This is a genomic window from Streptococcus sp. sy010 (genome assembly GCF_007859175.1).
Lineage (GTDB): Bacteria > Bacillota > Bacilli > Lactobacillales > Streptococcaceae > Streptococcus.
The window spans coordinates 173,015-230,685 of record NZ_VOHO01000001.1 but is presented as its reverse complement, the minus strand read 5'-3'; the positions used below and the strand labels follow the sequence as shown (position 1 = coordinate 230,685).

Annotated in this window: 53 protein-coding genes, 4 tRNA genes and 1 other RNA gene (1 of these 58 cut by a window edge); 7 read left to right on the top strand and 51 right to left on the bottom strand. The window is 38.5% G+C overall.

What is annotated here, in order from left to right; all coding sequences use genetic code 11:
* Positions 1 to 60: 60 nt before the first annotated feature.
* The 9 genes from FRX51_RS01200 to FRX51_RS01160 all read right to left on the bottom strand — a co-directional run bounded on the left by FRX51_RS01200 (position 61) and on the right by FRX51_RS01160 (position 8,091).
* Complete coding sequence (locus tag FRX51_RS01200; RefSeq protein ID WP_146495124.1) at positions 61 to 1,146, bottom strand: cell division protein FtsQ/DivIB; 1,086 nt, start codon at positions 1,144 to 1,146, stop codon at positions 61 to 63.
* Between the two features lie 8 nt (positions 1,147 to 1,154).
* On the bottom strand, positions 1,155 to 2,216 hold the full coding sequence (locus FRX51_RS01195; protein ID WP_146495121.1) for a UDP-N-acetylglucosamine--N-acetylmuramyl-(pentapeptide) pyrophosphoryl-undecaprenol N-acetylglucosamine transferase: 1,062 nt from the start codon (positions 2,214 to 2,216) through the stop codon (positions 1,155 to 1,157).
* Positions 2,213 to 3,574: a UDP-N-acetylmuramoyl-L-alanine--D-glutamate ligase gene (gene murD / locus FRX51_RS01190; protein ID WP_146495119.1), complete on the bottom strand. Its 1,362-nt coding sequence runs from the start codon at positions 3,572 to 3,574 to the stop codon at positions 2,213 to 2,215. The genes FRX51_RS01195 and murD overlap by 4 nt, the downstream gene beginning before the upstream one ends.
* 103 nt (positions 3,575 to 3,677) lie before the next feature.
* On the bottom strand, positions 3,678 to 3,935 hold the full coding sequence (locus tag FRX51_RS01185) for a DUF3165 family protein (RefSeq protein ID WP_146460155.1): 258 nt from the start codon (positions 3,933 to 3,935) through the stop codon (positions 3,678 to 3,680).
* A 24-nt stretch (positions 3,936 to 3,959) separates the two neighbouring features.
* Positions 3,960 to 5,801: a translational GTPase TypA gene (typA, locus tag FRX51_RS01180; protein ID WP_146460152.1), complete on the bottom strand. Its 1,842-nt coding sequence runs from the start codon at positions 5,799 to 5,801 to the stop codon at positions 3,960 to 3,962.
* Positions 5,802 to 5,974: 173 nt separating this feature from the next.
* Positions 5,975 to 6,367 (bottom strand): rhodanese-like domain-containing protein, encoded by a 393-nt coding sequence (locus tag FRX51_RS01175; RefSeq protein ID WP_146495117.1) that lies wholly within the window; start codon positions 6,365 to 6,367, stop codon positions 5,975 to 5,977.
* 22 nt (positions 6,368 to 6,389) lie between these two features.
* Positions 6,390 to 7,355 carry an ROK family glucokinase gene (locus FRX51_RS01170; protein ID WP_146495115.1) on the bottom strand — a complete coding sequence of 322 codons (966 nt, stop codon included), beginning with the start codon at positions 7,353 to 7,355 and terminating at the stop codon, positions 6,390 to 6,392.
* Entirely contained in the window at positions 7,330 to 7,554 is a 225-nt protein-coding gene (locus tag FRX51_RS01165; protein ID WP_146495113.1) for a YqgQ family protein, read from the bottom strand. Before FRX51_RS01165 ends, FRX51_RS01170 begins: the two co-directional genes overlap by 26 nt.
* A gap of 81 nt (positions 7,555 to 7,635) precedes the next feature.
* Positions 7,636 to 8,091: a DNA starvation/stationary phase protection protein gene (locus tag FRX51_RS01160; protein ID WP_146495111.1), complete on the bottom strand. Its 456-nt coding sequence runs from the start codon at positions 8,089 to 8,091 to the stop codon at positions 7,636 to 7,638.
* A gap of 98 nt (positions 8,092 to 8,189) precedes the next feature.
* Between FRX51_RS01160 and FRX51_RS01155 the strand changes: the two genes are divergently transcribed.
* Positions 8,190 to 8,840, top strand: coding sequence for an A24 family peptidase (locus FRX51_RS01155; protein WP_146495109.1), 651 nt, complete (start codon positions 8,190 to 8,192; stop codon positions 8,838 to 8,840).
* Positions 8,841 to 8,873: 33 nt separating this feature from the next.
* Here FRX51_RS01155 and trpX read toward each other — a convergent pair whose 3' ends face one another.
* From trpX to tgt, 3 genes are all read right to left on the bottom strand, one after another.
* On the bottom strand, positions 8,874 to 9,863 hold the full coding sequence (trpX, locus tag FRX51_RS01150; RefSeq protein WP_261379786.1) for a tryptophan ABC transporter substrate-binding protein: 990 nt from the start codon (positions 9,861 to 9,863) through the stop codon (positions 8,874 to 8,876).
* Between the two features lie 127 nt (positions 9,864 to 9,990).
* Positions 9,991 to 11,181, bottom strand: a complete 1,191-nt coding sequence (locus FRX51_RS01145) for an MFS transporter (RefSeq protein WP_146495104.1) — start codon at positions 11,179 to 11,181, stop codon at positions 9,991 to 9,993.
* A gap of 186 nt (positions 11,182 to 11,367) precedes the next feature.
* Positions 11,368 to 12,510 carry a tRNA guanosine(34) transglycosylase Tgt gene (gene tgt / locus FRX51_RS01140; RefSeq protein WP_146460137.1) on the bottom strand — a complete coding sequence of 381 codons (1,143 nt, stop codon included), beginning with the start codon at positions 12,508 to 12,510 and terminating at the stop codon, positions 11,368 to 11,370.
* 129 nt (positions 12,511 to 12,639) lie between these two features.
* On the opposite strand from tgt, the gene FRX51_RS01135 reads away from it, so the two are divergent.
* Positions 12,640 to 13,407: a DUF975 family protein gene (locus FRX51_RS01135; RefSeq protein ID WP_186627073.1), complete on the top strand. Its 768-nt coding sequence runs from the start codon at positions 12,640 to 12,642 to the stop codon at positions 13,405 to 13,407.
* A 17-nt stretch (positions 13,408 to 13,424) separates the two neighbouring features.
* Here the strand turns inward: FRX51_RS01135 and FRX51_RS01130 are convergent, their stop codons facing one another.
* The 11 genes from FRX51_RS01130 to FRX51_RS01080 all read right to left on the bottom strand — a co-directional run bounded on the left by FRX51_RS01130 (position 13,425) and on the right by FRX51_RS01080 (position 27,365).
* Positions 13,425 to 13,853: a Fur family transcriptional regulator gene (locus FRX51_RS01130; RefSeq protein ID WP_146495527.1), complete on the bottom strand. Its 429-nt coding sequence runs from the start codon at positions 13,851 to 13,853 to the stop codon at positions 13,425 to 13,427.
* Between the two features lie 127 nt (positions 13,854 to 13,980).
* Positions 13,981 to 16,620: a DNA polymerase I gene (gene polA, locus FRX51_RS01125; RefSeq protein WP_146495100.1), complete on the bottom strand. Its 2,640-nt coding sequence runs from the start codon at positions 16,618 to 16,620 to the stop codon at positions 13,981 to 13,983.
* 66 nt (positions 16,621 to 16,686) lie between these two features.
* On the bottom strand, positions 16,687 to 17,016 hold the full coding sequence (locus tag FRX51_RS01120) for a zinc ribbon domain-containing protein YjdM (RefSeq protein ID WP_146460132.1): 330 nt from the start codon (positions 17,014 to 17,016) through the stop codon (positions 16,687 to 16,689).
* Between the two features lie 13 nt (positions 17,017 to 17,029).
* Positions 17,030 to 18,844 carry a glutamine--fructose-6-phosphate transaminase (isomerizing) gene (gene glmS / locus FRX51_RS01115; protein WP_146495098.1) on the bottom strand — a complete coding sequence of 605 codons (1,815 nt, stop codon included), beginning with the start codon at positions 18,842 to 18,844 and terminating at the stop codon, positions 17,030 to 17,032.
* A gap of 174 nt (positions 18,845 to 19,018) precedes the next feature.
* Positions 19,019 to 19,573, bottom strand: a complete 555-nt coding sequence (gene lepB, locus FRX51_RS01110) for a signal peptidase I (protein ID WP_146495095.1) — start codon at positions 19,571 to 19,573, stop codon at positions 19,019 to 19,021.
* A gap of 164 nt (positions 19,574 to 19,737) precedes the next feature.
* Positions 19,738 to 21,240, bottom strand: coding sequence for a pyruvate kinase (gene pyk, locus FRX51_RS01105; RefSeq protein ID WP_146495093.1), 1,503 nt, complete (start codon positions 21,238 to 21,240; stop codon positions 19,738 to 19,740).
* Positions 21,241 to 21,273: 33 nt separating this feature from the next.
* Entirely contained in the window at positions 21,274 to 22,287 is a 1,014-nt protein-coding gene (pfkA, locus tag FRX51_RS01100; protein ID WP_146460123.1) for a 6-phosphofructokinase, read from the bottom strand.
* A 70-nt stretch (positions 22,288 to 22,357) separates the two neighbouring features.
* The gene (locus FRX51_RS01095; RefSeq protein ID WP_146495091.1) at positions 22,358 to 25,462 is read right to left on the bottom strand and encodes a DNA polymerase III subunit alpha; all 3,105 of its coding nucleotides are present in this window, start codon (positions 25,460 to 25,462) and stop codon (positions 22,358 to 22,360) included.
* A gap of 90 nt (positions 25,463 to 25,552) precedes the next feature.
* Positions 25,553 to 26,281 carry a hypothetical protein gene (locus FRX51_RS01090; protein WP_186627072.1) on the bottom strand — a complete coding sequence of 243 codons (729 nt, stop codon included), beginning with the start codon at positions 26,279 to 26,281 and terminating at the stop codon, positions 25,553 to 25,555.
* 17 nt (positions 26,282 to 26,298) lie between these two features.
* Complete coding sequence (locus FRX51_RS01085) at positions 26,299 to 26,997, bottom strand: ABC transporter ATP-binding protein (RefSeq protein ID WP_146495087.1); 699 nt, start codon at positions 26,995 to 26,997, stop codon at positions 26,299 to 26,301.
* Positions 26,997 to 27,365, bottom strand: a complete 369-nt coding sequence (locus FRX51_RS01080) for a GntR family transcriptional regulator (protein WP_146495085.1) — start codon at positions 27,363 to 27,365, stop codon at positions 26,997 to 26,999. The genes FRX51_RS01085 and FRX51_RS01080 overlap by 1 nt, the downstream gene beginning before the upstream one ends.
* A 108-nt stretch (positions 27,366 to 27,473) precedes the next feature.
* On the opposite strand from FRX51_RS01080, the gene FRX51_RS01075 reads away from it, so the two are divergent.
* A tRNA-Arg gene (locus FRX51_RS01075) sits at positions 27,474 to 27,545 on the top strand.
* Positions 27,546 to 27,594: 49 nt separating this feature from the next.
* Here FRX51_RS01075 and FRX51_RS01070 read toward each other — a convergent pair.
* Positions 27,595 to 28,230, bottom strand: coding sequence for a DUF3862 domain-containing protein (locus tag FRX51_RS01070; RefSeq protein WP_146495083.1), 636 nt, complete (start codon positions 28,228 to 28,230; stop codon positions 27,595 to 27,597).
* A gap of 26 nt (positions 28,231 to 28,256) precedes the next feature.
* Positions 28,257 to 28,603, bottom strand: a transfer-messenger RNA (tmRNA) gene (gene ssrA, locus FRX51_RS01065).
* A 74-nt stretch (positions 28,604 to 28,677) separates the two neighbouring features.
* On the opposite strand from ssrA, the gene FRX51_RS01060 reads away from it, so the two are divergent.
* On the top strand, positions 28,678 to 29,271 hold the full coding sequence (locus tag FRX51_RS01060; protein WP_146495081.1) for a TVP38/TMEM64 family protein: 594 nt from the start codon (positions 28,678 to 28,680) through the stop codon (positions 29,269 to 29,271).
* Between the two features lie 65 nt (positions 29,272 to 29,336).
* Here the strand turns inward: FRX51_RS01060 and rpsA are convergent, their stop codons facing one another.
* From rpsA to parE, 7 genes are all read right to left on the bottom strand, one after another.
* A complete protein-coding gene (gene rpsA, locus FRX51_RS01055) occupies positions 29,337 to 30,545 on the bottom strand; it encodes a 30S ribosomal protein S1 (protein WP_146460109.1) in 1,209 nt (402 codons plus the stop codon).
* A 123-nt stretch (positions 30,546 to 30,668) separates the two neighbouring features.
* Positions 30,669 to 30,740, bottom strand: a tRNA-Gln gene (locus FRX51_RS01050).
* 25 nt (positions 30,741 to 30,765) lie between these two features.
* Positions 30,766 to 30,846, bottom strand: a tRNA-Tyr gene (locus tag FRX51_RS01045).
* 60 nt (positions 30,847 to 30,906) lie between these two features.
* On the bottom strand, positions 30,907 to 31,137 hold the full coding sequence (locus FRX51_RS01040; protein ID WP_146495079.1) for a DUF2969 domain-containing protein: 231 nt from the start codon (positions 31,135 to 31,137) through the stop codon (positions 30,907 to 30,909).
* 216 nt (positions 31,138 to 31,353) lie between these two features.
* Positions 31,354 to 33,768 carry a DNA topoisomerase IV subunit A gene (gene parC / locus FRX51_RS01035; protein ID WP_146495077.1) on the bottom strand — a complete coding sequence of 805 codons (2,415 nt, stop codon included), beginning with the start codon at positions 33,766 to 33,768 and terminating at the stop codon, positions 31,354 to 31,356.
* A 31-nt stretch (positions 33,769 to 33,799) separates the two neighbouring features.
* Complete coding sequence (locus FRX51_RS01030; protein ID WP_146495075.1) at positions 33,800 to 34,996, bottom strand: AbiH family protein; 1,197 nt, start codon at positions 34,994 to 34,996, stop codon at positions 33,800 to 33,802.
* Positions 34,997 to 35,027: 31 nt separating this feature from the next.
* Positions 35,028 to 36,971: a DNA topoisomerase IV subunit B gene (gene parE, locus FRX51_RS01025; protein WP_146495073.1), complete on the bottom strand. Its 1,944-nt coding sequence runs from the start codon at positions 36,969 to 36,971 to the stop codon at positions 35,028 to 35,030.
* A 101-nt stretch (positions 36,972 to 37,072) separates the two neighbouring features.
* Here parE and plsY point away from each other — a divergent pair, with 101 nt between their 5' ends.
* Entirely contained in the window at positions 37,073 to 37,714 is a 642-nt protein-coding gene (gene plsY / locus FRX51_RS01020; protein WP_146495070.1) for a glycerol-3-phosphate 1-O-acyltransferase PlsY, read from the top strand.
* Positions 37,715 to 37,786: 72 nt separating this feature from the next.
* Here plsY and FRX51_RS01015 read toward each other — a convergent pair whose 3' ends face one another.
* The 8 genes from FRX51_RS01015 to FRX51_RS00980 form a co-directional block, all read right to left on the bottom strand.
* Positions 37,787 to 40,099 (bottom strand): 5'-nucleotidase C-terminal domain-containing protein, encoded by a 2,313-nt coding sequence (locus FRX51_RS01015; RefSeq protein ID WP_146495068.1) that lies wholly within the window; start codon positions 40,097 to 40,099, stop codon positions 37,787 to 37,789.
* An 86-nt stretch (positions 40,100 to 40,185) separates the two neighbouring features.
* Positions 40,186 to 40,839, bottom strand: coding sequence for a uracil-DNA glycosylase (locus FRX51_RS01010; protein ID WP_146495066.1), 654 nt, complete (start codon positions 40,837 to 40,839; stop codon positions 40,186 to 40,188).
* A gap of 104 nt (positions 40,840 to 40,943) precedes the next feature.
* Positions 40,944 to 42,155 (bottom strand): FtsW/RodA/SpoVE family cell cycle protein, encoded by a 1,212-nt coding sequence (locus FRX51_RS01005; RefSeq protein ID WP_146495064.1) that lies wholly within the window; start codon positions 42,153 to 42,155, stop codon positions 40,944 to 40,946.
* Positions 42,156 to 42,288: 133 nt separating this feature from the next.
* Positions 42,289 to 42,360, bottom strand: a tRNA-Arg gene (locus tag FRX51_RS01000).
* Between the two features lie 50 nt (positions 42,361 to 42,410).
* A complete protein-coding gene (gene rplS / locus FRX51_RS00995; protein WP_146460089.1) occupies positions 42,411 to 42,758 on the bottom strand; it encodes a 50S ribosomal protein L19 in 348 nt (115 codons plus the stop codon).
* A gap of 122 nt (positions 42,759 to 42,880) precedes the next feature.
* Positions 42,881 to 43,225 carry a CrcB family protein gene (locus FRX51_RS00990; RefSeq protein WP_146495062.1) on the bottom strand — a complete coding sequence of 115 codons (345 nt, stop codon included), beginning with the start codon at positions 43,223 to 43,225 and terminating at the stop codon, positions 42,881 to 42,883.
* On the bottom strand, positions 43,210 to 43,587 hold the full coding sequence (locus FRX51_RS00985; protein ID WP_146495060.1) for a CrcB family protein: 378 nt from the start codon (positions 43,585 to 43,587) through the stop codon (positions 43,210 to 43,212). Before FRX51_RS00985 ends, FRX51_RS00990 begins: the two co-directional genes overlap by 16 nt.
* Positions 43,588 to 43,645: 58 nt before the next feature.
* Positions 43,646 to 44,089, bottom strand: a complete 444-nt coding sequence (locus FRX51_RS00980) for a flavodoxin (RefSeq protein WP_146460081.1) — start codon at positions 44,087 to 44,089, stop codon at positions 43,646 to 43,648.
* 367 nt (positions 44,090 to 44,456) lie between these two features.
* Between FRX51_RS00980 and FRX51_RS00975 the strand changes: the two genes are divergently transcribed.
* Positions 44,457 to 45,383 carry a bifunctional oligoribonuclease/PAP phosphatase NrnA gene (locus FRX51_RS00975; protein WP_146495058.1) on the top strand — a complete coding sequence of 309 codons (927 nt, stop codon included), beginning with the start codon at positions 44,457 to 44,459 and terminating at the stop codon, positions 45,381 to 45,383.
* 99 nt (positions 45,384 to 45,482) lie between these two features.
* Positions 45,483 to 45,725 (top strand): type B 50S ribosomal protein L31, encoded by a 243-nt coding sequence (locus tag FRX51_RS00970; RefSeq protein WP_146460076.1) that lies wholly within the window; start codon positions 45,483 to 45,485, stop codon positions 45,723 to 45,725.
* Between the two features lie 140 nt (positions 45,726 to 45,865).
* Here the strand turns inward: FRX51_RS00970 and FRX51_RS05785 are convergent, their stop codons facing one another.
* The 11 genes from FRX51_RS05785 to FRX51_RS00920 all read right to left on the bottom strand — a co-directional run.
* Positions 45,866 to 46,009, bottom strand: coding sequence for a hypothetical protein (locus FRX51_RS05785; protein WP_186627083.1), 144 nt, complete (start codon positions 46,007 to 46,009; stop codon positions 45,866 to 45,868).
* A 33-nt stretch (positions 46,010 to 46,042) separates the two neighbouring features.
* Positions 46,043 to 46,909 carry a GIY-YIG nuclease family protein gene (locus FRX51_RS00965; protein ID WP_146495056.1) on the bottom strand — a complete coding sequence of 289 codons (867 nt, stop codon included), beginning with the start codon at positions 46,907 to 46,909 and terminating at the stop codon, positions 46,043 to 46,045.
* Positions 46,893 to 47,192: a hypothetical protein gene (locus FRX51_RS00960; RefSeq protein ID WP_146495054.1), complete on the bottom strand. Its 300-nt coding sequence runs from the start codon at positions 47,190 to 47,192 to the stop codon at positions 46,893 to 46,895. The genes FRX51_RS00965 and FRX51_RS00960 overlap by 17 nt, the downstream gene beginning before the upstream one ends.
* Positions 47,189 to 49,111 (bottom strand): DEAD/DEAH box helicase, encoded by a 1,923-nt coding sequence (locus FRX51_RS00955; protein WP_146495052.1) that lies wholly within the window; start codon positions 49,109 to 49,111, stop codon positions 47,189 to 47,191. The genes FRX51_RS00960 and FRX51_RS00955 overlap by 4 nt, the downstream gene beginning before the upstream one ends.
* 48 nt (positions 49,112 to 49,159) lie before the next feature.
* Positions 49,160 to 51,919, bottom strand: coding sequence for a DNA methyltransferase (locus tag FRX51_RS00950; protein WP_146495050.1), 2,760 nt, complete (start codon positions 51,917 to 51,919; stop codon positions 49,160 to 49,162).
* A gap of 292 nt (positions 51,920 to 52,211) precedes the next feature.
* Positions 52,212 to 53,168: a metal ABC transporter substrate-binding protein gene (locus FRX51_RS00945; RefSeq protein WP_146495048.1), complete on the bottom strand. Its 957-nt coding sequence runs from the start codon at positions 53,166 to 53,168 to the stop codon at positions 52,212 to 52,214.
* Positions 53,169 to 53,268: 100 nt separating this feature from the next.
* On the bottom strand, positions 53,269 to 54,180 hold the full coding sequence (gene whiA / locus FRX51_RS00940) for a DNA-binding protein WhiA (RefSeq protein ID WP_146495046.1): 912 nt from the start codon (positions 54,178 to 54,180) through the stop codon (positions 53,269 to 53,271).
* The gene (locus tag FRX51_RS00935; RefSeq protein WP_146495044.1) at positions 54,158 to 55,153 is read right to left on the bottom strand and encodes a YvcK family protein; all 996 of its coding nucleotides are present in this window, start codon (positions 55,151 to 55,153) and stop codon (positions 54,158 to 54,160) included. The genes whiA and FRX51_RS00935 overlap by 23 nt, the downstream gene beginning before the upstream one ends.
* The gene (rapZ, locus tag FRX51_RS00930; protein ID WP_146495042.1) at positions 55,150 to 56,037 is read right to left on the bottom strand and encodes an RNase adapter RapZ; all 888 of its coding nucleotides are present in this window, start codon (positions 56,035 to 56,037) and stop codon (positions 55,150 to 55,152) included. The genes FRX51_RS00935 and rapZ overlap by 4 nt, the downstream gene beginning before the upstream one ends.
* A 92-nt stretch (positions 56,038 to 56,129) precedes the next feature.
* Positions 56,130 to 57,476: an asparagine--tRNA ligase gene (asnS, locus tag FRX51_RS00925; RefSeq protein ID WP_146495040.1), complete on the bottom strand. Its 1,347-nt coding sequence runs from the start codon at positions 57,474 to 57,476 to the stop codon at positions 56,130 to 56,132.
* A 21-nt stretch (positions 57,477 to 57,497) separates the two neighbouring features.
* On the bottom strand, positions 57,498 to 57,671 hold the 3' end of the coding sequence (locus FRX51_RS00920) for a pyridoxal phosphate-dependent aminotransferase (protein ID WP_146495037.1). Its footprint extends 1,008 nt past the window's final position; only the last 174 of its 1,182 coding nucleotides appear in the window; its start codon lies off the right edge, out of view — the gene reads right to left on this strand; its stop codon occupies positions 57,498 to 57,500.

Here is a 57,671-nt window from a genome sequence, read left to right as displayed (position 1 = left end):
TAAAAAACGTAAAATGATATCATTTTACGTTTTTTATTTCGATAAAATCTCTAGGCAAACCTATTCTACACTGAGATTTTCTTCAGTTTCTGATATGGTAGCCTCCACAGACACATCTAAACTCGTCTCGATTGCGTCACTACTTTCGGTTTCATCTGAAGAAGTGTCTGATTCACTAGACGATGTGTTTTCTTCTTGACTGCTTTGATTTTGAGCTTCAAGTTCACTCGTTGTGTGATAAATCCCAACTTCCATATCAATGATGCCTACCTCAGTCAGCTGAATCATCTTGTTATAATAAGACAACTTCTTGGACAATTCTGATAAAGGAACCCTTACCAAATTACCATCATACATTTCCAACTGTAACAAATCAGCTGTCGCTTTACTCGGTGTCAAACTCACATTTCTGACTTGGCTCACAATTTGTTGATCAACTTTAAGTAATTCTTGAATTAACTGCTTGATCTGCTTTTTATTAGCAAAGTCAACAATTAAAGCCTCTCCTGTTAAAGCAATCGCATCAGTCGTATCTACTCGCGTACCACTTTCTAAAATAGGTCGATAACCTTGATCTGTTAAACCATAGGCATAAATCTGATATTCTTCTATCTTGATCTTAAAAATATTAGGAAATTGATAGGTTATCTTTGCTTTTTTTACCCAAGGATTATTCGTTTTAATGGCTCTTTCATAATTCTTAGTATTAAACCAAACACTTGTTAAATAGTCAGTACTCTTAATACCACTAGCTTGGCTCACTTCTTCAGTTGTTGTTTGTTCCACTCCTGTTATTTGCAGTATCTTTTGTTGACTATAGGGAGTTAAAAAGAAAGCCGAGCTTACCAAGACCAAAACGGCAATAAGAATAACTGGGACAACCTTGATAAAGGTTCTACTTTCTGGTTTAGTAACCTTATGATTTTTTTTTCTTATTTTTTTCTTTGGTTTAGATTGAACTACTGATTCTTCCTCAAGAAGTGATTGTTTCATCAATGATTTTCTTTTAGCTAATAAGTCTTTAGCTGCCTTAGCCTTGATTTGTTCTTCTTGTTGCTTCTTCTTTAAAAACTCAATATTTCTTTTTTGCCAATCACTTAATTCTCTCTCAGGTGTTGCCTGATTATGTTTATTTTTTTTTGACATAATATCCCTTAATTTTGGTTAATATCTGCTTCCAACACGTTATAAAAATCAGCTATTGATTTCAAATCTTTGGTTGTTGCCATAGCTTCTTGATAACTAGCTTGCTTGGTCAAAAGTTCAGCAATAGCTGATTCCAAGTTCTCTAAAGTCAAGTCTTCTTCAAGTAACTGTTTCGCATAACCTTGTTTCTCAAAATAAGCAGCATTTTCCAGTTGATCTCCACGACTAGCCTCTTTACCCAAAGGAACAATCACATGAAGTTTTTTCATCGCTAACAACTCAAATAAGGTATTGGCTCCCCCACGAGTCACCACAACATCAGCCATTGCCATCAAAGGTTGGTAAAGATCCGTTACATAATCAACACGGTAAAGATTTTTCGTGAGTTGGTTAAGGCTAGCATCACCAGATAAATTGATAACATTATAACGCTTAATCAATTCTGGTTCTTGGCTAATAAACTCATTAAAAACCTTGGCTCCGCCAGAACCGCCAACAAACAGAATGGTTTTTAATTGTGCATCAAACTGGTCGCGGATAAAATCAACTTGGGTCATGTCAACACTGTCTTGATCAATTTTTGTGATTGCTCCAACATGTTCTTCCTTAGCTAAATTAGCTTGTTTAAAGGTTGTGTACATCTTTGTCGCAAATTTATAAGCGATTTTATTGGCCAAACCCATAGACAAATCTGACTCATGAATAAAGACTGGAACAGACAAAATTTTTGCTGCAATGACTGGGGGAACTGAAACAAAGCCTCCTTTTGAAAAGAGAGCGTTAGGTCGGATTTTAGCTACAATGACTAAAGATTGTAAAATACCATAGGCTACCTTGAATAAGTCTAGAAAATTTTGCCAACTGAAATAACGACGTAATTTCCCTGTCGCAATGCCATGGAAAGTTACTGAAAGACCTGATTGAATAATGGTTTGGTATTCAACACCATTTTTATCACCAATGTAGTGCACTTCCCAACCATCTGACAAAAATCTAGGAATCAGAAGTAGATTCAGGGTAACATGACCAACTGTTCCACCACCTGTGAAAATAATTTTTTTCTTGGTCATGCTTGTTCTCCCTTGATTTTTTCAACTGTTTGGATAAACTCATCTCCACGTTCTTCGAAATTGAGGTATTGGTCCCAACTCGCGTTAGCAGGACTAAGCAAAACCACATCATCAGCACTGGCTAAATTAAAAGCTAATTCCGTAGCTTCTGCCACATTATCAGCCATTACCCAAGGCAGACCTGTTTTTTCTGCCAGTTCTTTCAAACGTGGAGCCACTTCGCCGATTAAAACTAACTGCTTAATTCCCTGTAAATCTGGCAAAAGCTCATCAAAAGCATTACCACGATCCAAGCCACCTAGGATTAAAAGCACCTGCTTGTTATCAAAGCCTGAGAGAGCCTTTTGAGTCGCTTGAATATTGGTTGACTTACTATCATTATAAAAACGCACCTGTTTCACCGTTCCTAAATCTTGCAAACGGTGCTTAACACCAGAAAAACGAGTAATCCCTTCTTTAATCGCTTGATTGTCAATACCAGATAATTTAGCCACTGCAATAGTTGCCAAGGCATTTTCTATATTATGAAGACCAGGAACACCAATCTCATCAGCTGACATAATCAACTCTGTCTTAAAGTAAAGTTGGTTTTCAAACAGATAGGCACCGTCCACTTTTTCAGTAACTGAAAAAGGAACTACAGTGGCTTTACTTGTTTTAGCCAATTCCTTGGCCAAATCTTGTGTGACATTCAAAATCAAAAAATCTTCTTCAGACATTTGCTCTTGAATCTTCCACTTTGCTGCCACATAGTCGTCAAACTCACCGTGATAGTCTAAGTGACTTGCCACAAAGTTAGTAATCACGGCAATATGGGGCTTAAACTCTTTGACACCCATGAGTTGAAAGCTAGACAGTTCTGTAATCATCACATCAGATGCCCTTGCTGTTTGAGCTACTTCGCTAGCAGGAAAGCCAATATTTCCCGCTAATAAGCCTGGACGCCCTGCACACTCAAAAACATTAGCAATCATAGTTGTGGTGGTTGTTTTGCCATTTGAACCAGTAATACCAATAATTGACGCCTCAGAAATCAAATAGGCTAATTCAACTTCAGTAAAAATAGGCAAACTCTTCTCCAAGGCAGCTACAACCATAGGATTACTGTAAGGAATCCCTGGATTTTTAACCATCAAGGCAAATTCTTCTTCTAATAATTCCACTGGATGATGACCACAAATCACCTTCATCCCCATGCTTAATAACTCTTTAGCCATCGGATTTTCTTCCAAGGCTTTACCATCATTAACCGTAACTAAAGCACCTAATTGGTGTAACAATTTAGCAGCTGCTAGTCCTGAACGAGCCAAACCCAGTACCAAGACTTTCTGATTTTTAAACCGACTAATCATTTTCATATCGTTTTTATCTCATTCTAATCTTTCTATTTCTATCTATTTTACCTTTAATTAAGGGAATTTTCAAGATTAAAGAAAAAGGAAGACCCGACAAGTCTTCCTTTCATTTCTTCGATTGATTTGATTTAGTGGTCAGAGCAAACATGTCCTTTAAAGCTAAAACACCTACTAAAGTCATTAACAAGCCAACAAAAATCTCTGGTGGCGATTGACTCAACTGGGTAAAACTCAAGATAGCTAAAACCACAAAACTACCTACCAAACCCACAATAAAAATGATATTTAGGGTATTCTTGATTGATTTAGGTGCTGCAAAAAAATAGTAACCTAAAATCATCAAGGCAATAATGAGATAAAACATTAGCTCACCTCTTCATAAAAAATCTTATTCAGCCGATTTTTTCTTCTTGTTAGCCTTGTCACGCCCTTGTTTATCAAGAATCTGCTTACGCAATCGAATTGACTCAGGTGTCACTTCCATGTATTCATCGTCATTCAAAAATTCAAGTGATTCTTCCAAAGTCAAAATACGTGGGGTCTTAATTACTGACGTTTGGTCCTTAGTTGCCGAACGCACGTTTGTCATCTGCTTGGCTGTTGTAATATTAACTGTCAAGTCATTATCACGAGAGTTTTCTCCGATAATCATCCCTTCATAAACTTCTGTACCTGGATTAACAAAGATTGTACCACGTTCTTCAATACGCATGATTGAATACGTTGTTGCCTTACCAGCGTCAATAGAGACCAAGGCTCCACGGTGACGTCCACCAATTTCTCCTGGAACGACTGGTAAATATTGATCAAAGGTATGGTTCATAATCCCATAACCACGCGTCATTGATAAGAACTCGGTTGAGTAACCAATCAAACCACGCGCTGGAACAAGGAAAATTAAACGTGTTTGACCATTACCAACCATTTGCATATCAAGCATGTCACCCTTACGCTCTGACAAGGATTGAATTACGGCACCTTGATATTCTTCTGGAGTATCAATTTGAACACGCTCAAACGGCTCCATCTTGACCCCATCAATTTCTTTGATGATAACTTCTGGACGAGAAACTTGGAGTTCATAACCTTCACGACGCATGGTTTCAATCAAAATGGACAAGTGCAATTCACCACGACCTGAAACAGTCCATTTATCTGGCGAATCCGTTGGATCAACACGCAAGGAAACGTCTGTCTGCAATTCTGCTAATAAACGTTCTTCAACCTTACGAGAAGTTACCCATTTTCCTTCACGACCGGCAAATGGCGAATTATTAACCAAGAAAGTCATTTGAAGGGTTGGTTCATCAATACGCAATACCGGCAATGGTTCTACTGCATCTGTCGGTGTCACTGTTTCACCAACAAAGATGTCTTCCATACCTGATACCGCAATCAAATCACCTGCCTTAGCTTCTTGGATTTCACGACGTTCAAGACCAAAGAAACCAAAGAGTTTCGTTACACGGAAATTTTTCGTTGTGCCGTCAAGTTTTGAAAGGGTAACTTGGTCACCAACTTTAACACTTCCACGGAAGATACGACCGATACCAATACGACCCACAAAGTCATTGTAATCTAGTAGTGATACTTGGAATTGTAGCGGCTCATCTGAATTATCCACTGGTGCAGGAATATGATCGATGATGGTATCAAAAATTGGTGCCATCGTCGCTTCTTGGTCAGCCGGATTGTCTGATAAAGACGATGTTCCGTTAATCGCTGAAGCATAAACCACAGGGAATTCTAATTGATCGTCATCTGCTCCTAATTCAATAAAGAGTTCAAGCACTTCGTCAACAACTTCTTCAGGACGTGCTGATGGTTTATCAATTTTATTGACTACCACGATTGGTGTTAGGTTCTGTTCCAAGGCTTTTTTCAATACAAAGCGAGTTTGTGGCATAGTCCCTTCATAGGCATCCACAACCAAAACAACACCATCTACCATTTTCATGATACGTTCAACTTCTCCACCGAAGTCCGCATGTCCTGGGGTATCCATAATATTGATACGAACATCATTGTAGGCAACGGCTGTATTTTTAGCAAGGATAGTAATCCCACGCTCTTTTTCTAAATCATTTGAGTCCATGGCACGTTCGTCCAAAGTCGTACGCTCGTCCAAGGTTTGTGATTGTTTCAATAGTTCATCAACAAGGGTTGTTTTTCCGTGGTCAACGTGGGCAATAATGGCAACGTTACGGATATCTTCTCTTAATTTTGTCATGTTTTCCTCTTAATTCTTAGATTAACCCCTGTATTATATCATAAATTCTCTTAAATAAGCACTAGAAACCTCTTGTAAACGTTTTTTAATCAATCAAAATACGATAATTTCTTCAATCCTGTCCATTTACTCTCTTCATAAAAATAAAAGCCAGCCGACTAGACTGGACTTTTTCATGATTTGATTTTAGCTTCTTTTACCTTACCATCCCAATAGTCAAAACCATCTTTTAAGACATAAATATCTGTAAATCCTGCTTTTTTCAAGGTTAAAATACTACGAGCAGTATTAGCACCACGGGCATTTTCATACAACAAAACTGGCTTGTCTTTTCTAAGAGCCGATAGGGAGTCCTTAAACTGAGCGGCTTGAAAATTCCTTGCTCCTAAAATATGTTTACGTCTAAAACTCTCACCATCACGCAAGTCAATTAACTGCCCCTTAGGCATTAGTGTTTTGAAAGTATCATTATCAACAAATTGAGCTGCTTGACGAACCCGGAAATAATTCCAAAGCAACCAAGCTATAAAACCTAGCAAAATTAACCATACCAATGCTGTTATCATCTTATTCTTCTCTTTCTATTTTCTATCCTAGCTGACGAACTAAACTTGCTGCACCAATGATACCTGCGTCATTTCCTAGCTCTGCTAATTTCAACTGGGTGGTTTGACGCACTTGTGGAAAAGCATAACGCTTAAATTGAGTTTCTACACGTTTAAGCAAAAAATCACCTGCCGCTGAAACCCCACCACCAATAACAATGGCACTAGGATTAAGAATATTGCCTAGATTGGCAGCAGCTAAACCGAGATAGTTAGCCACCTTATCCACAATCTGATTAGCCAAGTAATCACCTGCTTTAGCCTCATCAAAGATAATCTTACTCGTCACGTCATCGCCATTGTCAATCATTGCTTTAATAGGCGATACTCCTTCATATTCTTCTGCTAAAAGCCTAGCAACTCGTACAATACCTGTCGCTGACGCTACTGTTTCCAAGCAACCTACATTACCACATGTACAAGCTAAACCTGTTTCAGCCGCTACAATCATGTGACCAATCTCACCACCTGCTCCAGCCACACCATGAATGAGGTTGCCATCAGCGATAATGCCGCCACCAACACCTGTACCAAGGGTCATAAAAACGACATCAGATTGATTATCACCAGCACCGACCCAAGCCTCTCCCAAGGCAGCAACATTGGCATCATTATCAATGACAAAAGGTAAGCCTAATTCTGCTTCAATCACTTGACCAATTGCTTGAGTCTTTGCCCAATTCAAATTAAAAGCACCTGTAACCGTTTTTTGCTCACGATTAACTGCTCCTGGGGAACCCATCCCAATACCAATAAAATCAGCCTTGGTCAAGCCATAAAGTTCCCAACGATGCTTAATAGAGGCTATAATATCTGGTAGAATATGACGCCCATCTTCTAAACTATTGGTTGCAATCGACCATTTGTCCTGAATGTCTCCTTCTTGAGTCACGATGCCAAATTTAATGCTCGTGCCACCCAAATCAATTCCTAGTAATTTTCTTGTCATTTTCTTGCTCCTTTTCCAATCGATGCTCCCGTCGTAAAACCAACTCTGCTTGCAAATAGTTTTCCCTAGCTAACAAGCCATTTTGATAAAGACGCTCCAATTCAATCTTCATCATCTCAATATCATATAAGCGTTTACCCAAATAAACAAAGATTCCAAATCGTTTGAGCAACTGTTGAACATCATATAAGTCTTTCATACCCTATTCATTTTAGCAAATTCAAGAACAGTTTTCAATGACAAAAATAGCCAGCTCCTTGTTAGGAACTGACTGCTTTTATTAACCTAATTCAGCTTTAAGCATCCAAATAACCTTATCTGCATCAGCTAGGGCATCTGCAAACAGACCATTAGCAACGGCTTCGCCTTCTTCATCCGTCATTTCTAAACCTTGATGATAAAGTTCTGCTAGATAAGTATAGACTTCAATCAATCGTGTCAAACGATCTGCCATTGGAACATCAAAACTACCTTTAACTTCTTCAAGTTTAGATACTTGATGATATTCTTCAAGAGTTGAGTATGGTGCACCACCCAACATAATCAAACGTTCACTTAATTCATCCAAATGACCATCTAATCCATCAATCAAAGCATCCATCTTTTTATGTAGGTAAAGAAAACCTTGACCACGCATATACCAATGTGCCTGACGAATAATAGAAATAGCCTTATAAATATCAGCTACTGCTTGGTTCAAAACTTCTTTAGTACCGTCATAAGATCTTGTTGTCATTTGTTATACCTCTTTCTATTTTATGTTTTAATTATAATCGTTCTAAAAAACTTTGTCAAGCATTTAACTTTTTAAAACGAATTAGCGAATTAAAAAGTATGAAGACTATTTTAATTTTTTTCCTTGGAGCTAGCCTAGGCTCTTTTTTAGGGTTAGTTTTTGATCGCTTTCCAGAAAAATCTATTCTTTTCCCCCGAAGTCACTGCAACCATTGCAAAAAAATATTAACTGTTAGGGACTTAATTCCAATTTTTTCACAATTGATTAATGGCTCTTGTTGTCGATTTTGTCATGCTAAATTCCCCCTTTGGTATGCCGGACTAGAACTAACGTCTGGACTCGTTGCACTAGCTTGCTATACAGACATCATTAGTCCTACCCAGACCATCTTAATCTATCTCGGTTTAATCCTAACTTTATATGATTTGAAAGAGCAAGCCTATCCTCTTTGCATTTGGCTTATCGGCACTAACCTACTTTTTTTCTTTCATCCTATTAACCAAATTAGCCTATTCTTTTTATTTTTGGCTCTCTTAGCGACTTTTCTTCCGCTTAAAATTGGTAATGGGGACTTTCTCTTTTTGGCTAGTTTATCTTTTTCACTCAATCTTTATCAACTTCTTTATTTACTACAGCTTGCTAGTATATTAGGAATAACTTATTCTCTTAGTCGGAAAAATCAGCAAGACAGCATAGCTTTTGTTCCTTTTCTTTTTCTAGCTTATCTTGTGGTTTTATGGCTAAGCTAAATAAAAAAGTTGGAACAAATTGTCCCAACTTTTTTATTCAATGATTTGACTAGCTGATGATAACACTTCTTCTGGAATTGAAATCCCTAACTCAACTGCAACCTTTTTATTGATCACTGGCTTACCTTCACTAAAAATCTCCACAGGAAGATTTGCAATTTTTTCACCATCAAGTACCTTGGCAACCATTTGACCAGTTGCTACACCTAATTGATATTGATCAATAACTACGGAAGCCAAGCCTCCTTCTGCAACCATCGTATCAACGCTTGGGAAAATTGGTTTTTTCGCTTCCTTAGTCACTGAAACAACGGTCGCAAAAGCACTAGCAATGGTATTGTCTAAAGGCACCCATAAGGCATCAACCTTGTCTAACATCACATTCAACGTCGTTGCAATTTCATTGGTTGAAGGAACAGCATAGGTTTCAACTTGGTAACCCTTGGTTTTTGCCATTTTAGTAAATTCTTCAACTTGAGATTTGGAATTATCTTCACTACTACTGTATAAAATCCCAATGGTTTTAACAGATGGTGTCAAGGTCTTAATCAACTCTAGTTGACTAGCTATTGGTGTCTGATCTGAAACCCCTGTGACATTACCACTTGGTTTTTCCAAATCTTTGACCAAATTAGCACCAACTGGATCAGTGACGGCTCCCATAACAACTGGAATAGTTTTGGTCGCATTGGCCAAACCTTGAGCTGCTGGTGTTGCAATCCCAACCAAGACCTGATTGCCATTATTAACCAAAGTCTGACTCATGGTTTGAACCTTACTTTGATCGCCCTCAGCATTTAAAAAATCAATCGTGACAAGTTTATCATCGTAACCCGCCTGTTTCAAACCTTCTTGAATACCAGCATAGATAGTGTCTAAGGCCTCATGCGTAACATATTGCAAGACTCCGACCTTGACTTCTTCTTGTGCTGACTCTTGTTTTTTTTGTGAACTGAATACCCCAAAAATAATGAGGGCTAAAAATCCTAAACCTAATAAACTAAACAACCGTTTATTTTTTATCATATCTCTCCCTACTTTCTCTAAGATTATCTGATTAAAGTACAGATGTTTTTCTATTTCTGTTCAATGTATCATAATTCAACTAAAAAGTAAAGGTATTTCAGTTGATTTGAAAAGAAGCTTAAGATTAAGCCTCTTTTTTATAGTTGATGGCTAAATAAAAACCGACAAGTATGGTTAAGGCATTGATGGCAATACCTAAGACCAAGATATTTTGATAGACACTTGGGATGAGTAAAAATAAAATTCCCCAAAAAGCATACAAACTTGAATTGGTTGAATAAACCACTGCCATCTTATCATGATCATATTCTGCATAAATCAGTTTCTCAAAAATATTACCAGAAATCCCAATAATCACAAAGGCTAGGAAAAAGAGAAAAAGTTTAAGGTAGGGATTGGCTACTAGAAAAACCAATAATAAACACGTGCCTGAGATAATATAGTCCATAAAGAAAAAGCGTCTTGGTGAAATCGATAGTTTAGGAGCAATAAAAGCCCCCAGCAAGTCAGCTCCACGCTGGACGGCTAAAACCAACCCCACTAATTGAATGGAAATCCCTTCTTGTAAAAGATATAAGGGCATCAAGGTCAGCAATAAATCTGTCCCTCCACTTAGAAATGACTCTACCATCACAATCAAGGACGCATAAGGAGATGAGCGAAAGATGGCAATCGACTGAGCTAAATTTTCTTTTTTGCTAGGTTCCTTGTCAGCTTCCGTTTCTATCGCTTGCTTTGGTTTGAGTTGTATTCGACAAATAAAATAAATGGCAGCAATAAAAAATGGCAGGCTCAGTTGTAAAAGCACCTGATAGGAAATGACGGCTAACAAGCAAGAAGCCAGAAAATTACTCAGTATATCGAGAACATTAGATGTCGCATACTGTAAATCAATCGATTTATCAATCAACTCATCATCGTTATCCAACGTATCTGGGATAATTTTCATCTGCATGGTATTTAACCAAACTGTCACAAGATGAAACAAAAAATTTAGGCCATACATCCAAACCACTTGCCACTTAAACGTCAGGCAACAGATGATTGAGATAATCAAAAATAACTGGCTGACTTGAAAGGTAATCAACCAAGGCTTGTCTTGCTTAATCTGGTCAATCACTGGACCATATAAAAAAGAAGTCAACTGAGGAATCAAGCCCAGTAAGGCAAATAGAGATAAACTACCTGCATCAATCTGATAGACCTGAATCAAACCAATCGACAAGGCAATCCAATAAAAACTATCTGCAATATTACGACTCGACCGACTTAATATCAAATGATAAAAATTAGCTGTCAAGGATCTAAATGTCATAGCTTGTCACCTCCAATCAATCCTATCCACAAGATATGTTATCGCTTTCTTTATTATCATTTTAACATCTTACAACTTGTTGTCAATAGAAAAAACCACCCTTTGACGAAAGAGTGGTTTTGGAGATTTATGAAAAAGAAAAGTTTTAGGATGTTTACATTATAGCTTCCTTAGCTTAAGTCAACCTTAAAAATTACGCTTAGAACGATTGTAGCCATATTGTTCTATAAAATCTTCTCTAAACTCCAGCAAATTGTCATCTAAAATAGCTTGACGCACACGTTTCATTAAATTAACCAAGAAATAAAGATTATGGTAACTTGTTAAACGAATACCGAAGGTTTCATCTGCTTTTAAAAGATGACGAATGTAGGCGCGTGTATAATTTTGGCAAGTGTAACAGTCACAATTTGGATCCAGTGGACTGAAATCTTCTGTAAATTGAGCATTTTTGACAACCAAACGTCCCTGACTGGTCATACAGGTTCCATTACGCGCAATACGAGTTGGTAAAACGCAGTCAAACATATCAACACCACGAATAACACCATCAATCAGGCTATCTGGTGCACCTACTCCCATTAAATAACGTGGTTTATTTTCTGGTAACAATGGTGTTGTGAAATCTAGGACCGCATTCATTTCTTCATGCGTTTCTCCGACAGCCAAACCACCAATCGAATAACCGGAAAAATCCATACTGACCAAATCTTGAGCAGACTGGCGACGAAGGTCTTCAAAACCAGCTCCTTGAACGATTCCAAAAATACCTTGGTCATGTGGACGACGGTGGGCATTCAAGCCACGCTCTGCCCAACGACTAGTGCGTTCAATGGATTTTTTCACATAATCATAGGGCTGATAAAACTGAGGGCATTCATCAAAACTCATCATAATGTCACTACCCAGATTGTTTTGAATAGCAATCGCCTTTTCTGGTGATAAAAACATCTTGGAACCATTGAGATGATTCTTAAAAGTCACTCCTTCTTCTGTAATTTGACGACTATCTGCTAAAGAATAAACTTGGAAACCACCACTATCTGTCAAAATAGCTTGATCCCAATTCATAAATTTGTGCAGACCACCAGCTTGAGCCACCAATTCATCACCTGGGCGTAGCCATAAATGATAGGTGTTCGATAAAATAATCCCTGAACCCATTTCTTTTAATTCCTCAGGTGACTGAGTTTTAACCGTTGCTAAAGTTCCGACTGGCATAAACATAGGCGTCGGAAAAGTGCCATGTGGAGTAATAATTTCCCCCAAACGAGCCCCCGTGTGTTTCTCTTTTTTAATCAAACGATATTGAATTGGATGTTGCGTCATCTTATCTCCTTTACTTTGCAACTGGAAAATACAGTTCCAGGCTTTCTTGACTCCCATATTTTACCAAAAAAATGAACTACTGTCATGAGATATGATATAATGAAAATAAGACAAAAGGAGACTACTACTATGATGACCAATAAATCTATTCGCCAAGCCGCTAGGCATCAACTAAAACAAACACCAAATAAATACAAAATTTTCTTAACTCCGATTTTACTCATCCTTATCTATACAGGTATAGAAAGAATACTCTTTAGAGATGATGTTAATTCATTAATTTTTATCTTTATTCCTATAATGGCTTCCCTTTTTATTCTCTCAGCTAGTTTGACCATGTTAGACATTTGGCGTAAAAAACAAATGAGTCCAACATTTACAGATAGCACACGGGGATTTTCGCTATCTTTTCTTGGTAAGTATATCCTCGTTTCCCTGTTACGTTTCATTTACTTTATTCCTTTTATTGTTCTTTTTATCATCAGTTCTGCTACTATACTGTTTCTATTATATTCATATACACCCTTAGGCAATCACATCCCATTTCTTAATGATATTATAGCAACTTTTGGATGGGGCATTAGCCTAATCGTTATCTTTATTTTATTTGCATTGATTTTTCTTGCCCCTTGGCATTATGCCTTTTCTCAAGCTGAATTTATCCTTGCTGAACAACTAGCACTAAATACCTATACAAGCCCTCATCACGTTTTAATGACTAGTCGTCGTTTAATGAAAGGCCATCGAAAACAAGCCTTTTTCTTAGACTTATCTTTTATCGGTTGGTTCATCTTAAACGAATTGACTGCCAATCTTTTGATGATATATATTCTACCTTACTATACTACTGCCAAAGTGGTCTTCTATGATCAACTCACAAAACATCACCAATCATAAAAGGCTTAGACAATTGTCTAAGCCTTTTTTTCTTGACATAAGGGACAAATCCCATAAATCATGGTCTGCGTTTTGGTAATCTTAAAACCTGTTTCAGCTTGAATAGCTAATTTCACATCAGGTAGGTTAGTTAGCATGACATCAACAATTCTCCCACAATTTTGACAAATAACATGGGGATGGTGATGACCTAAAAAGTCATAATAGCTGGTGTTATCTTGTGGTAATTTTAACTCACTAACAAAACCCTCATCAACCAGAACCTTGAGATTATTGTAAACAGTCGCCAAACTCATGCTAGGATAGTTTGGTAACAAATCTTGATAGATTTTCTCTGCACTTGGGTGTTCATGACTCTCAATCATATAGGCCAAAATCGCCTTCCGTGTATCCGTCAATCGAATATGACGTTCTTTTAGCTCTTCCAATGTTTCTTCATAAATCATACGATCTGTTTCTGATAAGATGATCACAGCCACACCTCCCAACCTCTTTATTTTAATTTCATGTGAAGTAAATCAATCATCGACCAATTTATTGATACCTCAATTTCTTCAACAACTGACTAATGGCCTATTTTGCCTCGTACCAGGTTTGACCATGACTTTGATCAACCAAAAGTGGCACTGCCAGATTAACGGCATTCTCCATAGTATCCTTAACCAAGAGTTGAACTTCCTCTAGCTCGTCCTTAGGCACTTCCAAGACGATTTCATCATGCACCTGCAAAAGCATTCTGGCTTTCAACCCTCTTTCAGTTAGTTGTTTATCTAATTCAATCATAGCTATTTTTAGAATATCAGCGGCACTCCCTTGAATTGGAGAATTGATGGCCGTTCGTTCCGCAAAGCTACGCAGATTAAAATTACGCGAATGGATGTCTGGCAATTCACGCCGACGTTTAAAGATGGTTTCAACATACCCTTTAGTTTTAGCGTATGCGACAATCTGATCCATGTAGGTCTTAATCCCTGGATAACGTGCAAAATAGGTTTCGATATAAGTTTTAGCTGCTTGGCGGCTAATGCCTAAGTTATTAGATAGACCAAAATCAGAAATCCCATAAACCACTCCAAAGTTAACCGCCTTGGCATTGCGACGGTCATTATCGGTCACTTGATCTGGACTGGCAATGCCAAAAACCCGCATGGCTGTTGAAGTATGAATATCTACCCCTTGCTTAAAGCCGTCAATCAAATGCTCATCACCAGAGATATGAGCCAAGACCCGCAATTCAATTTGAGAATAATCTGAACTCAGCAATAACCAATCTGGATGTGACGGTCTGAATGCCTTACGAATCAAACGCCCTTGTTCTAAACGAATAGGAATATTTTGCAAATTAGGATCGGTACTAGACAGACGACCTGTTTGGGTTAAATCTTGTACATAACGTGTATGAATTTTATGATCACCTAAAATATAATCTTGTAAACCAAGAATATAGGTGGACTGCAATTTAGTAATTTGACGATAATCTAAAATCTTTCTAACCAAGTCTGACTGATGAGCCAAACGCTCCAAAACATCAGCTGCTGTTGAATAACCTGTCTTGGTTTTCTTGGTAGCTGATAGCGGCAGCCCCATTTTTTCAAACAAGATAACTCCCAACTGCTTGGGCGAATTGATATTGAAAGTTTCACCAGCCAAGTCATAGATTTCTTCTGTTAGTTGATCAATCACCAACTGATTTTCCAAAGCCATCTCTTGTAAACTGGATTGCTCAACCTTAATACCTGCTATTTCCATCTTAGCCAAAACAAAAGCCAAAGGCAATTCCATCTTGTAGAATAACTCTTCCTGCTGATTATCTTTTAGAGCTTGACTCATTATCGGTTCTGTTTCTATCAGAACTTGAATCTTTCTTGCCAAATGAGCATGGAAGAGTTCATCTTCTGGTAAGGCACGTTTGACACCTTTGCCATAAACTTGTTCATCACTACTTAGTTGCCCCTTGCCGTATAGACGAGCAATGGTTGCCAAGTCATTATCTTCAACGGTGGATAACAAGTACTTGGCCAAGCGACTGTCATAGCTAGCCATTGGCAAATCAATGCCTAATTGATGCAACAAGACTTTGGTTCGCTTACTGTCATAAGTTTTGATCGGTTGCGATAAAACTTTTTTAAATAAGTCTGTGTTTAATAAAGAAAGATTTTGACTGACATAAATCCTTTGTTCGTTTCCCCAAGCAAAACCAACAATATCTTCGACATGATAATTATCATTTAAGATTTCAAAGTAAAAGAATTGGTCCTCTGAAAACATCTCAGCACTAAGATCTTCTGTGACTAATTGATAAGCAATCTTTTCTGCGGCTGGTTCTGGTAAATCCAAGGCTTGACGGAACTGCCTAAAGTCCATTTCCTCATAGAAAATAGCAAGGCTAGTTAGGTTTGGACCTTGATAAAGTAAATCATCTAAGCCAATCGTCACTGGTGCTTGGGTGTTGATGGTCGCCAAGGTCTTAGATAAAAAAGCCTGTTCTTTATCTGCAATTAAGTTTTCTTTCATCTTAGAAGGTTTTAGCTCGTCCAAACGTTCATATAAATTTTCTAGACTGCCAAATTCATGCAAGAGCTTCAGACCAGTTTTCTCACCAATCTTAGTCACACCAGGAATATTATCCGACTTATCTCCCATTAGGGCTTTGAGATCCACAAATTGTTGCGGTGTTAAACCTAGTTTTTCCTTGAGATAGATCGGTGTGAACGCTTCAAACTCTGCCACACCTTTTTTAGAAATCTCAACCACGGTATTCAGATCTGTAAGCTGAATCAAGTCCTTATCACCACTAACAATGGTAATCTCAAAAGGTTGATTTGACGCCTCTGCCAACTTGGCCATCGTACCAATAATGTCATCTGCTTCATAATTAGGCAAATCATAATAGGTAATCCCCAAATGGGTCAACATCTCACGAATATAAGGAAACTGCTCACGAAATTCTTCAGGCGTTTTTGCCCGACCAGCCTTATAGTCTGTAAATAAGTCTGTCCGAAAGGTCGTTTTGCCAGCATCAAAAGCCACTAGGACATGGGTTGGCTGCAAACGTTCCATCATGTGATCCAGCATAAGATGAAAACCGTAAATGGCATTTGTATGCAAACCAGTTTGATTTTTGAAACGATCTAATTGATTGTATAGGGCAAAAAAGGCTCTAAACGCGACAGATGACCCATCAATGAGTAATAATTTTTTCTTTTCTAACATGCTATTATTATAACATAATTTACCAAGCAGGAAAAAGAAAGAGAAGCATCTGCTTCTCTTTAACTTTTATAATTTTTTAACAAATTCTGATTTTAATTTCATGGCACCAAAACCATCAACCTTACAGTCAATATTGTGGTCACCCTCAACCAATCGAATATTTTTAACACGAGTTCCTTGTTTAATATCCTTAGGAGCTCCTTTAACTTTCAAATCCTTAATAACCGTTACACTATCACCGTCTGCTAGACGCGTACCATTACTATCAAGAACAACTAATTCATCACTATCTTCTACCGTTTCGTTTGGATTCCATTCATAGGCACACTCTGGACAGATGTAAAGATCGCGATCTTCATAGACATATTCTGATTGACATTTTGGACAATTCGGCATGATTTTCTCCTTTTTATTCTACTGTAACTGATTTCGCAAGGTTGCGTGGTTTATCCACATCCAAACCACGTTGGAGTGACGCATAGTAAGCCACTAACTGCGTTGGAATAACCATAGCAATGCTAGATAGATAAGGGTGAACGCTACTCACAACAATATCATCATCTTCTTTGTTAATACCTTCTTCAACAATGGTCAACACATGGGCACCACGAGCTGCAACTTCTGCTACATTACCACGAACATGTGGTGCTAGGATTGAATTATTTGACATCAAGGCAATCACTGGCGTTCCATCTTCAATCAGTGAAATTGTCCCATGTTTCAATTCCCCCGCAGCAAATCCTTCACATTGAATATAAGAAATTTCTTTCAGTTTAAGGGCAGCCTCCATAGCGACATAATAATCACTACCACGACCGATATAAAAGGCATTGCGAGCTGTTGAAAGCAATTCTTCCACCTTATTGGCAATCATTTCCTTATCAGACAGACTGGCTTCAATAGATTGTGCCACAAGTGACAACTCATGAACCACATCAAAGGCTGCTGCTTTCGTATTATTGTTTGCTTGACCAACTGCCTTAGCCAAGAAAGCCATCGTCGCAATTTGTGCCGTATAGGCTTTGGTTGAAGCTACTGAAATCTCAGGACCTGCATGAAGCAACATCGTATGACTCGCTTCACGAGATAGGGTTGAACCTGGAACATTAGTAATTGTTAAACTTGGCAAGCCTAATTCATTCACCTTAACCAAGACTTGACGGCTATCAGCGGTTTCACCAGATTGGGTTAAGAAGATAAACAAGGGTTTTTGACTCAAAAGCGGCATACCATAACCCCACTCAGAAGCAATTCCCAACTCTACTGGTGTGTCAGTCAATTCTTCCAAAAATTGTTTCGAGGCAAAACCAGCATGATAAGACGTTCCTGCTGCAATGATATACAGACGGTCAGCTTCTTGAACAGCTTTAACGATAGCTGGATCAACTGCCATATTTCCATTTGCATCTGCGTAAGTCGAAATTAACTTACGCATCACACTTGGTTGCTCGTCAATTTCTTTTAACATGTAGTGAGGATAAGTTCCCTTACCAATATCTGACAAATCAAGTTCTGCCGTGTAGGCCTCACGCTCCAATGAATTACCTGCGTAGTCTTGAACAGAAACACTATCCTTAGTCAATACTACCAACTCCTGATCGTGAATCTCCATGTATTGATTGGTTTCACGAATCATGGCCATCGCATCTGAACAGACCATGTTATAACCCTGACCAAGCCCAATTAAAAGTGGTGACTTATTTTTAGCCACATAAATAGTATCCGCATCTTCCTTATCAATCAAAGCAAAGGCATAAGATCCCTTAATCAATTGAAGAGCCTGACGAAAGGCTGACAAGGTATCTAGGCCATCTTCTTCGACAAACTTACCAATCAAGTGTACTGCCACTTCTGTGTCAGTTTGCCCCTTAAAATGATGTCCGCCCAAATACTCTTCTTTCAACTCTGCATAATTCTCAATCACACCATTATGAACCAAGGTCAAACGTCCTGTTTCTGATTGATGAGGATGAGCATTTTCTTCTAGCGGTTTACCATGGGTTGCCCAACGTGTATGACCAATACCACGGTCTCCCAGCTCTTGATTGCCAACTTTATCACGTAAATCAGCGATGCGACCAACCGACTTAATCAAGGCAGTCTTATCTCCTGCTGTCACAAAAATTCCCGCTGAGTCATAGCCACGATACTCTAATTTTTCTAAACCTTGTAATAAAATATCAGTTGCATTAGAATTTCCAACAACTCCTACAATTCCACACATATCATTCTATCTAGTCACTCGGACTATTTCTCCTTTATAAAATTGGTCTAGTCATTTTTATAATCATAAACTAACCCTTATCAGTATATTACTTTATAAAATCTTTGTCAAGAATTTCACGTATGTACAATTGGTCTAGTCATTTAAAGAAAAAGACCAGCAAAATCTGATCTTCTATTCTGTCCGAATAAAACCAAAATCATCCATGGGCCAGAGCCTAAATTCAACCACGCCCTTTATCTGACTTTTTTTGATCAAACCAAATTGACGACTATCTGCTTGATTCTTACGATTATCATTAAGAATAAGATAATAACCTTCAGGAATATTTGTTAGAGATTGCCCAGTCAGTGTTGTCAAATCAAAATCATCAGTAAAACTAGGTGACATGTCATTGGTCACATATTGATTTTTTAAACTAGTTAAATAAGGCTCGTCCTGAGCTTGATTATTACGATAGAAAATATCATCCATATAAACAACAGAATCGCCTGCTTCTGCAATAAGACGACCAATATAAGTCTTACCTTCAACATCATATTGCACAAAGTCGTGCAAACTTAATTCTTTCTTTTTGTTGATTAAAACCAAATCGCCTGTTCTTAAATAGGTATTGCTCTCCACTTCTGTAATCTTGGCAGTTGAAAAGACAAACGTTCGTAATCCAAGAAAAACACCAGCTATTAAGAGTAAACCAAATATATTTCTGATAAAATCTCGTTTAAGCATCCTAGCCCCCTTATTCTTTTTCCATTTAACCATTATATCATGTTTTAATGGCATATTCTAGCTTATTATTTTTGAAAATAGAATAAACAAATTGTAAAGCAATACCCTTTTATCAATCATAAAAAGTTACCAAAATAAACTTTGGTAACTTTTAGATCGTTTTATTATTTCACTGTACGAATACGCATTGTGTTCGTACCACCAGAACCAACTGGTACACCAGCAACAATAACGATATTATCACCAGTTTCAACCAAACCTGATTCAAGTGCCATTTTCTCAGCCAAGTCAAACATATCATCTGTTGATGCAGGTTTAGCTGTCACAACTGGAATGACACCCCAGTTAATCATCAATGATTTTTGAGTTTTTTCATCAAAAGTCACTGCCAAGATATCTGCATCTGGACGGTATTTAGAAATCGCACGAGCCGTATTACCTGATTCTGTAATGGTCACAACCAACTTGATATTCATTGAGTTAGTTGCATCTTTAACAGCAGATGCGATAACTTCTGTTTGATTGCTACGATCGTAGCTTGATGAATCAAGACGACCGTATTCGCTAAGTAAGGCTTGACCATTTTTAGCAACAGTTGCCATTGTACGAACTGATTCTACTGGGTATTTACCGTTTGCAGACTCACCTGACAACATTGTTGCATCGGTACCATCAATAACCGCATTGAAAACATCTGATACTTCTGAACGTGTTGCACGAGGTTTTTCAGTCATTGTTTCAAGCATGTTTGTTGCAGTGATAACAGCTTTGCCAGCAGCGTTAACTTTCTTGATAATCACTTTTTGATAAACTGGAACCATTTCAAATGGTACTTCGATACCCATATCTCCACGAGCAATCATGATACCATCAGCTGCTTCGATGATTTCGTCAAGGTTATCAATACCTTGTTGGTTTTCAATCTTAGCAAATAGTTTAACGTGATCGTTACCAGTTTCTTCACAGATAGCACGAACTTCTTCAACGTCCTTAGCTGTACGAACAAATGAAATGGCAATAAAGTTCAAACCTTGCTCAAGACCAAAACGAATATCAGCATTGTCACGCTCAGCAAGAGCTGGGAATGGAATTGAGGTATTTGGAATATTTACACCTTTTTGTTTAGCGATAACGCTATCGTTTTCAACTTCTACTTCAAATTCACGAGTGGCGTCATCTTTACCGATAACACGAAGACCCAATTTACCATCATCAACAAGGATTTGTTGACCAACAGCAACATCATCAAAAATATCCAAACCACCAGCAACGTTAAGGGCAATCACATCACGAGTTGATTTAATACCTTGTTTTGTCGCAACACGGATTTTTTCACCAGTTGTGTAGTCGTACTCTTTTGCGTCACTTTCAAATAATTCCGTACGGATTTCTGGGCCTTTAGTATCTAACAAGAAACCAACTTTTTGGTTAGCAATTTCTTCAGCACGACGAACCACTGCCATACGTTGACCTTGCTCTTCATGGTCACCATGTGAAAAGTTAAAACGGAATACATTGGCACCTTCTTTAATCAACTGAGCGATACGTTGAGCTGACGCTTCAACATCAAGGCTCTCACCCCAGTAACCATCTTCACCGAATTTTTTACCACCACGGAATTCCACCGCTGGACCAAGGGTTGCAACAATTTTTACACGCTTATTCATTTATTCTTTACTCCTATTTGATATTTTTATCGCTTAACGCGCCAAACCTTTATTCAATTTAGCAAAATCCAGACGGGCTTTATGTGGGTTATTAACCACAATCTTACCATCTTCAGTTAGGCTAAACAAAGCACCTTCTTCTGCTGTTCCAAGAATTGGACTCTCAATCAATTGCTCGTTTTTTACACCAACAGCGAGACCACCTTTACCAGCTTTAAGCAATTCAACCGCATGTGATCCCATCCAAGAAGCTAAGACACGATCACGAGGGGATGGTGTACCACCACGTTGGATATGACCTAGATTTGTGATACGAAGATCGCTTGTGTCACCCGCTTCACGCATCTGTTTGGCAAATTCTTCACCACTCATCACACCCTCAGCAAGAACGATAATAAAGTGATCTTTTTTCTTCACTTCATAACCTTCTTTAAGGTTGGCAACAACTTCTTTCATATCAAATGGTTCTTCTGGGATTACAATAATGTCTGCACCAGTAGCAATACCTGCCCAAAGAGCAATATCACCTGCGTTGCGCCCCATAACTTCAACGATAAAGGTACGACCATGACTAAATGATGTATCACGAATTTTATCAATAGCTTCTGTTGCTGTTCGAACAGCTGTATCGAAACCAATCGTATAATCTGTTCCAACAATATCATTGTCAATGGTTCCTGGAATACCAATTGCTGGGAAACCATGTTCTGTCAAACGCATAGCACCATGGTAAGAACCATCACCACCGATAACAACTACACCTTCAATACCATGTTTTTTCAATTGTTCAATTCCAGCTAATTGTCCTTCTAACTTGGCAAATTCAGGATAACGAGCAGATTTTAGGAAAGTGCCACCATGTGAGAGAATATTAGACACACTCTTAGCGTCCATTGGGAAAATATCTCCCTCAACCATACCAGCATAGCCACGATTGATACCGTAAACTTCCATTCCTTCTGAAATTGCTTTACGAACAACTGCTCGAATCGCATTATTCATTCCTGGAGCGTCACCACCACTGGTTAAAACAGCAATACGTTTCATTTATCTTTGTACTCCTTTTTCTTTTTAACTACATCATTATAGCACATTCACAAGTAAAATTCTTCACTTTTTAGTGAAAAATCGTTTTCATCACATAAGTTTTTAATTTTTCTTCCATTTCTTTTGACTTGGCGACACGGTAATTTCGACTTCGTAAAGTTTCTTTCTCCTCCTCGTATCTTAAAATAACAGGAAAATCACCAGGATATTGAGCTAGAATAGCTGATATTTCGCGGTCATGATCATGATTAGCTAATTGAATCCAGAATTTTTCCGTAATAATTGGGCTGATCTGTTGAGCAATCAACTGCAAACGGTCCTGACGTTCTTGCACTTTCCCCTTAATATAAATAATTTTCCCCTCTTCAAGATGTGAAGCCAAACGCTGATAGTCATTCGGAAAAACCGTTACATCAAGTTTTTTCACACCATCAGTTAAACCAACAAACGCCATCAATTGACCTGTTGTTTTGGTGCGAATTTCTCGAATACTTTCTATTTGCCCCAAGACGGTCACTATTGTATTATCTACCAACTCATCAAAATGCGTGTAGCTCCCTTGTTGCTCTCTTAGAATTTGAAAAACTGGATGGGGACTTACCCCTACACCCAAAATTTCTTGTTCCATCTCGTACTTTTCTTGGCTTGAAAAGTCATCAGCCTCAGTCCAGTGATAAGATGACTGGGCAAATAAACTTCCTAATTGAGTCACAAAATTTAAGAGAGATGGCAAATTTTGTAAAATTTTTTGACGGTTGGGTTCTAAGTCATCAAATAGTCCTGCCTTAGTGATGGTTTCTAACAAATCAATCTTATGATACGACTCTGGCAAACGCATTAAAAAATCTTCTACACTGGTAAAAGGACGATTAGCATACAGCCACTGACTTAAATCTTGTCCAAGCCCCTTAATCCGTTTCAAACCTAAATAAATGCGACCATCTTTAACCAAATCTTTCTCACTAATGTGATTGATGGATACAGGAGCTAGTGAGAAATCTTGTTGCAGGGCATCTCTGATATAGTCACCACTTGAGTAATTCAGCATGATTTGATAAAACACATCAGGATACTGTGCCTTAAAATAAGCTAACTGAAAAGCTAAGGCCGAGTAAGCATAGGCATGACTACGGTTAAAGCCATAACCAGCAAACTTAGCCATGCGCTCAAAAATAGCTTGGGCAGTTTGTTGATCATGTCCATTTTTGAGAGCACCAGCCATAAAATCGCTAGCCATGGCTGTCATTTCTCGTTGATTTTTTTTGGACATGGCTCGTCTAAGCATATCTGCCTTTCCAAGACTAAAACCTGCATAAACCTGAGCAATCTGCATGACCTGCTCTTGATAAAGCATGATGCCGTAGGTTGATTGTAGGATTGGATCAATCTCTGGTGATAAGGTTTCAACCCGTTCTTGACCAAACTTACGTTTGACAAAATTGCTAATGTAATCACTTGCTCCTGGACGATTAAGACTGGTTGTCGCTACAATTTCTTCAAAACAATGTGGCTTCACTTGTTTCAGCAGATTGATGGCTCCTGATTTTTCAAATTGAAAAATCCCCTTGGTTTGACCTTGAGCAAACAATTGCAATGTTTTAGAATCTTCTAAATCAATAGAAGCAATCTTTATTTCCTGACCGTAGCGTCTTTTTACTTCTTCTGCCATTTTTTGAGCAAAAGTTAAATTACGCAAGCCTAAAAAGTCCATCTTCAACAGACCATTAGCCTCCACACTATTGGCGTCAAATTGCGTAATCATCATCTCTTCTCCAGCTTTTAGAGGAATGTGATTAGTCAATCTATCATCACTCATCACAATCCCTGCGGCATGAATAGAAGTCTGACGTGGTTGGCCCTCAATTCGTTTGGCAATTTCAAATGCCTTTTGATACTCTTTTTTCTCCAAAATCAACTGACGAAACGATAGATTAGTTTGATAGACTAGAGATAAGGTATCTTTGAAACGAATTTTCTTGCTTAGAACATTCAAATCATACTCACTCGCCCCAAACCGTTTAAAAACATCGCGTAAGGCTTGCTTAGCCCCAAAGGTTGAGAAAGTCACAATCTGAGCCACATGCTCCTTGCCATAGCGTTCCTTGACATAATGCAAGAAATCACTACGATGAATATCTGGAATATCGATGTCAATATCTGGCATGCTGTATCGTTCTTCATTAAGAAAACGTTCAAACAGCAGTTGATTTTTCACAGGATCAATACCTGTAATATCTAAAGCATAAGCAACCAAACTACCAGCAGCTGACCCACGTCCCATTCCCATGTAGTAATTTTGACGGCGTCCAAATTGCAAGAGATCCCAAACAATCAAAAAGTAATCATCAAAGCCCATTTGATGAATAACAGCAAGTTCCTGATTCAGACGGTCTTGATAGGCTGGCTGCCATAATTGTTTTGCTTTTAAGCCCCTTTCAGCTTCTTGTCGTAATTCTTGATGGGCTGGTACTAGCTGATTAAAACGAGGCAGTTTTAATTGACTATTTAACTGATAGTCAATACCTGTTACCAACTCATTTAGATGAAGCAAACTTTCTGGAAAACGTTCTTGAAAAAGTGTTCCGAGTTCCTGTGCTGATGATAAAACTTGGCCACGTTTAACTGAACCAGTTTGTGCCAAACTACTATTATCACGAATAGCATGTAAAACCTGTAAGGTTTCCATTTCTGATTCTTGGTAGTAGCGAACGGTATGTAGGGGAATAATTGGTTTAGGATAAGGTATTTGTGGACTATCCAAAAAAACACCTATCATGTAATCAAAAGATACATCTAGACTCTCAATCCCTTCAAAATAAGGCACCACAATAGTCAAATCCTGCCTATTGCTTGGTAAATCTGCTACATTTAGTCCTGTCGTCATAACTTGAGTTGCTAATTGTAAAAGCTGATGATAACCCTTAGTATTTCGAGCGATTAGATAAAACGAACGTCTTGTTTCTTCAAGGGGTAATTCCACTTCCAAGCCTATAATAGGCTGCAACCCTAGTTTTTTAGCTTCTTGCATAAATTGGTAAGCCCCGTAGAGATTCCCCTTATCCATAATCCCCACTTGCTGATAGCCAAGTTCCTTAGCCTTCATCAAATAACCTTTAAGGTCAATCAGACTGTCCATAAAACTATAAACAGTCTTTGTATCCAACTGCACAAACATAAGTTTTTCTCCGATTAGTATTTCTTTTATTATACTATGATTTTCCCCTAATTGCAGACAAAAATAGTGACGTGCCTAAACACCCCACTATTACTGTAAATTCAAGCGATTCTTGATGATAAAATGAATCATTCCATAATAAATCCCTATACAAAGCAAGCTAAACAAAGACATGACCGACCAATAGCTCAGCTCATTAACTAGAACAGTTCCTAAAAAATTAGTAACCAAGGACATTACCACCACCAGCAAGAAATAAGTAAGAAAACTCATCAAGATTTGACGATTTCTAAACAAATGTCCTACTGCAACCGCCAAATAAATGGTCAAAATTTCTCTACTGATAGATAAAACCCACTGAATCAGACTCAACATCCAATTAATCGTTGTCATTTCCCCCCAAAGTACTGCCCACATTGAACGGTCTAACCACTCAAAACCAATCCCAAGGCCAATAAAAATAATGAGGGCATTGACTGAAGCTAAAAATAAGGACACTAAAAGTTTTGACATTAAAATTTGGTGGGTTGATACAGGTAAGGTTAGGGTCAAATAAGCTTGACGACCAAAAAGCTCTTGCCTAAAACGATGGCAAATAATAAAAATTGTTGCAATCATCATAGCCACAATTAACAAAAACGTAACAACAGCAGAAAAACTATACACTGTGTATAGCCAGTTAGACAAGCTAACCGATTGACCAAGAGCTTGAAATTCCGGCGTCAATCGTCGTAAAGCAAAAGCCATTGCCAAACATAAGGCATATAGCCCTAGATACCACCTGCCAACAGATTTTAATTCATACTTTACTAACTTCAAAAACACGGTCGTCTCCTTTAACTCTTAAATGTTTCACGAAACAGCTTATCCATGGACATGCCATAAGTTTGGCGTAAATCATCAACTGCTCCTTGCAAACACACCTGACCCTTATCCAAAAATACCACATCATCTAAGATTGGTTCAACATCAGCAATCAAATGAGTTGAAATCAACACAGAAGCATCTTCTGAATAATTGCTAATGATTGTTTTTAAAATATACGTTCGTGTGATTGAATCAACTGCTGCAATCGGTTCGTCCAACAAATACAGTTTAGCTTGACGGCTCATCACCAAAAGCAATTGAACCTTTTCCTTGTCTCCTTTAGATAAATTTTTAAGGTACTGTTTTTTGTCAATTGCTAAATCTTTCAAGAGGCTTTCTGCTCGTTCACGATCAAAATCAGTATAAAAATCAGCAAACAAGTGGATAATATCAACCACTTTCATATAATCTTTCAAGTAAGTTTGATCTGGTAAATAAGATACCATAGTCTTAGTTTCTACAGATGGTTCTAAACCATTGATTAGCACACGACCTTGATCTGTTTTCAAAAGCCCCATAATTAGCTTCATTATAGTGGTCTTACCGCTACCATTTGGCCCTAACAAGCCAATGATTTTTCCTGTCGATAAATCCAGATTGAGATTTACCAAAACTGGAGAATGCCCATAAGCTTTTGAAACTCCTTGCAAACTTAATAAAGTTGTCATCACTGCCTCCCTTCCACATAAGCTTTAACCTTGCTTAAAATTTCATCTTCTGTAAAACCAAAATTTTTCATATTGGCCACAAAGGATTCAATTTCGGCATAGGCGACGTCATGACCAACCTTTTTTAATAAGGAGTCATTTTCAGTCACATAACGACCTGACGTTCGAGTTGTAAAAACCAGACCTTCTTGTTCCAATTCCTTATAAGCTCTTTGTGTCGTATTAGGATTTACACCTGCTTCTTCAGCTAATTCTCTCACCGTTGGCAATTGATCACCACTGTGCAATTCGCCACTGATGATTTTCATTTTGATCCGCTGTGCTAACTGGATATAAATTGGCGATTTTTCATCAAAAATCCAAGCCATTTCCTAACCTCCTTTCATACGACTCTTATCTTTTCATCTTATAATTTTTTTCACCTTTTATCAAGAGAAACCTCCTTATCGCTTCATTTTATGATATAATAAAAATGACCATCCTTAGTGTAATGGATATCACGCAAGATTCCGGTTCTTGAAATGGGAGTTCGATTCTCTCAGGGTGGATAACAACCACACATGAAAATAAAGTTAGCCAACCAGCTAACTTTATTTTTTATCCTAAACCATTTTGATTTTTCTTAACCAAGCCACCTTGCTCAAAAATCAATTCGATATTGGCAGAATTAACATTGCCACCTTTTTTCAGTCCACTAGACCAAATAGCCTGAATACTGGATTTACCAGTTGATACCACTTGAGCCATCACGTCTGGACGACCTAATTTTTCAACAGCCTGATCAAAGCTCATACCTTCTGTTAAAGATTTATAGTCATCAAGTGTGACACGTTCTTCTCTGACAAAATTAAAGTTAGAAATAGAGCGTGAAATGGCACTATTTTCAAACTGTTGTACAGAGAGCTCAACTTGATCAAAATTCCAAGTATAAACATCAACTGTCACATTTTCCCCAGCTTCTTTGGTCTCATGTTTGCTCGGTTGACCAAACAGTGCTGTCAATTCGTCTAAATTCGACCCACCCTTAAAGTCATTAGCTTCCTCACCAAGTTTAATCTGCTCAAACTTCATTCTGACATCTTCATGATTAGGCGTACTTGGCTCAGTCAGCCAAGATTGTTCAACCTGTAATGATTCCTTGGTTGTGGCTTTTTGAGTTTGATTACTTGAACAAGCCACTAATAACATGACTGACAGAGCAAGACTTGCTAAACTCATCACTTTTTTTGTCATATCTATCCTCTATCTTTAATAAAATTTTATGGAGCCGGTGGGAGTCGAACCCACGTCCAAACACTTGCCAACATATTTGTCTACAACCATAGGCCTTGTCTTCATTTAACAAAAAATTGACACAAGGCTCAAGCCTATCTTTTGCGAGTCTAATCATCTCTTTTTGGTTAGTTAGACCCTAACCAAACGTAGCTTGTTAAAATAAGACCTCTAATGAAACACAAGCCATTTCATAGCGGTCACGCCCGCTGGTTTTTAAGCAGCTAAAGCGTAAGAAGTGTTATTTTTTGCAGTTATATTTAACTGAACGGTTACGCCGTCACTCGAGTTGCAAAATATGCCTCATAATGCCTGTCGAATCCGTAACGACCCCAAAACATTACTTAACTAGTATATCAAAAACATTAAAAGATAGCAAAAAAATACTATTTTTGGTATGATAAAAGCATGTATAGATTTTGGCAAAAAGTATTTCAGATACTTGGTTTTTTGACGTTAATTGTTTCTGTTGCCCTAGTTATCTGGTTATTTCAAAAAGGAATTTTAAATGACCAAAATGCTTTCAAAACATGGGTTCAGCAATATCAGGTCATGGCTCCTGTAATTTTTATTCTCATTCAGATTATCCAAATTGTTATTCCTATTCTCCCAGGTGGTGTCACAACTGTGGCTGGCTATCTCATCTTTGGCCCGTGGTTAGGCTTTATCACGAATTATATTGGGATTATGATTGGCAGTGTCATTCTTTTTCTCTTAGTTAGACGCTACGGTAAACCCTTTATCCATCTTTTTGTCAAAGACAAGGATTTAAGTAAATACGAAGCCAAATTGGAAACAAAAACCTATGAACGTTTTTTCATCTTTTGCATGGCATCACCTATTTCACCTGCCGATATCTTGGTTATGGTAACAGGTCTAAGCAAAATGTCACTTAAACGATTTATTATGATTCTCTTGTTCACTAAGCCTTTATCAATTATCGGATATAGTTATTTGTGGATCTATGGTGGCTCTTTCATTCAATATCTTCTTGGCTTATAGCACCAGTTAGCTGGTGTTTTTTATTTCCAACAAAAAAAGCTTGAAGAATTCAAGCTTTTTCTTTATTACAATTCGATATCGCCAAACAAGTCTGCCATTGAGAAACCAGTTTGTGTTTCTGGCAATTCGTAATCACGTTTTTCTTGACGGCGTGGACGACGTGGACGAGATTGACGTTTCTCACCGTTGTCACCTTCAGTTTTTTCTTGTGCTGGACGCTCTTCAAGTGCCTTGATTGACAATGATACACGCTCATCAGCAGCATTCACTTCAAGCACTTTAACAGTTACAGCTTGACCTACTGAAAGGGCATCTTTTGGATTTTCAACACGTTTGTGTGAAATTTGTGAGATATGTACCAAACCATCAATACCTGGCAATACTTCAACAAAAGCACCAAAGTCAGTCAAACGTTTAACAGTTCCTTCAACAACATCACCTGCAGCTAATTTTTGCTCTACACCATCCCATGGTCCAGGAGTCGTTGCTTTAAGAGAAAGTGATACACGACCTTCTTCTTCATCAATAGCAAGCACTTTAACGTCAACATCTTCACCAACAGTAACCACTGATTTTGGTGAGACGTTACGCTCATGTGACAATTCTGTCACGTGAACCAAACCATCAACGCCACCAAGATCGATGAAAGCACCAAAGCTAGTCAAACGAGCGACTTTACCAGTAACAACTGAACCAACTTCAATCTTAGAAAAGACTTCTTGACGAGCTGCTGCAGTTGTTTCTTCTACAACTTCACGACGTGACAAAATGAAACGATTTTCTGCTGCATTAACTTCTTTAATTTTTGCGTCAAATTCTTGACCAACGAAACGCTCAGTATTGCGAACGAAACGTGTATCAAGCATAGATGCTGGAATGAAACCACGAAGTCCTTCAAATTCAACTGAAAGGCCACCTTTAACGGCACGAGTACCTTTAACAGTAACAACTTCTTCTTCACGTCCAACAAGTTTGTCCCAAGCTTTACGAGCTTCTAAACGTTTTTTAGAAACTAGGAAAGTTACTGTGTCTGTATCTTTACCTACAACTTGACGAAGAACAAGCACTTCTAGTGTTTCGCCAGCTTTAACAAAATCGTTGATGTCTGCATCACGCTCGTTTGTCAACTCACGAAGAGTTAAAACACCTTCAACACCTGTTCCTTCAATAACAAGGTTTGCTTGACCGTTATCAACTGTTAAAACTTCCGCAGTGACAACGTCACCTGGGTTAACTTCGCTAACACTATTTAGCAAATCTTCAAATTCATTCATTCTAAAAAATCCTCCAACAAAAGCTAGCAAAGCTAGCTTTTGATAACACTATATTTTTTCAAGGCAACCCGTAAGGACAATAAACTTTATCGCTGACGGTCTTAGGAAATCCTAATACCTCAACTGGGGTAGCTGGATTCGAACCAACGCATGAGGGAGTCAAAGTCCCTTGCCTTACCGCTTGGCGATACCCCAATACTTTCAGATTTTATTCTGAAAATGGAGAGAGAGGGATTCGAACCCCCGAACCCGAAGGAGCGGATTTACAGTCCGCCGCGTTTAGCCTCTTCGCTATCTCTCCTAAAACAAAATCTATTATAGCATAGCTTTTGTTTTTATACAAGCCCTTTTTCAGATTTTTTTAATGATTTAAGTTATAAAGTTCGATAATATGCCCAATCCCTTGATCAAAGGTCTTATAAAGGCTATCGACTGCTCCATTTTTTAAGACGGCAAATTGTTTATCTAGTTCAACCATCTCGCCAATGGTCTTTTTACCAATAACCACTTGATAACCTGCTACGTTTTGACCATTGACATCCAATTTGGCATCAAGGACTTGAACCTCAATTTTTTTATCTTTTTTACTCATGCTTGCCCCTTTCGTTTCTCATCCTATTTTACACAAAATAACCGCTACTGACAAGAACGAACTTGCTTTTCTCGTCAACATCAACTGTTATCAATACCAACCTGTTAGTTGATGAAGTTGATTTTCCAGTCCTGGCAAGTAACGTAAACACAAAAAGAGAACAATGGCAATAAGTAAACAGACTGATACCAATTTTACTAATTTCATCATCTTCTCCTAGTTTAAGTCTAAGTAAGCCTTCACGACTTCATCACTCGCCATACTATCTGCAATAAAACTTCCATTGCTAGTACGATCAGATAAAGAAAGTGCCGCTACATCTACTTGATAAATTTGATTTGATTGGGTATGAATGATTAGTTCTTGTGGACTTGCTCCAACATTTCCTGCCATATAGACACGATGAGGCTTGCTTTTCAGCTCACGCAACACTTGTAAGCCACGCTTAGCTCGACCTGTTACAGCTAATTGCTCCACAGCAACTTTCTTCACACTACCACGTTGGGTTAAGAGATAAAAAGCAGTGGATTGGACTGGAAAGACAGCTTGAACATGATCGTCATCTTTAAGATTCACTCCCTTAACGCCTGCTGCTTTTAAGCCCAAGATTGGTACTTCACTGGCTTCAAAACGTAAGCCATAGCCCATCCAGGTAAAGAGTAAAATTTCCTCTAATTGAATTGGGGCTAAGCTAAGCACACGGTCGCTTGCGTCTTTTAATTTCATAAAAGTCAACGATTTAGACTTGTAAGTTCGCCAAGGACTCAAGTCTTTTTGTTCAAAGCGTTTAATCTGACCTGCCTTAGTTGCCGTCAAGTACAAGGCACCTTCTGCCACTTGATCTAGCAAGTCCACTGCAATAATCTCTTCTTCTGCTGCAAAATTGCTAATGGTTTGCGATAGGTGTTCGCCAATATCTTTCCAACGGCTGTCTGTCAATTCATGCACTGGGCGATAAATGACATTACCAAGATTAGTAAAAAGATAGAGATGTTGTGTTGTTTTGGCTTGGCTAAGGAAAATCAAATGATCATCTTCACGCTTGCCGACCTCTGCCACTGTTGAAGCCGCAAAGGAACGTGGACTCGTCCGTTTAATATAACCTGCTTTAGTCACACTGACATAGGTATCCTCAGCCACAATCAAGTTGCTGCTATCAATCTCAATCGTTTCTGCCTGCTCTTTCAATACTGTCCGTCTAGGATTGGCAAAGGTCTTTTTCACCTGACGCAGTTCTTTTTTCATGACTTGATAAAGGGTAACTTCATCGCTGATAATAGCTGACAAGTACTGAATCTGCTCTTTTAGGGCTTGACTTTCTTCTTGTAAGATCACAATATCTGTATTAGTCAAACGATAGAGTTGAAGCGTGACAATAGCTTCTGCCTGTTCTTCTGTAAAGGCGTAGCTGATCTTGAGATTTTCTTTGGCATCTGCCTTATTCTCACTTGCACGAATGAGCGCAATGACGTCATCCAAAATCGAAATCACACGAATCAAGCCTTCAACGATATGGAGACGCTTTTCTGCCTTTTCCTTATCAAACTGAGAACGGGCTAAAATAATCTCTTTACGATGAGCAATATAGGCTGACAAAATCTTATGTAAGCCAACTTGTCGAGGCGTGTAATGGTCAATCGCTACCATGTTAAAGTTGTAATTGACCTGTAGATCGGTGTACTTGAAAAGGTAGTTAAGAATCGTCTGACTATCTGCGTCCTTTTTCAACTCAATCGCTAGTCTAAGACCAGTCCGATCAGACTCGTCACGAACTTCCAAAATACCTGGCACCTTGTTATTCAGACGCACTTCATCAATCTTCTTAACCAAACTCGCTTTATTGACTTCGTAAGGTAACTCTGTTACCACAATCTGTTCCTTGCCTGCCTTGAGTTTTTCAATACTGGTCAGACTTCTTAGCACCAAGCGACCTTTACCTGTTTCATAGGCTTTTTTCAAATCTTCTGTCCCTTGAATAATCCCACCAGTTGGGAAATCTGGTCCAGGCAGTAAAGTCATCAGCTTGTCTAAACTAGCCTTAGGGTGATCAATTAGATGAATGACCGCATCAATAACTTCGCCCAGATTATGGGGGGGGATGTCTGTCGCATAACCTGCCGAGATACCTGTTGCCCCATTGACCAAAAGGTTGGGAAAGGCTGCTGGTAAGACCGTAGGTTCTTTTTCAGTATCATCGAAATTCCAAGCAAAAGGCACCGTCTTTTTGTCAATATCTTCCAAGAGATAACCTGCCATTTCTGACAGTCTTGCCTCCGTGTAACGCATGGCTGCTGGCGGATCACCATCCATGGAACCATTGTTACCGTGCATTTCTACTAGAATTTCACGATTTTTCCAGTCTTGGCTCATGCGAACCATGGCGTCATAGATAGACGAGTCGCCATGAGGATGGAAATTCCCCATGACATTTCCCACTGACTTAGCTGACTTGCGATAGCCCTTGTCAAAGGTATTGCCATCTTTATTCATCGAATAAAGAATCCGACGCTGAACAGGTTTTAGCCCATCACGAATATCAGGCAAGGCCCGCTCTTGAATAATGTACTTGGAGTAACGCCCAAAACGCTCTCCCATGATGTCTTCTAAAGACATGTTTTGAATGTTGGTCATAGTATATAGTACCAAAATCTTTCTTTTGATATTAGTTCGTATTCTTTGATTTATTTGAACTTAGTTTAAAAGCCTGCAATTCTGTTTTCGAATTATAATTGACTACCGCTATTTTTCCATGAAGTTTCGTTGCCTCTTCAGATGACAATATTCTATCAATACCCTTAGCTTTTTCTATAAAATTGTTGATTACATGTTTATGTTTATGTTCATCTTCATCATCTAATTTATCTTTATCATAGTTATAAATAATCAATTCTGCATCTGTTTCCAATAAAGCATTAAAAATATTATTCCACCACCAAAAATCTGTTTTTCCCAAAGATAATCCATAAATTATAAATAAATCTGTCTCTTGAAAATATGACTTATATTTCTTATCATTTTGAGCCCAATAGGGTTTTAAAAACGGCTTAATATCTTCTTCGTTTAGAACCCCCCTCTCGGAACCAAAATATTTTTTAGGTTGTTCAACATTATCAAAACCAAATAAGATTGATTTAGGGATATTTTGATAACCATGTGGGTGATCAATGTTTACCATTAAATAACTAGGTACTCCCCATGTTTTTACACTATCATATCCTTTCGGATTAATATTAAAAGTAATTTGTCTATCAGACCTCTTAAACTTATGAGGATCATATTGTTCTCTGTCTAAATTCAAAACGTTATCTAACAATGAAGTGTAGTTAAAATTCAATATTTCCCAGTTGAATAAGCAATGACTTTCTTTGATTTGATATTTCATTTTATCTACAAGATGGATTTTTTTATAATTTTTTTCAGATAAATCTCCTAAAATATTTTCAAACGTGCTTATTGCTGTCTTATTTTCAGTAGCTTCTGTTCCTAATTTAGCCAAGTTACTAGGTGTAATAATTTCATTTAAAAAATTAGAAAACTCAATTTGAAAAACTTTCAAATTTTCTTTTAAGTCTTCAAGATTATTTCCTGTATCTTCTACTAATTCAATTAAAGAATTTTCAAAATCGCTCCAATTATCTTTATTACTCTCTTTATCTTCCTGCATTTTTTTAAAAAGTAGATTACTATTATCAAAATTCTTATTACAAAGATAGTTATAAAAATCTTGATATGTTGTTCTATATGGTAAATCTAAATATTCTGTTAATTGAATATCCACACCGTTACCAAATAAAGCCATAATATTAATTTGTCTACTTAAATTTTCAAAATCAGATTTAGAATAATCTCTGTATCCCATTTTTTATATCACCTCTAACTTCTTAATCAAACTAAAACACCGTCGCTTCTTCCAAGGTAAACTTGACATTGTCTTCAATCCACTGGCGGCGGGGAGCTGGTTTGTCGCCCATAAGGACAGATACTCGGCGTTCAGCACGAGCTAAGTCTTCAATGGTCACTCGAATTAGGGTTCTGGTTTCTGGGTTCATGGTGGTTTCCCAAAGCTGATCCGCATTCATCTCGCCCAGTCCTTTATAGCGTTGGAGAATGGCACCCTTGCCAAAGACTTGACGCAACTCTGCCAACTCACCATCAGTCCAAGCATAAGCGATTTGTTGGGTCTTTCCTTTACCTTTACTCATCTTATAAAGCGGAGGAAGAGCGATATAGACACGCCCTGCTTCGACCAAGGGACGCATGTAGCGATAGAAAAAGGTCAGAAGAAGGGTCTGGATATGAGCACCGTCTGTATCCGCATCGGTCATGATGATGACCTTGTCATAGTTACAATCGACTAGAGAAAAATCTGCTCCAACACCGGCACCAATGGTGTAAATCATGGTGTTGATTTCTTCATTTTTGAGAATGTCAGCCATCTTGGCTTTTTCAGTGTTAAGCACCTTACCACGCAAGGGGAGAATGGCTTGAAACTTCCGATCACGTCCTTGCTTGGCTGAACCGCCGGCTGAATCTCCCTCGACCAGATAAAGTTCATTCTTTTGGGGATTTTTAGACTGAGCTGGGGTCAACTTTCCTGACAATAGCCCCTTGTCCTTCTTGTTTTTCTTGCCATTACGGCTATCATCACGCGCCTTACGAGCCGCTTCACGAGCATCGCGTGCCTTAATCGCCTTGCGAATCAAGTTAGCAGCTAGCTCGCCATTTTCCATAAGAAAGAAAGTCAACTTATCTGTCACGATACCTTCAACCACAGGACGAGCCAAGGGACTACCTAACTTGTCCTTAGTTTGCCCTTCAAATTGCAAGTGTTCTTCTGGCACTAAGATTGATAGAACAGCCGACAAGCCCTCACGATAATCAGACCCTTCTAAATTCTTGTCCTTTTCTTTCAGCAGACCTGTTTTTCTAGCATAGTCGTTCATGACCTTGGTAATGGCTGTCTTAAAGCCTGTCTCATGAGTACCACCGTCTTTGGTGCGGACATTATTAACAAAAGATAGGATATTATCAGAAAACCCGTCATTGTATTGAAGTGCCAAAGCCACTTGAAACTCCGACTGCTCCCCCTCAATCGAAATGACAGGGGTCATGGTTTCCTTATCTTCATTGAGATAAGTGACAAAGTCCTCAACGCCTTTTTCATAGTGGAAACGTTCTGTCTGACCAGTTGTTTCATCTGTCAGAATCATGGTGACATTTTTTAGGAGAAAGGCAGATTCTTTCAAACGCTCGGCAATGGTATTGAACTTAAAGGTTGTTGTGGAAAAGATACTCGCATCTGGTAGAAAACGCACAGTCGTTCCTGTCTTAGACTTGGCTACTGTACCGATTTTTTCCAGAGTCGTCACGGGTTTGCCACCGTGTTCAAAACGTTGGCGATAAATCGCTCCGTCACGACTGATTTCAACTTCTAGCCAAGAAGACAAGGCATTGACTACAGATGACCCCACACCATGCAGACCTCCTGAAGTCTTGTAACCGCCTTGACCGAACTTACCACCTGCGTGAAGCACTGTAAAGATGACTTCAACCGTGGGAATACCACGAGCATGAAGACCAACTGGCATGCCTCGCCCTTGGTCAGCCACACTTAATGAACCATCTGCATGGAGTGTGACTGTAATTTCTTGACCAAAACCTGATAAGGCCTCATCAACAGCGTTATCGACAATCTCCCAAACCAAGTGATGTAGGCCTGCTCCGTCTGTTGAGCCAATATACATTCCTGGTCGCTTACGAACAGCGTCCAAGCCTTCTAGGACTTGAATCGCCTCATCATTATACGTTGTCGTTGTTATGCTTTGCTTAGCCATGCTGACCTCCACTTTTTTCATACTTTCTTATCTTACAGGTTTTTGACCATTTTTGCAAAGGAATTTTACAGTTTTTAGGAGTACTATGGTATAATAAACCTATGAATACCTTGATTTATCTTTTAATTGCCTATTTACTTGGCTCCATTCCAACAGGACTTTGGATTGGTCAGAAAATCTATGGCAAAAACTTGCGTGAGTTTGGCAGTGGTAACACTGGAACAACCAATACCTTTCGGATTTTAGGTAAAAAAGCTGGAACGGTGACCCTTCTTGTTGATCTCCTAAAAGGAACCTTGGCAACACTGATTCCTGTTTGGTTTGGGGGAAGTTGGCTATCTCCTATTATCATTGGCTTTTTTGCTGTGTTAGGCCACACTTTTCCTATCTTTGCTCAATTCAAGGGGGGAAAGGCTGTTGCTACTAGTGCAGGCGTTATCTTAGGCTTTGCCCCTCAATTTTTCCTTTATCTTTTGCTTGTTTTTCTATCCACTCTTTATCTAACCAGTATGATTTCTTATGCTAGTATCACTGTTGCTATCGCTGGCATACTTGGTATCCTAATTTTTCCCGTTTTTGGTGCCATTTTATCAAGTTATGATTTAATTTTTTCCTTAGTGATTATTTTAATGTCTATTGTCATTCTGCTTCGTCACAAGGATAATATGAAACGCATTGCAACAAAACAAGAAAATCTTGTTCCTTTTGGCTTAAACCTAACCAAACAAAAACCAAAATCATAAACAAATCACTAGTATTGCTAGTGTTTTTTTTGCAACTAAAAAAACTAGACGATACCGTCTAGTTTTTTAAAGTTAATCTTCTTTTTTTGTGCGTACTCCTAATAGACCAAAGAGCATTAGACCAAAGCCCGTAACCACACTAATCAAAGAGCTTGGACTTGCTGTCATCGGCAGCATCTTATCTGTTTGATGCTCCTGTGATGGTTTAGCAACTGGGCTAGCTACTTTTGTGACAACCATTGATTTTGGTGCCATTGATGAATTGGCAACAGGACTTGTTGAGCTTGCTGTCATTTGACTTGAAGTGGTTGGTTGTTCTGTCACTACTGGAGCAGAAGTCGTTGCTTTTTCTTGTTCAACTTTAACATCTGGCACTTGTTCTGATACTGGTGCTTGGTCTTTGTTAGTTTCTACTTCGACTGTTTCTACCTCTTCAGCTTCTTCTAACAATGCCATAAAATCAGCTGTTGAAATTGACACCAATCGTTCGTTTGGATTGATGGCTTCATAAGCTGACCAGTCAATGACATCTGCATAAGTTGAAAGATAATCTGCAAAAACAGTATCTAGAGATGGCCCTTCTTCACGAGAGCCACCCAACATGGTATAGCCATCACCACCAGCTGCTAAGAAATCATTAGTCGCTAAGTAATAACGTTTCGTCATTTCTAACGGCTCATACTCATCTGTTTCAGGATTATAGATCGAAATAGCAAGAATGCGTTTCACTGCATCTTGAGTGGTATCATAATAAACCAAAGCACCAGAAACATGTAGGAAACCACCATTTGGCTCCAAGAGTGGTTGACCATTTTCATCTAGGACAGATTCTTTGGTCTCAGCATTGGTTTGTAAAACAGAACCCAACGACTTGATAAACATAGCTTCAATTTCTTGACCTGTCATTTCAATTTGAGAAATGAAGTTACCAAATGGTAGAACTGCGATGACCCCACCCTTAGTAATTGGCTTATCTTTTTCCAAGGTCTTACGAATACCACCACCATTCATAACGGCTAGGTTAGTTTTATTGCTAAAACCTGTTTGACCATATTCAAGCATGGCATCTGTAATCAAGTTACCGATGTTGGTTTCACGAACACGAACATTCATACGATCAGCATCTAGCTCAACCGGGTTATTCGCGACAATAACTTCTGAATTTAGTTTTTCAAAATCAGCTTTGACTTGTGCCACTTTGTCTGCTACGGCGACATGAGGCACTGTGTCTTTCAAATCATTATAAGACAAAGACGTTGCTGTCATCTTATCTGGTGAAATCGTGATTTTCCCAATATTATTGAGGTAATTTCCTGTTTGTCCATAGACAACATTGTCACCATAATTAGCCGTTGCCAATGTATGAGAATGCCCATCAACAACAATTAAACGCTTGCCTTCTAGCAATTTACTTTGTGAAAAGGCTTCTGCCAACTTACCGCCTTGCCATTGTTCTAGGGTTGTTTGATCAATTCCCAAGTGTGAAAGAACAACATAATTTTTATATTCTTTACCCTCAGCCTGAGCACGAGCCTCTACTTCAGCAATGACTTTTTCTACTTCGGCAATCGGTTCTGTGAATGTGACACCTGGAATATTGCGTGGATGCGTCTTAGTCGTCGCTTCTGGTGTGGTTAGAGCGATCACAACAAATTCATCACCAGCAACGGTTTCGTCCTTATCAACAATGGTATAAGGTTGCATCAGACGAACACCATCTACATAGATATTGGCACTAATGATTGGGAAGGTCAATAGTTCTTTGAAACGTTTCAACTGATCTAAACCAAAATCAAACTCATGGTTTCCGACAGTCATCGCATCATAGCCAATCTGATTCATCAGAGCAACCATTTCTTCACCTTGCGTGCTATTTGTGATTGGCATTCCTTGTAGGGCATCACCACCATCTAAAAGTAGAGTTGGCCCTTGTTCACGGTACTCTTCAACCACGGCTGCTAGCTTAGCCATACCAAGCACACCACGACCTTCTTCCATGTTACCATGCATGTCATTAGTATGAAGAATGGTCACATCTTGTGTTGGTTCTGACGTGGCTGTTGTTGCCATCATTTCTTCTTGAGCCGTTTCATCCAGACTCGTTGTCATCATCTCAGGAGATTCTGACACAGGCTCTGTCGTATCAGCTACTTCTTGAGAACTTTCTTCAGAATCTGAACTTGTCATTTCTGTTTCAATTTCAGATGTTTGGTTTGAACTTTCTGTTACTTGACTTTCTTCTGTTGCCACTTGTTCAGTTGTGGCACTGGCTATTGGTTCTTCTGGCATCACAGGAGTCACTTCTTCTGCGTAGGTTTTATTAGCAACCAAGGCTGCGGAAAGAACTAACGTTGACAACAAGGGAATCATTCGCTTTTTATCCATCACAATCACCTCTCATAAATCTTAATACGCTTTCATCATACCAAAAACAAACATAGCTTGTCAATTAAAAACAAATCGTTTTACCTTTATTTTAACCAATCAATTGTTGATAGGTTCTGTTGATGTAAAAAATCATTGGTCTTAGAAAAAGGACGTGAGCCAAAAAAACCGCGATAGGCTGATAAAGGGCTTGGGTGAGCTGATTCTAACACTAGATGTTTGGGATTACTGATTAGATTTTTCTTTCGTCTAGCATAAGCCCCCCAAAGAATAAAAACGACTGGGCTTGTTTTTTGATTGATGACCTTGATAATGGCATCAGTAAACGGTTCCCAGACCTGATTCGCATGACCATTGGCTTGATGTTGGGGAACCGTTAAACAGGCATTGAGGAGCAAAACGCCTTGCTTAGCCCAACTGGTTAAGTCATGACTGTTGCGTTGCCCTAAATCATCAGCCAATTCTTTGAGGATATTTTGCAAAGAAGGAGGGGCAGGCAGACTATCTGGCACGGAAAAAGACAACCCCTGTGCTTGATTTGGGCCATGATAAGGATCCTGACCTAAAATCACCACCTTAACCTCTTCATAAGCAGTGACTTGAATGGCATGGAAGACCTTGTCCCTAGGGGGATAGACGATTCCTTCTTGATAAACCTTATCCATAAAGTAATTGATTTTTTGATAGTAACCAATCGGCAATTCTGCCTTGATTAAGTCATGCCAGCTTGAATGTTGCATTTTCTTCTCCAAAAAAATAAGTTTATTTGATGAAAGTATAGCTATTTTTCGACAAAAAAGCAATCTTCCACCAAATAAACCGATGTTATTATTGATAGCCAAGTCTAATACTTGTTAGAACGACGGAATCGCTTGGCAATTTCTTTTTCCGTCAATAATTGATTTTGATAAGACATGGATAGAACAAGACCAACACCGATGAGATTACTAATCATGGAACTTCCCCCCTGTGAAATGAAAGGAAGTGGAATTCCCGTTAAGGGAAGAATACCTAGACTGGCTCCGATATTTTCAAAAATATGAAAAAAAATCATCATGATAAAGCCTGTGGCAATATAGGTATAAAAAACGTTGTTTGATAAGAATGTAATCCGAATCATCCGGTAAATCAACAAGAGATACAAGCCCAAAACCAGAACTGAGCCAACAAAACCGAAATTCTCAGCAATCACTGTAAAAATCATATCACTTTCACGAACGGGAACAGCTAAGTCAAGCACATTAAATCCCTTACCAGTTAAGCCGCCTGTACCAATCGCAATCATGCCTTGCGTTTGTTGATAAGCAATATCTTGAGCATAATCAAAGGGATTAAGCCAGGCAGAAATACGGTTGATTTGGTAGGTGCCTATCCCCAAACGATAAAGCCATTCACGACCCGCTTCAAACGAAAAGATGGTCAGAAAAAGACCAAAAATAGCCAATAAGAAACCAAAGATGGCACCAAGAATTTTCCAAGAAATTCCTGATAAAACCGTTAAGCCAAGTAAGATAGCAAGAAAGACAATAGCCGTCCCAAAATCCTTTTGAAACCCTAACAGGACTAAGACTGGCAAAGTTAATAAGGTATAATAACCTAATAAAATCAGGTCTTCCTTAATATTTTCTTTGGAGCGTTTTTGATTGAACCATACAGTCAATCGAGAGAGGGCCAAAATGTAGGCAATCTTCATGAACTCCGACGGTTGAAAAAGCGTGATTGATCCGATGCTAACCCAGTTTTTAGCTCCGGTAGCTTCAACCAAACGAGGACTGAAAAAAATCAAAGGTAAAACCATAAGACTCAGACCCAAGAGATAAAACCAAGGTGTTCCTTTCCAGAGGAAACTGGTACTAAAAAACATCACAATAAAACCAATGACACAGCCTAAAAGAACCCAAATCAATTGTTGCCCCAGCATGAACCAAACCATTTGAGGATAATCTGTATTCGTTGCTACATAAACGGATAACAGCCCAATTAATAACAAACAAAAGACCGGCAGTAACAAGGAATAGTCAATACGACTATCCAGCGAAGGTTTTTTTCTCACAATAAGTCCTCATATCTCAATAGTTTAAAACAATAGAATAATAAACTTGTCAAAAAACAATAAAAAATAGATTAAATCATGCCATGCTATTTTTCAATGATTGATTTAAGCTATTTTTTATTTTCAACTTCTATCATGTCCCCTGCAGGAATCGAACCTGCAACGACTCCTTAGGAGGGAGTTGTTATCTCCATTTAACTAAGAGGACTAAGTAAAAAATCTGCCACAAGAGCAGATTTTATCAGGAAGAAACTCTGATTAACGACGAATTTCTTTGATACGTGCCGCTTTACCTTGCAATGCGCGTAGGTAGTAAAGTTTAGCACGACGTACTTTACCGTAACGTACGACTTCAATCTTATCAACACGTGGTGTGTGAAGTGGGAAAGTACGCTCAACACCGATACCGCTTGAAATCTTGCGGACAGTGTACATTTCTGAGATACCTTGACCTTTACGCGAGATAACCACACCTTCAAAAAGCTGGATACGCTCACGGCTTCCCTCAACAACCTTAGCGTGAACACGAACAGTGTCACCAGGACGGAATGATGGGATATCTGAACGAAGTTGACCTTCTGTCAAACTTTGAATTAATGGATTCATTTAATTTATTCTCCTTATCTTGCTAATCATTAGGTGCTTGTCCTAGCGGATTAGCCGTTTTTTGTATGTCCATTACATACGCTGATTATTCTATCAAACTATTACTTCATTTGTCAAGAATTTTACAGGGAAAATCCTAAAAAAATCATCAGCAATCCCCCTAGATAAGTCAACAAAAAATAAGTGATCACTTGCTTGTGATGGTCGGACCTATTCAATAATTCTACCTGAACACTTGAATAGGTCCCTAAACCACCGACCAAACCAACTGTTAACATGGGTAGGTAACTGGCAGATGAGAACTGCTTACTGGTATAAGCTAAAACAAAAGTCGCTAGTAAATTCGCCAAAAGGGTACCAAGTGGCAAATTAACTTTTTGATTAAGACCAGACAAATAATAACGCCCCATCGCCCCAAGTCCTGCAAAGACAGCAATGCCTACAAGCAACATCAATTTTCCCACCATTTTCTAACGACATAGCGACCTAAATAACAAGCTAGTAAGCCACCAAAAATATGCACTGTCCAAATTAAAATCATCTGTCCGTATCGACCTTGTTGAAATTGATCATAAATGACTAAAAAGGGACTTGCCATGGTGGTTAAACCACCAAAAAAACCAATTTGTAAAGCTTTAATCAACAAAGGGTCTATCTTTTTGGCCAAGAAATAACCTTCCAAACTCACTACTAGAAAAAAGACACCAAAAATGTTAATGAACAAGTTAGTCCAATCAGATACCAACCACTGATTCAAAAAATAGCGGAGTAAACTTGCTAAAGCAGCTAAAGTAAAAATTGCCAGTAATAATTGTTTAGTATGTTTCATGTTTAATCTAAGTAAAAAGTAACCTCACTCCTTTGAGCCAGATTACTTTTGATTTCTCTTATGCCAACTGTTCAGACAAAAGCTGAGCAAAGTTTTCTAGTTTTTCAATATCTGTATCTTCGGCAGCCAAATCTACCTTGACTGAATCAGCTCCTTTTGTTGCCCCCGTTTGAGCAAAAGCTTCTTCAAAATCATCGACAGCTTTACAAAATTCATCGTAGAAAGTATCTCCTGACCCAACGACGCCATAAATTTTCCCTGTCAAATCAAGTTCTTGCAAATCTTCGTAAAAATCAACGATTTCATCAGGTAATTCCCCATCGCCATAAGTATAACTTGCCACTACCATGATGTCTGCATCTTCAAAATCACTCGCATCAACTGCTGTGCATTCATCAATATCAACAACATGTCCCAAGTCTTTTAACTTATCAGCAACAATATCTGCAATTTCTTCTGTATTACCAGTCATACTAGCATACACTATTTTAGCTAAAGCCATTTTATCCTCCTAAAAATATGTTATTTATTATATCATATTTCAACGAAGGGAACAAACCATTTATTTAGGCTAAACGATTTATTCTTCAAAGTTATATTCTTCAAGAGAGTCAAAATAATAGGTTGCTACTACTTTCCAATTTTTTGTTTTAACCGAATCAATAGAATCACTAAATTCTAATTCACCATTACTATTAACGCGTGCTTGCAGGACTTCTTTTCCAATCTCATCTTTGACTAGGGCACAAGCAAAACCATCTATAAATTTTGAATTTATCTTCTCATCTTGGTTCCGATGAACCTTTCAACACATTGTCACTTTCTTTGATTCTGTGATATAATGGATAAAAAATAAAGAAAGTATCATTATGATGACAAATATCTTAGAAAAAATCAAAGCCTACTCAACCATCATTATTCATCGTCATCAGCGTCCTGATCCCGATGCTCTAGGTAGTCAAGTGGGACTGGCTGAACTGATTAAGCATAATTATCCAAACAAGACTGTTTTGACGGCAGGTCTTGATGTACCTAATTTGATGTGGTTGGCACAAATGGACAAGGTTGAAGATAGAGATTATCAACATGCCTTGGTCATTGTCACCGATACTGCCAATACGGCTCGTATTGATGATGACCGTTATCAAAAAGGAGACTACCTCATCAAAATTGACCACCATCCCAACGATGAACCCTACGGTGATTTAGTCTATGTCAATACCCAAGTTTCTTCTACCAGTGAAATGATCACTGAACTTGCCCTAGCTGCCAACTGGAAAATGTCTGATCGTGCTGCTTATTTACTCTATGCTGGTATCATAGGCGATACTGGACGCTTTCTTTATCCTGCGACTAGCAGTCGGACCTTGGAAATCGCCGCCTATCTAAGACAATTCTCCTTTGACTTTTCTGCTCTAGCACGACAGATGGATAGTTTTTCCTTGAAAATTGCCAAGCTACAAGGTTATGTCTTTGAAAATCTAGAAATTGATGAACATGGTGTTGCCTGTGTCACTCTCACCCAAGAACGATTAACTCAGTTTGGGGTGACCGATGCTGATACTGCAGCTATCGTGGGGAGCCCTGGTAAAATTGATAGCGTGCAGACCTGGGTGATTTTTGTCGAACAACCAGAAGGACATTACCGCGTTCGCTTGCGTAGCAAAGAAAAAGTCATCAATCAAGTAGCAAAAAAACATGACGGTGGGGGACACCCTCTTGCTAGCGGAGCTAATTCAGCCTCAGTCGAAGAAAACCAGCAAATCTATCGTGAGTTGCAAGAACTTTTTCAATAAATCTCAGCAAAAATCTTGACAAAAAAAAATAATGTGGTAGAATAAAATGGTTAATAAACTATGGCTTAAAAAAGCTATGGCAGAAAGGAATTTTTTAACATGAAAAAAGACATCCATCCAGAATACCGTCCTGTTGTATTCCTTGACACTACTACTGGTTACCAGTTCCTAAGTGGTTCAACAAAATCTTCAAAAGAAACGGTTGAATTTGAAGGTGAAACTTACCCACTTATCCGTGTTGAGATTTCATCTGATTCTCATCCATTCTACACTGGTCGTCAAAAATTCACTCAAGCAGATGGACGTGTGGATCGTTTCAACAAAAAATACGGTCTCAAATAAGAAACCATATCAAACTAGGTTTGAACTTAACTCCTTTTCGACTTATCGAGAAGGAGTTTTTTTATTAAATAAAAAAGCTATTCCAAGATTTTTCAACACTCTTGGAATAACTTTTAGAAGTCTAATCGACAAAATACAGCTTATTTTTTACCAAATGTATCTCTATATTTTTTATCAATTAAGGCATTACGCTTATACTTTGTTTGTTTTTCATCATAGGGACTAACAATAAATGCTAAAACAACAACCCCAATACAAGCTAACCACATAAGAAATTCACCCATCACTCTTTCTCCTTTCATATTTGCTACTTTAACTTAATTTTTTTGTAACTCTACAGTTAACTGATTCAAGATTTGTCTAACATGTTCCAAATCGACGATAAACCACTCGGTCACTCTAATTTCCTTACCCGTTGACGATTGGGTAACTAAGTCCACTCGTTTGTCTGCTAAGACATGGTGGAGATAACTTTCAACTTCTTTAGCCTCCATATTCTGAATCTCAAAAGATTCAATCAACTGAACTGGGGCAAAGAGATAGGTGGCTTCATTGACTGTGTTGCATAGACGTTTCTGAATATCCTTGGCCACCCCTATCTTATAAAGGTTAGCCATACTTAAAAAACGTTGATCTTGACCAGCATATTTGACAACATAGATGTGACCGGTTGTGACATTATTGTCAACTTGTTCACTTAGTAAGTCAATCTCATCCAAAGACTCTGTCACCAAGCGGCCTGAACGTTTGGTGTCGTAAAGTGAAGAAACCAGACTCAACAACCAAATATGATTTTCTGTCCCATTTTCATAAATAAGATGAACCTTATGTTTGCGAGTTGTTGACTCAGAAAACTCTTCTTTGGTGTCTGGATGATAAATTTTAGCCACATAAAGCATGATGCCATTATCAATATAAAAGTTCCCTTTTTTAATAGGGCTTTTTTGACTAATTTCAACGTCAGATATAGATTTAATTTGACGCTTACCACTAGCAATATCTGCTTGAACAGATTGAAATAAAACTTGATAGGGGGTAAAATCTGTCTTCATTCGTTTTCTGCTGGCTTTTTTATCTACTGCCGTTATCGTATGACGATAACGTTTAGTATTGAATAAACGGCTATCTGAGGAACTTTCAAAAAGACTGTCATCCTCTAAAATATCATCAAGTGTTTTTAGCATATTCGTCTCCTAGCAGGCCTAAGTCATCATATTTTCGTAATTTTTCCTGTCTGTCTTGACGTTCACGAATACCTTTTAAGCGTGAAAACAGGCTACGCTCTTTCAAATTAGTCACTGATTTCTGGGGTTCTCGACCATGTTCTCTGATCCAATCCATAATTTCATAAAAACTTTCAACTTCTGGATCTTGTTTCACAACTCGAAGTGGTCGAATAGTGGCAACTAATTTTTCAAAATCATCATCATTAAAAATATCATCTAATGTCGCAAACTCTTGGCTCATTTCCCTCTCCTTTCTCGGCGAAGTTGCTCTAATTTAACCAAAGCATGATATAGACGTTCTTCATCTAATTCCTTAGCATTTCGTTGTGGTAAACGACCATGTTCACGCTGAAATTCTTTAATTTTAGGATAAAGCATACGAAGTTCGTCTTCTGTAAACTCTACTTTTTTACTATCAAAGACACGAGCAATCAAATTCAAGGTCTTACTATCCACATCACGTGAAATCATTTCATAAGCATTTTGAAATGGATTAACACGATCTATCAAATCAATCGTCAAATCATCAATATTGACAAATTTATCTGCCATTTTAAGCAGTTGTTTGTTATCCTTATCAGGTTTGGCATTGGAGAGGATCAAATCTGAAACGGCATATTGACGCACTTCTTCAATTTCAGTCTGACTCAATTGCGGATACTGGGTTGCAATAACGCGTGGAATTAACTGCTTGTTGATGGTTTTACTATCTGCTCCAGCAACAATGGCTGCTTGGACAACATCGTCTTGAAGGATTGACGCTTTAAGCTCTGTTAAGTCTTGCTGAATAATTTGTTCTACTCGTGGGGTTGATGGTTTGACTAACCCTTTAATATAAATCTCTGCCCCTTTGGCTGTTTGGTTATTATTTTCCTTGGGCTTAAACTTAAAAGAAGGTGCTAAGACATTTTCCATCAATAAACTAGCTGTGATAGCTTTCATTAGATTATTCACTGAATATTGAACTTCATCATTTTCAGCATCTGGTTCAGCAATCAGATTGGTAAAGGTCGCTTCTGTCTTGTTGCTACTATCTCTGGTCACACGACCAATAATCTGAATGATTTCCGTTAAGCTAGCTCGATAGCCAATGGTTAAGGCATATTCAGCAAAGGGCCAATCAAACCCTTCTTTTGCCATGCCAAGTGCGATAATCATGTCTAAATCATCTAATTCTGTCATTCTAGCTAGGTAGGCTTGAACAACTTCTCGCCCTTCTTCTGTCACTAAATCAGCAATCTTTAATACCTTGCCACTGGCTGTTTTTAGTTGAATTAGTCCATTATCATCCTTGCCAAGATAGTCTCCTAGCAAATCTAACATTTCATCAACTTCGCCATATTTGTCCTTACTTGATTCGCCTGAGTTAACATTTGGAATATGGATAATGGTTTTCTTATCAATAAATTCTGGAATAAGATCTGGCAAAGCCTCCATATAATTACCTTGATAAAACTTATAGGCCATGTTAAACGATTTGAGGTACTCGTAACCTTCTAACTGTTCATAGTAGGTGTAGGTTACTCGGTCAAAATGTTCTTCATCTGCTGCATCAAGGATAGGGACACTATCACCTCGGAAATAAGAACCAGTCATGGCAAATACATGAGCTGTGGACGATTGCAACACTTCACGCAGAACATTACCCAAAACAGAATTATCATCTTGGGAGACATGATGAAATTCATCAATGGCTAATAGACAATTATCAAAATAACTAACATCTAGTTGTTCCCAAGCAAAACGAAGCGTGGCATGGGTACAGATTAAGACATTGTCAGTAGGATCTGTGGAATTCATAAAATTGACAAAACTCATCACCTTACTTCTAGCTGTGCCTACGGTTGTCAGGTTATTTTCTTCCTTCACCTGCCAATCCCAATAGTAGCCATAATCGGATAGCTTGGTTGAACGAAAGGACTTGCCGATTGAGCGTTCGGGAACGGCAATGATGGCTTTTTTCAAGCCTTGATTGTGTAATTTGTCAAGGGCAATAAACATGAGAGCTCGTGATTTACCAGACGCTGGCGGTGCCTTGACAAGTAGATGACGACTAGCTCGTTTCTCATAGACCCGTGCCTGCATCTCTCTCATTCCTAGTTGATTCGTATTGACCGAAGTTTTCTTTTGACCATAGTTAACTTGAAAGATTTTACTCATAAGTTGACTCCTTGGTAAGATTGATAATAATAAATAAATTTTCCATAACTAATCCTTGCTTGTCATCTCCTTATAACGTTTTAGTAAATGGCTAAGGCGTTCTTCGTCACTTTTGAATGGTGTGTCCTTATAGGCTTTCTCGATGATCTCATCAAGCACTTCGTGGGCTTGGCGTAAACTGTCTGGCATGGTGTCTCGATGATAAAGCTCGGCTAGCGTACCACCCAACTCCTCACGCAAGTCCAAAATCTCCAAGACCTGCTCTTCAATCTGAGCTTTACGCCTGTCAGATAGCTCAGGGACAGGAAAGGTATTGTAAACCAGGCCAGCAGAATAGCGATAATCTGTTTTTAACTTACCACCAATGGCACGAAGCCAGGTCATGTGGAGACGAGACATGAGTAATCCTAGAAGATAGATAGGAGCGTTGTAGATTACCATAGCAGAATCTGAAATAATCGTATCATCACCAACAAAGCCCATAGGAACATAATCACGCTGTTCAGAAGAAACACGTGGAACTATGAGTTGGACAAACTCATCTGCATCAGAATCGAGAAATTTTTGATAAGCTGTATCCCTTTCTCCTTTTTGAACAAAAGCATACGGTGTCTTTGCTGCTTCTTGTGTTGATTTAGCTGAACTAGACAATCTCATCTTTCTTACATTTTCTAATCTATCAGCTAATAATGCATTATTTTTTAATTTATGATAATCAATATCTTTTAACCAAAAAACATAGCGTTGTTTTCTATTTATAAATTCTTCACTACCAATATATTTTTTAATAACTGTTGAAAGTTCAGGATAAGTGGAAATAATATCTTCTTTTTCTTTAATACTTGAAATAAGAAAATTACCTCCATCTCGTGGCATACTACCAAATACCATCTTAGGCAGACCATTTAGGACTCGAGAACTACTGGCCACGATAATATCTTCCCCACTAGTCAGGTAAGGATTGATGTGACTGACAAGACTACAAGTAAGGCTTTCATCATAAATGGCACGCTTTGACTTGGCATTATCATGATTGGCAAGACCGACAATAGCCACTGTTACCCCAGCATTGTTACTGGCACTATTGCCCCACTTGAAGGAAGTATAGGCAAACTCAATTGAAATTTTCTCCAGTAAATCCTGCCACAAGATAGCTACCTGCTCCCCTTGAAAAATAGAGTTGGTCGTTACAAAAGCCAGTTTCGCATTAGCCGTATTGATAAAATCAACTCCCTTGAAGAACCAACCTGCAATATAGTCCATCTTTTTATAAGATTGCCCCTGCCAGACTGCTTCTTCCAAATCTGCCTTTTGCTCCTTACTCTGCAATTTTGCTCCTATATACGGTGGATTGCCAACCAGGTATATCTCATCTGTTTCATCATGTGGAAGTACTTCATTCCAGTCTAGTCTTAGGGCGTTGCCTTGGATGATATTTCCGGTGTCTTTAAGGGGGAGAAAGGCTTGTTTAAGGTTGATTTCTTTTTCGGTCTCAACATTCATCTGGTGCTCAGCTATCCACAGAGATAGTCTCGCTACTTCATGGGCAAAATCGCTCAGCTCAATGCCATAAAAATGATTGAGTGTGATACGAGAACTTTCAAAAAAGCTAATCTGATAGTCCTCTGTCAATTGACGTAGGGTCTTTAATATCTTAATCTCAAGACGCCTTAATTCCTTATAAGTGATGATGAGAAAGTTTCCAGACCCACAGGCTGGATCGAAAAACTTGATCTGACTGATACGTTCTAAGAGATTCTGAAGTGCTTTGGCATAAAGTGAGCGGTTCTCACGCCTAGTTCGATCTGTAATATCCTTATCTTCATTATCGTTAATCTTATCGACAAGCAACTGGTAGGTCTGCGTCAAATCATCAAGAAAAAGAGGCTTGATGACTTTCATGATATTGCTCACACTAGTGTAGTGCATGCCTGAACGTGACCGATGTTCTGAACTTGCGACCGTCTGAATCATGGCCCCCAAGATGTCTGGGTTGATGTCATTCCAGTTAAGCAACTCGCCAGCTTCAATGATGAGCTTTCTGGTCTTGCGATTAAAGGTCAGATTGGTCTGAGCTTCTGTGAAGAGCTTACCGTTGACATAGGGAAAGTCTTGTAGCCAGCTCTCTTGATTGAGACGATTGGCAACATCTAAACTCGCAAAAATCTGATTAAAGAGCTCTCTTAGATCACTGCCATCCTCACTCGATCTAGTCTTAATACTATTAGTAAAAATACCCTTTTTCATGATTTCGGTATCTTCGGCAAAGAGCAAAAAGAGCAGGCGAATTAAGAACAAGTTGAATTCTTTTTCTTCATCACTTTGATTATCAAAATGATTGATTTGTCGTAATTCATCATAAAGACGAGTAAAACGCTCTGCCGCCTTGATATCTGCTGGATTTTCCTTAGCATAATCGACCTTCTCGATCCCATTCCAAGCCAAGAAAAAATCAGCATAGCTTGCTAAGTCTGCAAAAGCAATATTAAGCGTATCACCAGTCTTAATATCCTTACTTGCCCAATCTTCAAAATTAGTCACAATAATATAGCGTGGCTTAGACTTTTGACTAACAATCTCTTTCTCAATCTTAGCTACTTCTGCGACAACCGATTGCCCTTTTGCAATAATACGATAAAAAAGTTTATTTTTAATCAGATGTCCATTATCCTTACGCAGTCGGGTAAGTGTTGCTTTGGGAATAGCATAAAAAGACAAGAAATCATAAATGAAGGAAACTGGATCAATCTTCGTTTCTAACAATTGCTTTATCTTGTCTTCAATAGTAATAATATCAAATTTTGCCATACTAACTCCTAAAACTCATCTTCTATTTATTCCATTGTTCTAATACAAGGAGTATTTAGGATATCTACTGTTCTTTTATAAAGAATAAACGACCTAAAACACCGTTTAACTAATTAATAGATGACGAGACAGTTATTTGTTTAGTTAGTAGTAGGAATGTCAATGACTACTACTAACTGATATACTAGTATATCAGGCATGGTATCGCTTTCTTAAACAAGAAAAAACCGAGCTTTGACTGCTCGGTTTTTCTTACTTATCAGCAATTTTTTTCTTTTGTTAACTTATTTTGCTACTGCTCATCCTCAACAGCTTTACTTGCACGATCCGTTGTTAAACGAAGGGCTTTAAGATTGGCTCGCATGACTGAGAAGTAATCTTGGCCTTTCTTGATTTCTTCTTGGGTTAGACTTTCCAAGGGGTTAAGTACAGCGATATTAAGATTGGCTTCACTGGCGAGTGTTCTAGCTAGATTTTTTGAGGCACTTTTTTCAAAATAAATATACTTAATCTCATATTTTTTGACATAGTCGATGAGTTGGATCAGGCGTTTAGCACTTGGTTCTATATCTGCTGAGATGCCTGTTATGGCAATTTGTTGCAGCTGATAATCCAAAGCTAAATAAGTAAAAGCGGCATGCTGAGTGACAAAGCTTTTCTGTTTGGCTTGTGAAAAAGTCACTTGATAGTCTTTATCCAGTTCTTTCAACTGTTTCAAATACTGGGATGCATTTTGTTCAAATTGAGAAGCTAAATCAGGATGTGACTTGACTAAACTGTCTTTGATGTTTTCGACCAATTGAATCGCTCGACGTGGTGACAGCCAAAGATGTGGATCAACTTCATGAACATGTTCTTCTTTTTGATGTTCTTCTGGACTTTCTTGACTAGTCGCTAATATCATCTCACCACTAGCCTTAATCATATTCGTTTTTCTGCTACTATTGCTTTTTTCTAACTGAGCAACCCAAGTTTCCATACTTGGATCAAGATAGATAAAATCATCTGTTTTTTCCAACTCTATCATGGTTTTCGTTGAGGGTTCAAAGTCATGAATTTCCATTCCAGGTCCAATCAACATGGTCACATCTCCTGTGTTACCAACAACTGCCTTGGTAAAGGTATAAATCGGATAGAAAGTGGTCATCACTTTAATAGGCTTAGTTTCTGCCAAAACTGAATAACTTCTAAAACCTAGGCTCATTAGAAAGAAACTCAATAAGATACAAAATTGATAGAGGTGTTTCATAGTATTCTCCTTAATTGATTAACCAGTTAAGTATATCATCTTTTGTAAATTTTTCAAGAAAAATAAAAAAACTAGTCAAATTATTGGCTAGTTTTCTTAGTTATAGCTCTTCTGCCAGCTTATTGAGCTTACGCAGCCTATGATTGACGCCACTTTTGGTCAAGGGAAAATCCAAACTATCGGCTATCTGCTGAATAGAGTAGTCAGGATGAGCCACTCTTACTTGAGCAATTTGTTGCAATTCCAAGGGCAAATTTTCCAAGCCAAGATTATCCATAATTTTAATGATATTGTTAATGGTTTTCATGCTGGCTGTGATGGTTTTAGCGATATTAGCTGTTTCAGCATTGTTGGCACGGTTAAGGTCATTGCGTGTTTCCCGTAACAGTTTAATCTCCTCAAAACTGCTCCAAGCTTCCATGGCCTTAATCACAATCAGAAAATCCATAATGTCCTCTGCTTTTTGTAAATAAGTAATCGCACCATTTTTATGTTCCAAAACCTTGGCATCTAACATAAATTTACGCATGAGTTGAGCTAAGTCTTGGGCGTGATCCAAATAAACCGAAAATATTTCAAGTTGATACTTACCAGATTCTGGATCCCTTACCGTTCCTGTGGCTAGAAAAGCCCCGCGGAGATAGTCGCGCCCCACATCATCATCAGATAAGACACGTTTTTCAATACCTGTTGACAGACCAAAAAAAGCATCGGCTAATTGTAAATCGGCTAGAATCTGTGACACATCCTCACTCACCACCACCAAATAGACACGATTTTTTTTCAAATTGGTTTTTTGATGATGGGAAACTTCTGGCTCAATGTGGTAATAAGCCACTAACTGTTCATAAATATGACGAGCAATTTTAGCATTTTCAGTCATGATTGAAAGAGTTAAGCCGTCAGCAGTCAGGCTCAAATTACCAGACATTTTTACAAGTGCTGCTAGTTGTGCCTTATCAGGTTGGGGAAGTCCTAAAACTTCTTCTTTAATTCGTGTGGTAAAACTCATCTTGTCTTCCTTTAATTAACTGCATCAATTCTGCCACAACTCGATTGCCATCATGAAAAGCTCCGCCATTTTTCAAACGAAGAAAGTTAGAAGCGACCACTCGTTTGGTTAGTTTTTGTAAGCCTGTCAAATCATGCTCCACTTGCACCAAGTATTCATCAAAAGCATGGCTATTCATGTAGCCACTAGGAACAGGCTCGACATTAACCAAGACGGTATCAATAATATCTTGTCCCAAGTGCCGATTCAAGACGGCAACATGGTCACTGTCTTTGAAATGCTCCGTTTCACCATACTGGGTCATGATATTGCAAACATAAACAACCTCTGCTTGTGTCACCAAAAGTGCTTCACGGATTTCTGGAATCACGAGATTTGGCAAAATGGAGGTAAAGAGTGAACCAGGGCCTAAGACAATCAAGTCACTCTCCATAATAGCCTTAACCACCTGATCGCTGGCTTTTGGTGTGTCATCATTATAAGTGTTAGTGACAAAAACATGATCAATCATACCTTGATAATCTGAAATGCTACTCTCTCCCACCACTTCGTGTTCATCTTGAAAAACTGCATGTAGGGTCAAAGGCTGGTCGCTAGCAGGATAAATCTTACCTGTTGTATGGAAAAACTGGGTCAAAATTTGCATAGCCTTATAGGTTGACCCCTGCATTTCTGACAGACCTGCTATAATCAAATTACCCAAGGGATGACCTGCCAAGGGCCCATCATTTTCTTGGAAACGATACTGGAAGATTTGCTCGTAAAATTTGGGCATATCACTCATGGCCACTAAAACATTGCGAAGATCGCCAGGTGGTGAAATTTTCATGGCTGAACGCAGTTGCCCTGATGAGCTGCCATCATCAGCAACAGTCACAATAGCTGTAATATCAACATCTTCATGGCGAAGGCTACTCAAAATGACTGGAATGCCTGTTCCACCACCAATAACGGTTACTTTGGGTTTTCTCATGAGCGATTCACCGTTTCCTTACGTCGTTCACGGTCACGATGATTTTCATTAACCAACCAATTTTTCGACAAATCTTGAGATAATCTATGAGCAAAAGCCACACTGCGATGCTGACCACCTGTGCAACCAATAGCCAGTGTCAAAATTGACTTGCCTTCTGCCTTGTAAGACGGTAAAATCGGCTCTAGCATTGCCAGTAAATGCTGGTAAAATTGCTCGGACTGGGGTTGCGTCATCACATAATCAAACACCGCCTTATCCAAGCCAGTCTGCTCGCGTAAGGATTGTTGATAATAAGGATTAGGCAAAAAGCGAACATCAAAAACCAAATCTGCATCCAAAGGAAGTCCGTACTTAAAACCAAAACTCATCACTTCAATACGAAAACCTGATTGATCATCCCATTGGCAAAATTGATCGAGGATGGTTTGGCGTAATTGACGAGGAGTTAATTCGGTAGTATCAACAACATGTTGACTCAGATTTTTCAAGGGAGCTAGCAGCTCACGTTCACGGCTAATCCCATCTAAGACTCTGCCGTCTGCTGCCAAGGGATGACTACGTCTCGTTTCCTTATAACGGGCAACTAATTCACTATCTGTTGCATCTAAGAATAGGATTTTGACAGCTAACTGAGCATTCCTTTCTAGCTGGTCTAAAATTTGGCTCATCTCCTTGAAAAAAAGACGACTACGCATATCAATGACCAAGGCGACAGACTGGTAATCATCAGTCTGTTGAATTAACTCTAAAAATTTGGGGACCAAGGCCGGTGGCATATTATCAATGGTAAAGTAGCCACGATCTTCGAAGGATTGGATAGCTACGGTTTTACCTGCACCACTCATTCCTGTCACAATCACTAAATCAAGGCCTTTATTCATGACAACACTCCTTTCCTTATCTTTTCTACATTATAGCATAAATCAAGAATATCCGACGACAAGCAACGAAAAAAATCGCCGAAGCGATCTTTTTATGGTTTCAAACGGTGTAACATGCGTGGGAATGGAATGGCTTCACGAATATGTTTCGTTCCTGCCACAAAGGTCACCATACGCTCCAAGCCTAGACCAAAACCTGCATGAGGAACTGATCCATATTTACGCAAATCAAGATAGAAGGCATAATCCTTAGGATCTAGTCCTTCTGCTACAATCTTGTCATATAATTTTTGGTAATCATCTTCACGAACCGAACCACCAATGATTTCACCATAGCCTTCTGGTGCCAACAAATCCGCACACAAGACACGCTCTGGATTGTCTGGAACTGGTTTCATATAGAAGGCCTTAAAGCTAGCTGGGTAGTTGACCACAAAAGTCGGCACACCAAAGTAGTTAGAAATCCACGTTTCATGTGGTGAACCAAAATCATCGCCATGCTCTATGTGTTCATAATCTGTATCTTCGTCCGCCTCATGCTCTTGTAAAAGACTGATAGCATCGTCATAAGACACACGCTTAAATGGCTCTGCAATATAACGTTTAAGCGCTTCAACATCACGTTCTAGAATTTCTAAGGCTTGAGGTGCACGGTCTAATACCCCTTGAATCAAGGCTTTAACATAAGCCTCTTGTAAATCAAGTGACTGCTCATGACTCATGAAAGCATACTCTGCATCCATCATCCAAAATTCAGTCAAATGACGTCGTGTCTTAGATTTTTCAGCACGGAAAACTGGACCAAAGTCAAATACTCGACCCAAGGCCATAACCCCTGCTTCTAGATAAAGCTGACCTGATTGACTTAGAAAGGCTGGATTGCCAAAGTAGTCTGTTTCAAACAGTTCTGTCGTATTTTCAGCTGCATTTCCTGATAAGATTGGGCTATCAAATTTGACAAAGCCATTTTGGTCAAAAAATTCATAAGTTGCATAAATAATAGCATTACGGATTTGCATGATAGCCATTTGGCGACGTGAACGTAACCACAAATGACGGTGATCCATCAAGAAATCTGTTCCATGTTCTTTTGGTGTAATTGGGTAATCCACACTTTCTCCAACTACTTCCAAGTCAGTCACATCCAGTTCATAACCAAATTTTGAGCGTTCATCTTCTTTAACGATACCTGTTACCAAAACAGACGTTTCTTGGCTAAGGCGTTTAATCACGTCAAACTTGGCTGTTCCGTCTTCTTCACCATATTTTTCAATAAAATTAGGCTTAAAAGCAACACCTTGGAAAAAGGCTGTGCCATCTCGTAATTGCAAAAAGGCTAATTTTCCTTTACCTGACTTGTTAGCTACCCATGCACCGATGGTCACTTCCTGACCAACATGATCTTTCACATCAATAATTGCAACATAATCTTTTGACATCATTTTTCTTTTCTTTCTATTTTAATTTTCCATAAAAGACTTAATGCGTTTAGCGGCTTCTGTTAAACTCTTTAAGTCTGTCGCATAACTTAGACGAATATGATTTGGTGCACCAAACCCTTCACCTGCAACAAGGGCCACACCCGTTTTTTCAAGTAAATCATTGGTAAAATCAACAACTTGCTCATAGCCTTT

Coding starts and splice junctions, on each gene's coding strand:
- FRX51_RS01200 (WP_146495124.1), bottom strand. CDS start 1,146: ATGTCAAAAAAAAATAAACATAATCAGGCAACACCTGAGAGAGAATTA.
- FRX51_RS01195 (WP_146495121.1), bottom strand. CDS start 2,216: ATGACCAAGAAAAAAATTATTTTCACAGGTGGTGGAACAGTTGGTCAT.
- murD (WP_146495119.1), bottom strand. CDS start 3,574: ATGAAAATGATTAGTCGGTTTAAAAATCAGAAAGTCTTGGTACTGGGT.
- FRX51_RS01185 (WP_146460155.1), bottom strand. CDS start 3,935: ATGTTTTATCTCATTATTGCCTTGATGATTTTAGGTTACTATTTTTTT.
- typA (WP_146460152.1), bottom strand. CDS start 5,801: ATGACAAAATTAAGAGAAGATATCCGTAACGTTGCCATTATTGCCCAC.
- FRX51_RS01175 (WP_146495117.1), bottom strand. CDS start 6,367: ATGATAACAGCATTGGTATGGTTAATTTTGCTAGGTTTTATAGCTTGG.
- FRX51_RS01170 (WP_146495115.1), bottom strand. CDS start 7,355: ATGACAAGAAAATTACTAGGAATTGATTTGGGTGGCACGAGCATTAAA.
- FRX51_RS01165 (WP_146495113.1), bottom strand. CDS start 7,554: ATGAAAGACTTATATGATGTTCAACAGTTGCTCAAACGATTTGGAATC.
- FRX51_RS01160 (WP_146495111.1), bottom strand. CDS start 8,091: ATGACAACAAGATCTTATGACGGTACTAAAGAAGTTTTGAACCAAGCA.
- FRX51_RS01155 (WP_146495109.1), top strand. CDS start 8,190: ATGAAGACTATTTTAATTTTTTTCCTTGGAGCTAGCCTAGGCTCTTTT.
- FRX51_RS01145 (WP_146495104.1), bottom strand. CDS start 11,181: ATGACATTTAGATCCTTGACAGCTAATTTTTATCATTTGATATTAAGT.
- tgt (WP_146460137.1), bottom strand. CDS start 12,510: ATGACGCAACATCCAATTCAATATCGTTTGATTAAAAAAGAGAAACAC.
- FRX51_RS01135 (WP_186627073.1), top strand. CDS start 12,640: ATGATGACCAATAAATCTATTCGCCAAGCCGCTAGGCATCAACTAAAA.
- FRX51_RS01130 (WP_146495527.1), bottom strand. CDS start 13,853: ATGATTTATGAAGAAACATTGGAAGAGCTAAAAGAACGTCATATTCGA.
- polA (WP_146495100.1), bottom strand. CDS start 16,620: ATGTTAGAAAAGAAAAAATTATTACTCATTGATGGGTCATCTGTCGCG.
- FRX51_RS01120 (WP_146460132.1), bottom strand. CDS start 17,016: ATGCCGAATTGTCCAAAATGTCAATCAGAATATGTCTATGAAGATCGC.
- glmS (WP_146495098.1), bottom strand. CDS start 18,844: ATGTGTGGAATTGTAGGAGTTGTTGGAAATTCTAATGCAACTGATATT.
- lepB (WP_146495095.1), bottom strand. CDS start 19,573: ATGCTTAAACGAGATTTTATCAGAAATATATTTGGTTTACTCTTAATA.
- pyk (WP_146495093.1), bottom strand. CDS start 21,240: ATGAATAAGCGTGTAAAAATTGTTGCAACCCTTGGTCCAGCGGTGGAA.
- pfkA (WP_146460123.1), bottom strand. CDS start 22,287: ATGAAACGTATTGCTGTTTTAACCAGTGGTGGTGACGCTCCAGGAATG.
- FRX51_RS01095 (WP_146495091.1), bottom strand. CDS start 25,462: ATGTTTGTGCAGTTGGATACAAAGACTGTTTATAGTTTTATGGACAGT.
- FRX51_RS01085 (WP_146495087.1), bottom strand. CDS start 26,997: ATGACAACTTTATTAAGTTTGCAAGGAGTTTCAAAAGCTTATGGGCAT.
- FRX51_RS01080 (WP_146495085.1), bottom strand. CDS start 27,365: ATGGCTTGGATTTTTGATGAAAAATCGCCAATTTATATCCAGTTAGCA.
- FRX51_RS01070 (WP_146495083.1), bottom strand. CDS start 28,230: ATGACAAAAAAAGTGATGAGTTTAGCAAGTCTTGCTCTGTCAGTCATG.
- FRX51_RS01060 (WP_146495081.1), top strand. CDS start 28,678: ATGTATAGATTTTGGCAAAAAGTATTTCAGATACTTGGTTTTTTGACG.
- rpsA (WP_146460109.1), bottom strand. CDS start 30,545: ATGAATGAATTTGAAGATTTGCTAAATAGTGTTAGCGAAGTTAACCCA.
- FRX51_RS01040 (WP_146495079.1), bottom strand. CDS start 31,137: ATGAGTAAAAAAGATAAAAAAATTGAGGTTCAAGTCCTTGATGCCAAA.
- parC (WP_146495077.1), bottom strand. CDS start 33,768: ATGACCAACATTCAAAACATGTCTTTAGAAGACATCATGGGAGAGCGT.
- FRX51_RS01030 (WP_146495075.1), bottom strand. CDS start 34,996: ATGGGATACAGAGATTATTCTAAATCTGATTTTGAAAATTTAAGTAGA.
- parE (WP_146495073.1), bottom strand. CDS start 36,971: ATGGCTAAGCAAAGCATAACAACGACAACGTATAATGATGAGGCGATT.
- plsY (WP_146495070.1), top strand. CDS start 37,073: ATGAATACCTTGATTTATCTTTTAATTGCCTATTTACTTGGCTCCATT.
- FRX51_RS01015 (WP_146495068.1), bottom strand. CDS start 40,099: ATGGATAAAAAGCGAATGATTCCCTTGTTGTCAACGTTAGTTCTTTCC.
- FRX51_RS01010 (WP_146495066.1), bottom strand. CDS start 40,839: ATGCAACATTCAAGCTGGCATGACTTAATCAAGGCAGAATTGCCGATT.
- rplS (WP_146460089.1), bottom strand. CDS start 42,758: ATGAATCCATTAATTCAAAGTTTGACAGAAGGTCAACTTCGTTCAGAT.
- FRX51_RS00990 (WP_146495062.1), bottom strand. CDS start 43,225: ATGGTGGGAAAATTGATGTTGCTTGTAGGCATTGCTGTCTTTGCAGGA.
- FRX51_RS00985 (WP_146495060.1), bottom strand. CDS start 43,587: ATGAAACATACTAAACAATTATTACTGGCAATTTTTACTTTAGCTGCT.
- FRX51_RS00980 (WP_146460081.1), bottom strand. CDS start 44,089: ATGGCTTTAGCTAAAATAGTGTATGCTAGTATGACTGGTAATACAGAA.
- FRX51_RS00975 (WP_146495058.1), top strand. CDS start 44,457: ATGATGACAAATATCTTAGAAAAAATCAAAGCCTACTCAACCATCATT.
- FRX51_RS00970 (WP_146460076.1), top strand. CDS start 45,483: ATGAAAAAAGACATCCATCCAGAATACCGTCCTGTTGTATTCCTTGAC.
- FRX51_RS05785 (WP_186627083.1), bottom strand. CDS start 46,009: ATGGGTGAATTTCTTATGTGGTTAGCTTGTATTGGGGTTGTTGTTTTA.
- FRX51_RS00965 (WP_146495056.1), bottom strand. CDS start 46,909: ATGCTAAAAACACTTGATGATATTTTAGAGGATGACAGTCTTTTTGAA.
- FRX51_RS00960 (WP_146495054.1), bottom strand. CDS start 47,192: ATGAGCCAAGAGTTTGCGACATTAGATGATATTTTTAATGATGATGAT.
- FRX51_RS00955 (WP_146495052.1), bottom strand. CDS start 49,111: ATGAGTAAAATCTTTCAAGTTAACTATGGTCAAAAGAAAACTTCGGTC.
- FRX51_RS00950 (WP_146495050.1), bottom strand. CDS start 51,919: ATGGCAAAATTTGATATTATTACTATTGAAGACAAGATAAAGCAATTG.
- FRX51_RS00945 (WP_146495048.1), bottom strand. CDS start 53,168: ATGAAACACCTCTATCAATTTTGTATCTTATTGAGTTTCTTTCTAATG.
- whiA (WP_146495046.1), bottom strand. CDS start 54,180: ATGAGTTTTACCACACGAATTAAAGAAGAAGTTTTAGGACTTCCCCAA.
- FRX51_RS00935 (WP_146495044.1), bottom strand. CDS start 55,153: ATGAGAAAACCCAAAGTAACCGTTATTGGTGGTGGAACAGGCATTCCA.
- rapZ (WP_146495042.1), bottom strand. CDS start 56,037: ATGAATAAAGGCCTTGATTTAGTGATTGTGACAGGAATGAGTGGTGCA.
- asnS (WP_146495040.1), bottom strand. CDS start 57,476: ATGTCAAAAGATTATGTTGCAATTATTGATGTGAAAGATCATGTTGGT.